Source organism: Cronobacter sp. 153480017-3 (assembly GCF_053627815.1).
Genome location: NZ_JBSEYN010000005.1, coordinates 115343 through 173013, shown reverse-complemented (window position 1 = coordinate 173013; position 57671 = coordinate 115343). Strand labels below are relative to the sequence as shown.

51 protein-coding genes (2 of these 51 running past the window's edge) are annotated in these 57671 nt (G+C 55.6%); 20 read left to right on the top strand and 31 right to left on the bottom strand.

The window, feature by feature from the left end:
• Together rapA and rluA are read left to right on the top strand one after the other, a co-directional pair.
• Positions 1–30, top strand: the end of a protein-coding gene (rapA, locus tag ACUW6V_RS13270) for an RNA polymerase-associated protein RapA (RefSeq protein WP_454038465.1). The gene continues 2877 nt to the left of window position 1, outside the view; 30 of the gene's 2907 nt are visible here — the last part of the coding sequence; its start codon lies beyond the left edge, outside the window; its stop codon occupies positions 28–30.
• Positions 31–42: 12 nt separating this feature from the next.
• Positions 43–699 (top strand): bifunctional tRNA pseudouridine(32) synthase/23S rRNA pseudouridine(746) synthase RluA, encoded by a 657-nt coding sequence (gene rluA / locus ACUW6V_RS13265; RefSeq protein WP_454038464.1) that lies wholly within the window; start codon positions 43–45, stop codon positions 697–699.
• Between the two features lie 83 nt (positions 700–782).
• Here rluA and djlA read toward each other — a convergent pair whose 3' ends face one another.
• Entirely contained in the window at positions 783–1595 is an 813-nt protein-coding gene (djlA, locus tag ACUW6V_RS13260) for a co-chaperone DjlA (protein WP_007864244.1), read from the bottom strand.
• A 183-nt stretch (positions 1596–1778) separates the two neighbouring features.
• Between djlA and lptD the strand changes: the two genes are divergently transcribed.
• The 6 genes from lptD to apaH are packed head-to-tail and all read left to right on the top strand — an operon-like array spanning position 1779 to position 8531.
• Positions 1779–4142 carry an LPS assembly protein LptD gene (gene lptD / locus ACUW6V_RS13255; RefSeq protein WP_454038463.1) on the top strand — a complete coding sequence of 788 codons (2364 nt, stop codon included), beginning with the start codon at positions 1779–1781 and terminating at the stop codon, positions 4140–4142.
• Positions 4143–4195: 53 nt separating this feature from the next.
• Entirely contained in the window at positions 4196–5482 is a 1287-nt protein-coding gene (surA, locus tag ACUW6V_RS13250; protein WP_004385577.1) for a peptidylprolyl isomerase SurA, read from the top strand.
• Positions 5482–6477, top strand: a complete 996-nt coding sequence (gene pdxA, locus ACUW6V_RS13245; RefSeq protein ID WP_454038462.1) for a 4-hydroxythreonine-4-phosphate dehydrogenase PdxA — start codon at positions 5482–5484, stop codon at positions 6475–6477. The genes surA and pdxA overlap by 1 nt, the downstream gene beginning before the upstream one ends.
• Positions 6474–7295 carry a 16S rRNA (adenine(1518)-N(6)/adenine(1519)-N(6))-dimethyltransferase RsmA gene (rsmA, locus tag ACUW6V_RS13240; protein ID WP_004385580.1) on the top strand — a complete coding sequence of 274 codons (822 nt, stop codon included), beginning with the start codon at positions 6474–6476 and terminating at the stop codon, positions 7293–7295. Before pdxA ends, rsmA begins: the two co-directional genes overlap by 4 nt.
• Positions 7296–7297: 2 nt before the next feature.
• Positions 7298–7675 (top strand): Co2+/Mg2+ efflux protein ApaG, encoded by a 378-nt coding sequence (gene apaG, locus ACUW6V_RS13235; protein ID WP_004385583.1) that lies wholly within the window; start codon positions 7298–7300, stop codon positions 7673–7675.
• A 4-nt stretch (positions 7676–7679) separates the two neighbouring features.
• Complete coding sequence (gene apaH / locus ACUW6V_RS13230) at positions 7680–8531, top strand: bis(5'-nucleosyl)-tetraphosphatase (symmetrical) ApaH (protein ID WP_032988885.1); 852 nt, start codon at positions 7680–7682, stop codon at positions 8529–8531.
• Between the two features lie 351 nt (positions 8532–8882).
• Here the strand turns inward: apaH and folA are convergent, their stop codons facing one another.
• A complete protein-coding gene (folA, locus tag ACUW6V_RS13225; RefSeq protein WP_004386239.1) occupies positions 8883–9362 on the bottom strand; it encodes a type 3 dihydrofolate reductase in 480 nt (159 codons plus the stop codon).
• A 265-nt stretch (positions 9363–9627) separates the two neighbouring features.
• Between folA and ACUW6V_RS13220 the strand changes: the two genes are divergently transcribed.
• Complete coding sequence (locus tag ACUW6V_RS13220; protein WP_004386240.1) at positions 9628–10242, top strand: LysE family transporter; 615 nt, start codon at positions 9628–9630, stop codon at positions 10240–10242.
• A 51-nt stretch (positions 10243–10293) separates the two neighbouring features.
• On the opposite strand, the gene kefC is transcribed toward ACUW6V_RS13220, so the two are convergent.
• From kefC to dapB, 7 genes are all read right to left on the bottom strand, one after another.
• Entirely contained in the window at positions 10294–12156 is a 1863-nt protein-coding gene (gene kefC / locus ACUW6V_RS13215) for a glutathione-regulated potassium-efflux system protein KefC (protein ID WP_454038461.1), read from the bottom strand.
• Positions 12149–12679 carry a glutathione-regulated potassium-efflux system oxidoreductase KefF gene (gene kefF / locus ACUW6V_RS13210; protein WP_004386241.1) on the bottom strand — a complete coding sequence of 177 codons (531 nt, stop codon included), beginning with the start codon at positions 12677–12679 and terminating at the stop codon, positions 12149–12151. The genes kefC and kefF overlap by 8 nt, the downstream gene beginning before the upstream one ends.
• A gap of 213 nt (positions 12680–12892) precedes the next feature.
• Positions 12893–13126, bottom strand: a complete 234-nt coding sequence (locus ACUW6V_RS13205) for a YgdI/YgdR family lipoprotein (protein ID WP_007701022.1) — start codon at positions 13124–13126, stop codon at positions 12893–12895.
• Positions 13127–13258: 132 nt separating this feature from the next.
• Positions 13259–14122, bottom strand: coding sequence for a hypothetical protein (locus ACUW6V_RS13200; RefSeq protein ID WP_454038460.1), 864 nt, complete (start codon positions 14120–14122; stop codon positions 13259–13261).
• A gap of 159 nt (positions 14123–14281) precedes the next feature.
• Positions 14282–17506, bottom strand: a complete 3225-nt coding sequence (gene carB / locus ACUW6V_RS13195; RefSeq protein WP_104658515.1) for a carbamoyl-phosphate synthase large subunit — start codon at positions 17504–17506, stop codon at positions 14282–14284.
• Between the two features lie 17 nt (positions 17507–17523).
• Complete coding sequence (gene carA / locus ACUW6V_RS13190) at positions 17524–18672, bottom strand: glutamine-hydrolyzing carbamoyl-phosphate synthase small subunit (RefSeq protein ID WP_004386245.1); 1149 nt, start codon at positions 18670–18672, stop codon at positions 17524–17526.
• 467 nt (positions 18673–19139) lie between these two features.
• Positions 19140–19961 (bottom strand): 4-hydroxy-tetrahydrodipicolinate reductase, encoded by an 822-nt coding sequence (dapB, locus tag ACUW6V_RS13185; RefSeq protein WP_004386246.1) that lies wholly within the window; start codon positions 19959–19961, stop codon positions 19140–19142.
• A 449-nt stretch (positions 19962–20410) separates the two neighbouring features.
• Between dapB and ACUW6V_RS13180 the strand changes: the two genes are divergently transcribed.
• Positions 20411–21070, top strand: coding sequence for a MurR/RpiR family transcriptional regulator (locus ACUW6V_RS13180; protein WP_007847143.1), 660 nt, complete (start codon positions 20411–20413; stop codon positions 21068–21070).
• Between the two features lie 12 nt (positions 21071–21082).
• On the opposite strand, the gene ACUW6V_RS13175 is transcribed toward ACUW6V_RS13180, so the two are convergent.
• The gene (locus tag ACUW6V_RS13175) at positions 21083–21826 is read right to left on the bottom strand and encodes an oligogalacturonate-specific porin KdgM family protein (protein WP_071601447.1); all 744 of its coding nucleotides are present in this window, start codon (positions 21824–21826) and stop codon (positions 21083–21085) included.
• Positions 21827–22235: 409 nt separating this feature from the next.
• Between ACUW6V_RS13175 and ACUW6V_RS13170 the strand changes: the two genes are divergently transcribed.
• Genes ACUW6V_RS13170 through ACUW6V_RS13160 form a run of 3 tightly spaced genes read left to right on the top strand, consistent with a single transcriptional unit; the run spans position 22236 to position 28616 of the window.
• Positions 22236–24194 (top strand): fructose-specific PTS transporter subunit EIIC, encoded by a 1959-nt coding sequence (locus tag ACUW6V_RS13170; protein ID WP_454038459.1) that lies wholly within the window; start codon positions 22236–22238, stop codon positions 24192–24194.
• A 17-nt stretch (positions 24195–24211) separates the two neighbouring features.
• Positions 24212–26875 (top strand): glycoside hydrolase family 38 N-terminal domain-containing protein, encoded by a 2664-nt coding sequence (locus ACUW6V_RS13165; RefSeq protein ID WP_454038458.1) that lies wholly within the window; start codon positions 24212–24214, stop codon positions 26873–26875.
• On the top strand, positions 26868–28616 hold the full coding sequence (locus ACUW6V_RS13160; protein ID WP_367908609.1) for a class I mannose-6-phosphate isomerase: 1749 nt from the start codon (positions 26868–26870) through the stop codon (positions 28614–28616). The genes ACUW6V_RS13165 and ACUW6V_RS13160 overlap by 8 nt, the downstream gene beginning before the upstream one ends.
• Positions 28617–28732: 116 nt before the next feature.
• Here the strand turns inward: ACUW6V_RS13160 and ACUW6V_RS13155 are convergent, their stop codons facing one another.
• Complete coding sequence (locus ACUW6V_RS13155; RefSeq protein WP_454038457.1) at positions 28733–29365, bottom strand: alanyl-tRNA editing protein; 633 nt, start codon at positions 29363–29365, stop codon at positions 28733–28735.
• Between the two features lie 94 nt (positions 29366–29459).
• Here ACUW6V_RS13155 and ACUW6V_RS13150 point away from each other — a divergent pair, with 94 nt between their 5' ends.
• The gene (locus ACUW6V_RS13150; RefSeq protein ID WP_454038456.1) at positions 29460–30356 is read left to right on the top strand and encodes a LysR family transcriptional regulator; all 897 of its coding nucleotides are present in this window, start codon (positions 29460–29462) and stop codon (positions 30354–30356) included.
• On the opposite strand, the gene rihC is transcribed toward ACUW6V_RS13150, so the two are convergent.
• From rihC to ribF, 6 genes are all read right to left on the bottom strand, one after another.
• Positions 30353–31270, bottom strand: coding sequence for a ribonucleoside hydrolase RihC (gene rihC, locus ACUW6V_RS13145; protein ID WP_110809344.1), 918 nt, complete (start codon positions 31268–31270; stop codon positions 30353–30355). The genes ACUW6V_RS13150 and rihC overlap by 4 nt on opposite strands.
• Positions 31271–31363: 93 nt before the next feature.
• Positions 31364–32314, bottom strand: a complete 951-nt coding sequence (gene ispH, locus ACUW6V_RS13140) for a 4-hydroxy-3-methylbut-2-enyl diphosphate reductase (RefSeq protein ID WP_004386254.1) — start codon at positions 32312–32314, stop codon at positions 31364–31366.
• Positions 32295–32765 (bottom strand): FKBP-type peptidyl-prolyl cis-trans isomerase, encoded by a 471-nt coding sequence (gene fkpB / locus ACUW6V_RS13135; protein WP_004386255.1) that lies wholly within the window; start codon positions 32763–32765, stop codon positions 32295–32297. The genes ispH and fkpB overlap by 20 nt, the downstream gene beginning before the upstream one ends.
• Positions 32766–32868: 103 nt before the next feature.
• The gene (gene lspA / locus ACUW6V_RS13130) at positions 32869–33366 is read right to left on the bottom strand and encodes a signal peptidase II (protein ID WP_007864145.1); all 498 of its coding nucleotides are present in this window, start codon (positions 33364–33366) and stop codon (positions 32869–32871) included.
• Positions 33366–36182: an isoleucine--tRNA ligase gene (gene ileS, locus ACUW6V_RS13125; RefSeq protein WP_080321760.1), complete on the bottom strand. Its 2817-nt coding sequence runs from the start codon at positions 36180–36182 to the stop codon at positions 33366–33368. Before ileS ends, lspA begins: the two co-directional genes overlap by 1 nt.
• 48 nt (positions 36183–36230) lie before the next feature.
• On the bottom strand, positions 36231–37169 hold the full coding sequence (gene ribF, locus ACUW6V_RS13120) for a bifunctional riboflavin kinase/FAD synthetase (RefSeq protein ID WP_007864140.1): 939 nt from the start codon (positions 37167–37169) through the stop codon (positions 36231–36233).
• 317 nt (positions 37170–37486) lie between these two features.
• Between ribF and rpsT the strand changes: the two genes are divergently transcribed.
• On the top strand, positions 37487–37750 hold the full coding sequence (gene rpsT, locus ACUW6V_RS13115; protein WP_004386260.1) for a 30S ribosomal protein S20: 264 nt from the start codon (positions 37487–37489) through the stop codon (positions 37748–37750).
• A 76-nt stretch (positions 37751–37826) separates the two neighbouring features.
• Here the strand turns inward: rpsT and nhaR are convergent, their stop codons facing one another.
• From nhaR to ACUW6V_RS13100, 3 genes are all read right to left on the bottom strand, one after another.
• A complete protein-coding gene (nhaR, locus tag ACUW6V_RS13110) occupies positions 37827–38723 on the bottom strand; it encodes a transcriptional activator NhaR (RefSeq protein ID WP_007864137.1) in 897 nt (298 codons plus the stop codon).
• Between the two features lie 71 nt (positions 38724–38794).
• Entirely contained in the window at positions 38795–39967 is a 1173-nt protein-coding gene (nhaA, locus tag ACUW6V_RS13105; RefSeq protein WP_029463875.1) for a Na+/H+ antiporter NhaA, read from the bottom strand.
• Between the two features lie 234 nt (positions 39968–40201).
• Positions 40202–42289, bottom strand: coding sequence for a glycosyl hydrolase family 18 protein (locus tag ACUW6V_RS13100; protein WP_454038455.1), 2088 nt, complete (start codon positions 42287–42289; stop codon positions 40202–40204).
• A gap of 402 nt (positions 42290–42691) precedes the next feature.
• On the opposite strand from ACUW6V_RS13100, the gene ACUW6V_RS13095 reads away from it, so the two are divergent.
• Both ACUW6V_RS13095 and ACUW6V_RS13090 read left to right on the top strand, forming a co-directional pair.
• Positions 42692–43138, top strand: coding sequence for a winged helix-turn-helix domain-containing protein (locus ACUW6V_RS13095; protein ID WP_004386264.1), 447 nt, complete (start codon positions 42692–42694; stop codon positions 43136–43138).
• A 21-nt stretch (positions 43139–43159) separates the two neighbouring features.
• Complete coding sequence (locus ACUW6V_RS13090; RefSeq protein ID WP_007864128.1) at positions 43160–43699, top strand: glycoside hydrolase family 108 protein; 540 nt, start codon at positions 43160–43162, stop codon at positions 43697–43699.
• Between the two features lie 47 nt (positions 43700–43746).
• On the opposite strand, the gene ACUW6V_RS13085 is transcribed toward ACUW6V_RS13090, so the two are convergent.
• The 5 genes from ACUW6V_RS13085 to dnaK form a co-directional block, all read right to left on the bottom strand.
• Entirely contained in the window at positions 43747–44085 is a 339-nt protein-coding gene (locus tag ACUW6V_RS13085; RefSeq protein ID WP_004386265.1) for a phage holin family protein, read from the bottom strand.
• Positions 44086–44268: 183 nt separating this feature from the next.
• Entirely contained in the window at positions 44269–45216 is a 948-nt protein-coding gene (locus tag ACUW6V_RS13080) for a LysR family transcriptional regulator (RefSeq protein WP_063264368.1), read from the bottom strand.
• Between the two features lie 67 nt (positions 45217–45283).
• Positions 45284–45463: a hypothetical protein gene (locus tag ACUW6V_RS13075; protein ID WP_004386267.1), complete on the bottom strand. Its 180-nt coding sequence runs from the start codon at positions 45461–45463 to the stop codon at positions 45284–45286.
• Positions 45464–45487: 24 nt separating this feature from the next.
• Positions 45488–46627, bottom strand: a complete 1140-nt coding sequence (dnaJ, locus tag ACUW6V_RS13070; protein ID WP_004386268.1) for a molecular chaperone DnaJ — start codon at positions 46625–46627, stop codon at positions 45488–45490.
• 84 nt (positions 46628–46711) lie between these two features.
• Entirely contained in the window at positions 46712–48628 is a 1917-nt protein-coding gene (dnaK, locus tag ACUW6V_RS13065; RefSeq protein ID WP_004386269.1) for a molecular chaperone DnaK, read from the bottom strand.
• 292 nt (positions 48629–48920) lie between these two features.
• Here dnaK and satP point away from each other — a divergent pair, with 292 nt between their 5' ends.
• Positions 48921–49487, top strand: coding sequence for an acetate uptake transporter (satP, locus tag ACUW6V_RS13060; protein WP_012125808.1), 567 nt, complete (start codon positions 48921–48923; stop codon positions 49485–49487).
• 57 nt (positions 49488–49544) lie between these two features.
• On the opposite strand, the gene ACUW6V_RS13055 is transcribed toward satP, so the two are convergent.
• The 3 genes from ACUW6V_RS13055 to tal form a co-directional block, all read right to left on the bottom strand.
• Complete coding sequence (locus ACUW6V_RS13055; protein WP_454038454.1) at positions 49545–50846, bottom strand: MFS transporter; 1302 nt, start codon at positions 50844–50846, stop codon at positions 49545–49547.
• Positions 50847–50973: 127 nt separating this feature from the next.
• On the bottom strand, positions 50974–51561 hold the full coding sequence (gene mog, locus ACUW6V_RS13050; RefSeq protein WP_012125810.1) for a molybdopterin adenylyltransferase: 588 nt from the start codon (positions 51559–51561) through the stop codon (positions 50974–50976).
• Between the two features lie 108 nt (positions 51562–51669).
• A complete protein-coding gene (gene tal / locus ACUW6V_RS13045; RefSeq protein WP_004386273.1) occupies positions 51670–52623 on the bottom strand; it encodes a transaldolase in 954 nt (317 codons plus the stop codon).
• A 205-nt stretch (positions 52624–52828) separates the two neighbouring features.
• Between tal and ACUW6V_RS13040 the strand changes: the two genes are divergently transcribed.
• The gene (locus ACUW6V_RS13040; RefSeq protein WP_004386274.1) at positions 52829–54253 is read left to right on the top strand and encodes an alanine/glycine:cation symporter family protein; all 1425 of its coding nucleotides are present in this window, start codon (positions 52829–52831) and stop codon (positions 54251–54253) included.
• 78 nt (positions 54254–54331) lie between these two features.
• Positions 54332–55105: a peroxide stress protein YaaA gene (gene yaaA, locus ACUW6V_RS13035; RefSeq protein ID WP_012125812.1), complete on the top strand. Its 774-nt coding sequence runs from the start codon at positions 54332–54334 to the stop codon at positions 55103–55105.
• 51 nt (positions 55106–55156) lie between these two features.
• Here the strand turns inward: yaaA and thrC are convergent, their stop codons facing one another.
• The 3 genes in view from thrC to thrA are tightly spaced (at most 3 nt apart) and all read right to left on the bottom strand, a layout consistent with a single transcriptional unit that may run on beyond the window.
• Positions 55157–56446 carry a threonine synthase gene (gene thrC / locus ACUW6V_RS13030; RefSeq protein ID WP_014729632.1) on the bottom strand — a complete coding sequence of 430 codons (1290 nt, stop codon included), beginning with the start codon at positions 56444–56446 and terminating at the stop codon, positions 55157–55159.
• Between the two features lie 3 nt (positions 56447–56449).
• A complete protein-coding gene (gene thrB / locus ACUW6V_RS13025) occupies positions 56450–57379 on the bottom strand; it encodes a homoserine kinase (protein WP_007781610.1) in 930 nt (309 codons plus the stop codon).
• A 1-nt stretch (position 57380) separates the two neighbouring features.
• Positions 57381–57671 carry the 3' portion of a bifunctional aspartate kinase/homoserine dehydrogenase I gene (gene thrA, locus ACUW6V_RS13020; protein WP_454038453.1) on the bottom strand. It continues 2172 nt past the right edge of the window, so 291 of the gene's 2463 nt are visible here — the last part of the coding sequence; the start codon falls outside the window, past its right edge; its stop codon occupies positions 57381–57383.

Below are 57671 nucleotides of genomic sequence, written 5' to 3'. Positions count from 1 at the left end.
CTGCGTCTTATCGTAGTGACTCATCAGTAACCGGAGCGAAACATGCTGGATGCCTATAACCCGCCGCAAGACCCGTGGCTGCTCATTCTTTATCAGGATGAGCATATTATGGTGGTCAACAAACCCAGCGGTCTGCTCTCCGTGCCAGGACGGCTTGAGGAGCACAAAGACAGCGTGATGACCCGCATTCAGCGTGATTTCCCGAAGGCAGAGTCGGTGCACCGGCTGGATATGGCCACCAGCGGGGTGATTGCGGTGGCGCTCACCAAAGCCGCGGAGCGCGAGCTTAAGCGGCAGTTCCGCGAACGCGAGCCGAAGAAGCACTATGTGGCGCGCGTCTGGGGGCACCCGGAAAACGCGCAGGGGGTGGTGGATTTACCGCTGATTTGCGACTGGCCGAACCGGCCAAAGCAGAAGGTCTGCTATGAAACGGGCAAGGCGGCGCAAACCGAGTATGAGGTGCTGGAGTACGCGAACGATAACACCGCCCGCGTGCTGCTCAGGCCGATTACCGGGCGTTCGCATCAGTTGCGCGTGCATATGATGGCGCTTGGCCACCCGATTCTGGGCGATAAGTTTTACGCGACACCCGAGGCGTTTGCCCGCGCGCCGCGTCTGCTGCTGCACGCCGAGCAGCTGACGATTACGCATCCGGCCTACGGCACGCCGATGACGTTCCGGGCACCAGCGGATTTCTGAGCCGCTCCCGGTAACCCATACGTAGTCACCCATAAATGAAAAGAGACGCAGATGCGTCTCTTTTTGTTTGGCTCAGGCTTTGCTTAACGAAACCCTTTCGCCGACTTGATCATGTCGTAGGCTTTCTGAATTTCCTGCGCCTTCTGCTGCGCCATTTGCATCATCTGCGGCGGCAGCCCTTTGGCGACCAGTTTGTCAGGATGATGCTCGCTCATCAGCTTGCGGTACGCGCGTTTGATGGTCGTGGCGTCATCGGTCGTTTTGACACCCAGCACGTTGCAGGCGTCTTCCAGCGTCGGCCCGCGCGGTGCCTGCTGCGCATCGCCGTTGTGCCAGGATTGCTGACCGGAGCCAAACTGCGCGCCGCCCTGCATCATGCGCAGGAACTGATCGAACTGCATGCGGGAAATCCCCAGCTCTTCGCCAATCACATACAGCACGTCGCGCTCTTTCGGGTGCAGCGAGCCGTCCGCAAACGCGGTCTGGATCTGAATTTCCAGAAACATCCGAATCAGATCAAAGCGGCCAAAGCAGACGCTGCGAAGCTGGCGCATTTTATCGCGCAACGGATAGCCATTTTCCTTGCCCACGCGAAACGCGTTGCGGGCCGCGTCTCGCGACGCGCCGTGCAGGTTCATGCGATCCATAAACTGCGTCGCCACCTGAATATCGGCTTCCGTGACACGACCTTTCGATTTGGTCAGGTGTCCCATCACCTCAAACGTAGTGGCGAAGAAGAGCGACTGACGTTCCTGCTGGCTGGTGAACCAGACGGTACGACGGCTGCGCGCTTTGTCTATCATATGGCCTATTACGAGGCCTAAGATGACGCCCCAGACTCCACCGCCGACCAGCAGCCCGGTGAGCCCTCCAACCAGTTTTCCCCAATACTGCATATACTCCCCAAATGGTCATGCCGTCAGCCAGAAATTCCTTTATCATACCTGCCATTCAAAGCGGTGCCTAACCGGCAGGCAGAAAAGCAGACAGGATAACACTGGCGCTGTAGTGATGAGTAAGTTAGTCTCTGACCGTTTGCCGACGCGAAGCCATTGATGATGGAACCACGAATAACTCGTATGAAAAAACGTATTCCCACCTTGCTGGCCACCATGATTGGCGCAGCCCTTTACAGCCAACAAGGCATGGCTGCCGATCTTGCTTCTCAATGTAAGCTTGGCATACCCACCTATAATCGTCCTCTGGTACAGGGCGACCCTAACCAGTTGCCGGTGACCATTAACGCCGATCACGCGAAAGGTAACTACCCGGACAACGCGGTATTTACTGGTAATGTCGATATTCAGCAAGGTAATGGTCGCCTGCAGGCCGATGAAGTACAGCTTCATCAAAAGCAGGTGGAAGGCCAGCCAACGCCTGTGCGCACGGTCGATGCCCTGGGTAATGTGCACTATGACGACAATCAGGTCATCCTGAAAGGTCCTAAAGCGTGGGCAAATTTAAATACTAAAGATACCAACGTCTGGGAAGGCGATTACCAGATGGTAGGGCGTCAGGGCCGCGGTAAAGCGGATCTGATGAAACAGCGCGGCGAAAACCGCTATACGATTCTGGAAAACGGTTCATTTACTTCCTGTCTGCCGGGTTCCGATACCTGGAGCGTGGTCGGTAGTGAAGTTATCCACGACCGCGAAGAGCAGGTCGCTGAAATCTGGAACGCCCGTTTTAAACTCGGCCCGGTGCCGGTGTTCTACAGCCCCTATTTGCAGCTGCCGGTTGGCGATAAACGTCGTTCCGGCTTCCTTATCCCGAACGCGCAATACAGTAAGAACAACTACTTCGAGTTCTCCTTACCGTATTACTGGAATATCGCACCGAACTTCGATGCCACCATTACCCCGCACTACATGCATAAGCGCGGTAACGTGCAGTGGCAGAATGAATTCCGCTATCTGACGCACGCAGGCGCGGGCCTGATGGAATTCGACTATCTGCCGTCGGATAACGTCTATCAGGATGAGCATCCGGAGATGGATTCTAAGCACCGCTGGCTGTACTACTGGCAGCACGTTGGTGTAATGGATCAGGTGTGGCGCTTTAACGTTAACTACACCAAGGTTAGCGACACCGATTACTTTAACGATTTCAACTCGAAATACGGCTCGAGTACCGACGGCTACGCGACGCAGTTCTTCAGCGTGGGTTATGCGGTCCAGGACTTCGACGCGACGGTTTCCGCACGCCAGTTCCAGGTGTTCGATGCCAGCCGAGGGAGCTCCTATCGTGCCGAGCCGCAGCTTGACGTCAATTTCTACCAGAACGACGTCGGGCCGTTCGATACGCATCTTTACGCTCAGGCCGTCCATTTCACTAACGTGAACGAGAACTACCCGGAAGCGACGCGTCTGCACCTTGAGCCGACCATCAATCTGCCGATGTCTAACGACTGGGGCAGCCTGAATGCCGAGGCAAAACTGCTGGCAACACACTATCAGCAGGACAATCTCGAACGTTACCGGAACTATCTTGGCGGCAATAACGAAGCGGCTAACAATCTGGAAGATTCCGTTAACCGCGTTCTGCCGCAGTTTAAGCTCGACGGTAAAGTGGTCTTCGAGCGTGACGCCAATCTTTTCGGCGATGGTTTTACCCAGACCCTGGAGCCGCGCGCGCAGTATCTCTATGTGCCGTACCGCGATCAGAGCACGATCAACAACTACGACTCCTCACTGCTGCAGTCCGACTACTCCGGCCTGTTCCGTGACCGTACTTACGGCGGCCTTGACCGTATCGCGTCTGCAAATCAGGTCACAACGGGCGTGACGTCACGTATTTATGATGACGCCGCGGTTGAACGTTTTAACGTTTCTGTAGGTCAAATCTACTACTTCACCCAGTCCCGTACCGGCGATGACAACATCAACTGGGAGAAGAATAAAGATACGGGCTCGATGGTCTGGGCAGGTGATACTTACTGGCGCATCAGCGATCGCTGGGGCCTGCGCGGCGGCGTGCAGTATGACGCGCGCCTTGCTAACGTTGCCACCGGCAATGGCGTCATCGAGTACCGTCGTGATGAAGATCGCGTGGTGCAGCTGAACTACCGTTACGCAAGCCCGGAGTATATCCAGGCGACGCTGCCGACTTTTGCGCGATCAGAACAGTATAAAGACGGTATTAATCAGGTGGGCATGACGGCGAGCTGGCCGGTTGTGGATCGCTGGTCGGTCGTGGGCGCGTATTACTACGACACCAATACCAACGAAGCGGCCGATCAGATGCTCGGCGTGCAGTACAACTCCTGCTGTTATGCCATCCGCGTCGGTTATGAGCGGAAACTCAACGGCTGGGATATTGATAAGAGCAAATACGATGAAGTCATTGGCTTCAACATTGAGCTGCGCGGCCTGAGCTCCAACTACGGTCTCGGCACTCAGCAGATGCTGCGCTCGAATATTCTGCCGTATCAGCGCTCCATGTAATGCTCAGATTTTGAAACATCCTCCGCTTTGCGGTTAAACGAAATGGAAAAGGTATGAAGAACTGGAAAACGCTGCTTCTCGGTATCACCCTGGTGGTGAATACCAGCTTCGCTGCTCCGCAGGTTGTCGATAAAGTTGCAGCCGTCGTGAACAACGGCGTGGTACTGGAAAGTGACGTTGATGGCCTCATGCAGTCGGTAAAGCTTAACGCCAACCAGGCAGGCCAGCAGCTCCCGGATGACAGCACGCTGCGTCATCAGATTCTGGAACGTCTGATCATGGATCAGATTATGTTGCAGATGGGCCAGAAAATGGGCGTGAAAATCAGCGATGAACAGCTTGACCAGGCTATCGCTAATATCGCCAAACAAAACAACATGACGCTCGATCAGATGCGTAGCCGTCTGGCCTATGACGGCCTGAACTACAACACCTATCGCGCCCAGATCCGCAAAGAGATGATCATCTCTGAAGTGCGTAATAACGAAGTGCGTCGTCGCGTTACTATCCTGCCGCAGGAAGTGGAAACCCTGGCCGAGCAGGTCGGCAACCAGAACGACGCCAGCACCGAACTGAACCTGAGCCACATTCTGATCCCGCTGCCGGAAAACCCGACCGCCGATCAGGTGAGCGAAGCCGAAGCGCAGGCGCGTTCGATTATCGATCAGGCGCGTAACGGCGGCGATTTCGGTAAGCTTGCGATTACCTATTCCGCAGATCAGCAGGCGCTGAAAGGCGGCCAGATGGGCTGGGGCCGTATTCAGGAGCTGCCATCGGTATTCGCCCAGGCGCTGAGCACGGCGAAGAAAGGCGACGTGATTGGCCCGATCCGCTCAGGCGTCGGCTTCCATATCATTAAAGTGAACGATCTGCGTGGCCAGTCTCAGACCGTGTCGGTCACTGAAGTCCATGCGCGTCACATTCTGCTCAAGCCGTCGCCGATCATGACCGATCAGCAGGCGCGTCAGAAACTTGAAGAGATCGCCGCTGATATCAAGAGTGGTAAAACCACCTTTGCTCAGGCCGCGCGTGAATTCTCTCAGGATCCGGGCTCTGCTAACCAGGGCGGGGATCTCGGCTGGGCGGCAGCGGACGTTTACGATCCGGCTTTCCGCGATGCGCTGATGAGCCTCAGCAAAGGCCAGATGAGCACGCCGGTACACTCGTCTTTCGGCTGGCATCTGATCGAACTGCTGGATACCCGCAAGTCTGACCGCACCGACGCGGCCCAGAAAGATCGCGCCTACCGCATGCTGTTTAACCGCAAATTCTCCGAAGAAGCTGCGACCTGGATGCAGGAACAACGCGCCAGCGCCTACGTGAAAATTCTGAGCAACTGATGGTAAAAACCCCTCGCGTGGTCATTACACCCGGCGAACCCGCCGGGATTGGCCCCGACCTGGTTGTCGCGCTGGCCCAGAATAGCTGGCCTGCGCAACTGGTCGTCTGCGCCGACCCGTCGCTCCTTACCGCGCGGGCGGCGCAGCTCGGTTTACCGCTCACGCTATTGCCCTTCTCGTCTGATAAACCCGCCGCTCCCCAGGCGGCAGGCACGCTCACGCTCCTGCCCGTTACGCTAAAAGCGCCTGTCCTTCCCGGTACGCTCGATGCGGCGAACGGCAGTTACGTGGTGGAAACCCTGGCGCGCGCCTGCGATGGCTGCCTGAGCGGCGAATTCGACGCGCTGGTCACAGGCCCGGTGCACAAAGGGATTATCAACGACGCGGGCATTCCGTTTACCGGCCATACCGAGTTCTTTGAAGCGCGCAGTCATAGCGAAAAAGTCGTGATGATGCTCGCCACCGAAGCGCTGCGCGTCGCCCTGGTCACGACACATCTGCCGCTGAAAGCGGTGGCGGATGCCATTACGCCGGATCTCCTGCGCCATATCCTCACGACGCTGCATCACGACCTGCAAAGCAAATTTGGTATCGCGAACCCGCACGTGCTGGTCTGCGGTCTGAACCCGCACGCGGGCGAAAGCGGTCATATGGGCACCGAGGAGATCGATACGATTATCCCTGTGCTGGAAGCGATGCGCGCGAAAGGGATGCGTCTCACCGGCCCGCTGCCCGCTGATACCCTTTTTCAGCCCAAATACCTCGAAAACGCCGATGCGGTGCTGGCGATGTACCACGATCAGGGCCTGCCCGTGCTAAAATACCAGGGATTTGGCCGCGCGGTGAACATTACGCTCGGCCTGCCCTTTATCCGCATGTCGGTCGATCACGGCACCGCGCTGGAGCTGGCAGGTTCCGGAAACGCCAGCGTCGGCAGTTTTATTACGGCGCTTAATCTCGCCATCAGCATGATTGTGAACAGTAAGAATCAATGAATAATCGAGTCCATCAGGGCCATTTAGCCCGCAAACGCTTCGGGCAAAACTTTCTTAACGATCAATTCGTTATAGACAGCATCGTCTCTGCAATTAACCCACAAAAAGGCCAGGCGATGGTAGAAATCGGCCCGGGCCTTGCCGCATTAACCGAGCCGGTGGGCGAACGCCTTGACCAGCTTACCGTTATTGAGCTTGACCGCGATCTGGCAGCGCGCCTGCAAACGCATCCGTTCCTTGGCCCGAAACTGACCATTTATCAGCAGGACGCCATGACCATGGATTTCGGCGAACTGTCGCAGAAGATGGGCCAGCCGCTGCGCGTGTTCGGTAACCTGCCGTACAATATCTCGACCCCACTGATGTTCCACCTCTTTAGCTATACTGATGCGATTGCCGACATGCACTTCATGCTGCAAAAAGAGGTGGTCAACCGTCTGGTTGCCGGGCCGAACAGCAAGGCGTACGGTCGCTTAAGCGTGATGGCGCAATACTTCTGCCAGGTTATTCCTGTGCTTGAAGTACCGCCGACCGCCTTTACGCCGCCGCCTAAAGTGGATTCCGCCGTGGTGCGCCTTGTGCCGCACGCCACGCCGCCGCATCCGGTGAAAGAGCTGCGTCTGTTAAGCCGTCTCACCACCGAAGCGTTTAACCAGCGCCGTAAAACGATTCGCAACAGCCTTGGCAATGTGTTCAGCCCTGAGGTTCTGACGTCGCTCGGCATCGACCCGGCTATGCGCGCCGAGAATATTTCTGTTGCGCAGTATTGCCAGATGGCGAATTATTTAGCTGATAATCCGCCCTCGAAGGAGAGCTAAACATGGCTGATTCACCCCGCGTTTGCGTACAGGTACAAAGCGTTTATATCGAAGCCCAGTCTTCACCGGAGGATGAGCGTTTCGTCTTTGCCTATACCGTCACCGTCCGCAATCTGGGGCGAACGCCTGTTCAGCTGCTGGGCCGCTACTGGCTTATCACCAACGGCAACGGTAAAGAGACCGAAGTCCAGGGTGAAGGCGTGGTAGGGGTTCAGCCCCATATCCAGCCCGGCGGCGAATACCAGTACACCAGCGGCGCGGTCATTGAAACGCCGTTCGGCACAATGCAGGGCCACTACGAAATGGTGGACGATCAGGGCAACGGTTTTCACCTTGATATCCCGGTTTTCCGCCTCGCCGTTCCCACACTGATCCATTAATACCATGTCTACTTATCTGATTGGCGACGTTCATGGTTGCTACGATGAACTTGTCGCGCTGTTACAGCAGGTCGAATTTACACCAGGCCAGGATACGCTCTGGCTGACCGGCGATCTGGTGGCCCGCGGCCCCGGCTCGCTTGAAGTGCTGCGCTATGTCCGTTCACTCGGCGATTCCGTTCGCATGGTGCTGGGCAACCACGATCTGCATCTGCTGGCGGTTTTCGCGGGCATCAGCCGTAATAAACCGAAAGATCGCGTGACGCCGCTGCTGGAAGCGCCGGACGCCGACGAGCTTATCAACTGGCTGCGCCGCCAGCCGCTGTTGCAGGTGGACGAAGAGAAAAAGCTGGTGATGGCCCACGCGGGTATTACGCCACAGTGGGATCTCGCTACCGCTCAGGCGTGTGCGCGCGATGTCGAGGCGGTGCTGGCGAGCGACAGCTATCCGCTATTCCTCGACGCCATGTACGGCGATATGCCTAACAACTGGTCGCCGGAGCTGACGGGCCTTGCGCGCCTGCGCTTTATTTCCAACGCCTTTACGCGCATGCGTTATTGCTTCCCGAACGGCCAGCTCGATATGTATTGCAAAGAGAGCCCGGAAAGCGCGCCCGCGCCGCTGAAACCGTGGTTCGCCATTCCTGGGCCGGTGGCGCAGGAGTACGCGATCGTCTTTGGACACTGGGCGTCGCTGGAAGGAAAAGGCACGCCGGAGAATATCTACGCGCTCGATACCGGCTGCTGCTGGGGCGGTACCCTGACCTGTTTGCGCTGGGAAGATAAAGCGGTGTTCACGCAGCATTCCAATCGTCAGGCCGACATCGACGACGACAAAGCCGCGATCGCATCCTGATCGTTTTTTGCAAAAGGTGGATGCGCTGCGCTTATCCACCCTACAAACCATGCACCACTTCCCCAGGGCGGGTAAGCCACGCGCACCCGCCATAAACAAAAGGTGGATGCGCTACGCTTATCCATCCTACAAACCATGCCCCGCTCCCCGTAGGGCGGGTAAGCCACGCGCACCCGCCGTAAAACAAAAGGTGGATGCGCTACGCTTATCCACCCTACAAACCATGCCCCGCTCCCCGTAGGGCGGGTAAGCCACGCGCACCCGCCGTAAACCGCACCCGCAGCCCCATAAAAAAAGCGGACGCGCCATGCGCATCCGCTTTTTCAACACAACCGTCAACCCAGACGCGGCTTAACGGCGCTCCAGAATCTCGAAACAATAGCTGTGTGAGTTCTTCTCATCGGCGTCATGGAATTCGCTAAACACCGACTGCCACTCGTCCGGCTCGTAATCCGGGAAATGGGTATCGCCTTCCACTTCCGCATCGATATGGGTGAGATAAAGACGCTGCGCGCGCGGCAGAAACTGCTCGTAAACGCGACCGCCGCCAATCACCATCACTTCTTCGGCATCGCCGCAGGCCTGTAGCGCTTCCTCAACGGAGCGCACCCACACCACGCGGTCATCGTCGCCCGGACGGCTGCTGAGCACAATATTTTTACGGCCCGGCAGCGGGCGACCGATCGATTCCCAGGTCAGACGCCCCATGATAACCGGTTTGTTAAGCGTGTTACGTTTAAACCAGGCGAGATCGGCAGGGAGGTCCCACGGCATGGCGTTTTCCATACCAATCACGCGATCCACCGCTAAAGCCGCAATCAGACTGATCATTGATAATTTCCCAGGTGTAAAAAATTGCCGCCACTATACGGAAAGCGCAATCTTTAGTCGACTGGCGACCGGAACCAGGCAGAGAATTTTTTTTGTTCTGCTGTGCAGGGCACGATGCAGCGTTTTTCGCCGCAGATGTATGCCTATGAAACCAAACGCGTTTCGACTTTACACCCGCGTAAAGCCGCTGTGTCGCCAGAAAGCGCCAGATGTCAAAATGTACTGAATGCTTTATAGTGCGCGCTTGCTGAAGTGAGGATTGACCATGCTGGAAACCACCCTTTTTGTTGCCACTATTGCGGCGCTGGGCATGCTGTCGCCGGGCCCCGATTTCTTTCTGGTTATCAAAAACGCCGCGCGCTATCCGCGCAGCGCCGCGATGATGACGGCCGCAGGCGTCATCGCAGGCGTTGTGACGCATATGACCTACTGCGTGGCGGGCATCGCAGTAGTCATCACCACCACGCCCTGGCTTTTCGGCGCGCTGAAATATGTCGGCGCGGCGTATCTCGTCTGGCTTGGCGTGAATGCGCTGCTGGCGCGCGGCACCACCAGTCTGGCGCTTGATGGCGTGGCGCAGGAGAGCACTTCGCTTAAAAAAGCGTTTATTCAGGGCTACCTCTGCAATCTGCTGAACCCCAAAGCCACGCTGTTTTTTCTGGCGATGTTCACTCAGGTGCTGAACGTAAACTCCGGCCTGATGGAAAAACTCTGGTATGCGGGCATTATCGTCGCGCTGACGCTTGTCTGGTGGCCGCTGCTTGTCCTGTTGATTCAGAGCCAGCCGGTGCGCCGCGGCCTGACCAAAGCGCAGAAGGTGATCGACAAACTGCTGGGCGGCATGCTGTTGGCGCTCGGCATTAAAGTGGCGCTGAGCTAACGCCGCGCTCTGCCTTCGCGCAAAAGAAAACGCCCCGACAGGGGCGTTTTTTTATGGCTGCGGTTTCACTTCCGGCTCGTCGGCCTCATTGCCGGTGTGTTTGCCTTCCTGTGTCCCCTGCCAGCCGTGACGCTGGATCAGCGACAAGTGCGCGCGGTCTTCGCTAATGATCTCCGTCAGCATCGCGCTGGTGCGCCTGAAGGTGGCGGCGCGCGCCGACGTGTCGTTATCGCCTTCGGCCATTTCATCCACCATTTGCTGGTTATAACAGCGAAACAGATCGGCGCGCTCGCGCGCTTCGTAACTGCCGATGCCCAGCTCCTCCAGCGCCATGCGCCCTACCCGCAGCGCGCCTTCGAACGTTTCACGCTCCGGCTGCGCGACACCCGCCTGACGCAGGCGAATGTAATGATCGACATCGCGGGCGCGGGCGATAATCCGCACCTGCGGAAAGTGCGTCTGCACCAGCTCCGTCAGCTGTAAATTCGCCTGCGGATCGTCAATGGCGTTAATCAGCACTTCGGCTTTCGCCACGCCCGCCGATTCCAGCAGGTCGACGCGGGTGGCGTCGCCATAAAACACTTTCATGCCAAATTTGCGCAGCGTTTCGATATGGTCCGGATCGTGATCGAGAACCACCATCTTCACGCCGCTGGAGAGCAGCAAACGGCCGGCTATCTGACCAAATCGCCCGAAGCCCGCGATAATCACCCGCGGCTGCTCTTCATCAATCTCATCAGCTTCACGCGCCTGCTGCTGCCCCGATTTCTCAAGGCGGGTTAACAGCACCAGCAGCAGCGGCGTCGCGGCCATAGAGAGCGCCACCGCGAGCGTCAGCGCCTTCGCCCATTCGGCATCCAGCACCTCGGCACTGCGCGCCGCGCCGAAAATCACGAACGCGAACTCACTCCCCTGCCCTAACAGCACGGCAAACCAGCGCCCCTGACGCCCCGGCACCTTCAGCGGTTTCGCGACAAGCCACAGCGTGACGATTTTGATAATCAGAAAGCCGAACAGGAGCGTAAGCACGCGCAGCGGATGCGCCACCAGCGTGCCGAAATCAATCGACATCCCGACGCCGATAAAAAATAACCCCAGCAGCAGCCCTTTGAACGGCTCGATATCGCTCTCCAGCGCGTGGCGGTATTCTGAGCTTGCCAGCAACACGCCCGCGAGAAACGCGCCCATCGCCATCGACAGCCCGGCTTCTTCCAGCAGCAGCCCGAAGCCGAACACCAGAAACAGCGCTACGGCGCTGAACACCTCGCGAAGCCCGGAGCGCGCCACAAAACGCAGCGCCGGTCGCGCGACAAAACGCCCGAGCAACACCACCAGCGCCAGCGCGCCCACCACTTTCAGCGCCGAAAGGAAAAACGCGCTGGCGGTTGTCGCCTCGCCGGTTGCGGCCAGCAGCGGGATCATCGCCACCAGCGGGATCGCGGCGATATCCTGGAACAGCAGCACGGCAAAGGCGCTGCGTCCCATTTGTGACGCCGTCAGGTTACGTTCGTTCATCGCCTGCATGGCGATGGCCGTTGAAGAGAGCGCGAGCGTCAGGCCAATCAGCAGCGCCACCTGCCAGCGCAGCCCGAGCACCACGCAAAAGCCGCCGAGCAGCAGGCCGCACGCGCCCATCTGCAACGCGCCGCCGCCAAAGACCGAGGCGCGCAGTTTCCACAGGCGCTGCGGATCGAGCTCCAGCCCGATGACAAACAGCATCAGCACCACGCCGATTTCCGCGAAATGCAAAATCGCCTGCGCGTCCGTCACCAGTCGTAATCCCCACGGGCCAATCAGCCCGCCGGCAATCAGATATCCCAGCACTGAGCCAAGCCCAAGACGCACCGCGACAGGCACAATCAGCGCGGCTGACCCGAGGTAGATCAGCGCCTGTATCAACGTATGACTATCCATGATGGCGCTCCTGCCAGTCGGTTAAGCGTTTCAGGTATTCCCGCGCTTTGCCTTCGAGCGTTTCGTCGTCGCAGACAAAGGTGCGGTGCATCGCATAGGGTGTTAGCCAGTTCAGGCCGCAATAGAGCGCGGTGGCCTGTAACGGCTGCGCGAGCACATCGAAGCCCGGATGGTCGCCAAGATCAAAATGGTGTTTATCGCCGCCGGTCGTCACGGCCCATAGCACGCTTTTGCCCCTGAGCGCCGTTCCGCCTTTGCCATAGGCCCAGCCGTGCGACAACACTTTGTCTATCCAGAGTTTGAACAGCGGCGGCACGCTGTACCATTGCATCGGATGCTGCCAGACGATGAGATCGGCACGCGCCAGCGCCTCCTGCTCGGCGGGCACGTTGATGTTGAAATCGGGATAAAGCTGATAAAGCGAGCGCACCTCGATATCGTCCAGCCCCTGCACATGCTCCAGCATTCGCCGGTTGGCGTGGGAGTGATGCGGATAGGGGTGCGCATAAATAATTAAAATCATAACCTTGCCTGTGTCCTGCCCACCGTGGGAATGCAATGAGTGTAGCCAGTTAACGGGCGCGCTTACAGGGGCAATCCGCAGGGGTATTAGGCGGGGATGAAGCAGAAAGGGTTTGCTGCGATTTACCAGTCGGCATAACGCGTCTTGCGGTAAAAACAAAAACGGATGCATCAGCATCCGTTTTTTCAGGCGTGAGAATAAAAAACGCCGTAATTAGTTATCCAGCTCGCTCATGGATTTTACCTGGTCGCGATTGATCTGCTCGGTCTGGCCGGTCTGGGCGTTTTTATAAGAGACCAGCCCGGTATCGCTGTCGACTTCCGGCTTACCGTCGGTGACCACGGTTTTACCGTCGGTCGTCTTAACGGCCTGGTTGGATGAACAGCCCGCCACGGTAAACAGCGTAGCGGCGGCAAAAATGGACGTAATCAGTAGTTTCGATCGCATGGTGTTCTCCCCTGCTTTCAGTGTGTTTTAATGACTTACTTTATTATTTTAGATTAACTTACTGATAACAGATGGAAATACAGACGGTTCTGAGGCCGGGCATCCTGAATGCCGATGCCCGGCGGTCAGATATTACTGCTTCAGCTCCAGAATGGAGCTCATCATGGTGTGATTCAGGTTGGTCATGACTTCATAATAACGGGTCAATTCTTCACCGCCTGCTTTAGGGTTACGCCATTTCTCACGGTTCTGTTTGTCGAACGCTTTAAGCAGATCTTTCTGGTCACCTGCCGATTCGGCATGAATAAAGTCATTATAAATTTTGGTGGCTTCATTCAGGTTTTGCTGAAGTTCAGGCGAAGTAAACTGCGCGGTGATTTCAGGCGGCTGATAACGCGACTCTGTGATACGCATGTTTTCAGTGTATTCCACGGATGGCGAAAACTGATTGCTGTAATAATCCTTAAACTCTTCGAGACGGAAAAGTTTCGTTTTGTAGTTATCCGCAGACGTCGATGACATCGACTCCGGGAAAGGCTCTGTCGGGTTCAGCTCCCACTCTTTCGTAAAATTATCGATAAACAGCCCGCTGCCCATATCTTCGAACGGGCCGGTCACGGTCTGCCCGTCAATGGTCAGGGTGTGAACATCGCCGTTTTCACTGGACGGCGTTACGCCTTCCGCCAGATATTTTTGGATCACGTAGATGTAACGGGTACGGGTCGGGTTGATAAGACCGCTCACGCCCGAGCGAGGCATCGCGCTAAAGACGCTGAATTTCACCTTGTCGCCATTCTCAAGCGTCAGCGTATGCTGGCCCGCGTCCAGTTTAATCGTTTGTGATTGCTCTGCCGCAAGCGTGATTTTTTGATCGTCTACCGAAATCGCGAGCGGTTTCCCGGTCGGGTTATCAATCAGGAACTCTTTGCTGTCACCACCGCCAAAGCAGGCGGTTAATGCCAGACAGGTACCCAGAAGCAGGACTTTTTTTAACACGTGTTTCTCCTTAAACGTAAACCGGGAAGTCGGCAAACGAGACAGCCTGAAGGGTAACGGATGGCCGTGCAGGAGTGAAAAACTAATTGGCTATCAAATTTAGGGGGGCGCATATGAAAAAAGCCAGCTTACGCTGGCTTTTGTGTGGTTCACGGCGTCTTACTTCGTGATTTGCGCGTGCATCTCCTGAACGGAAATCACCTTCTCGGTGGCGTCAGCGTTCAGCGCCATCGCGGTGGCGAAGCCGCCGTTCAGCGTGGTGTCGTAATGCACTTTGTACTGCAGCGCGCTGCGGCGAATCAGTTTGGAATCTTCAATCGCCTGGCGGCCTGCGGTGGTGTTGATGATGTAGGTGTATTCGCCATTCTTAATGCGATCCTGAATGTGCGGACGACCTTCATGCACCTTGTTCACCAGACGCGGGTTGATGCCCGCCTCGCCCAGCACAATCGCGGTGCCGTGGGTGGCGTCCAGCTCGAAGCCGAATTTCAGCAGTTTGGCGGCGAGATCCACCACGCGCTCTTTATCGCCTTCACGCACCGAGAGCAGCGCGCGGCCCTGTTTCTTCATGGTGGAGTTGCTGCCGAGCTGCGCTTTGGCGAACGCTTCCGCGAAGGTGCGGCCCACGCCCATGACTTCGCCGGTGGAGCGCATTTCCGGCCCCAGCAGCGGGTCGACGCCCGGGAATTTGTTGAACGGCAGCACCACTTCTTTCACCGAGTAGTACGGCGGGATGATCTCTTTGGTCACACCCTGCTCGCTCAGCGTCTTGCCCGCCATGACGCGCGCCGCCACTTTCGCCAGCGGCACGCCGGTGGCTTTGGAGACGAACGGCACGGTACGCGCGGCGCGCGGGTTCACTTCAATCAGATAGACTTCGTTATCTTTCACGGCGAACTGCACGTTCATCAGGCCGCGCACCTGGAGTTCAAAGGCCAGTTTCTGCACCTGCTGACGCATCACGTCCTGGATCTCCTGGCTTAAGGTGTAAGCCGGCAGAGAGCACGCAGAGTCGCCGGAGTGTACGCCCGCCTGTTCGATATGCTCCATGATGCCGCCAATCAGTACTATTTCGCCGTCACAGATAGCATCGACATCCACTTCCACCGCGTCATCCAGGAAGCGATCCAGCAGCACCGGCGCGTCGTTGGAAACGCTGACCGCCGTCTGGAAGTAGCGACGCAGGTCGGCTTCGTCGTAGACGATTTCCATCGCGCGACCGCCCAGTACGTAAGACGGACGCACCACCAGCGGGTAACCAATCTCTTTCGCCTTCTCAACGGCCTGTTCGATGGCCGTCACGGTGGCGTTCGCCGGTTGCTTGAGCTTCAGGCGATCCACTGCCTGCTGGAAGCGCTCGCGGTCTTCCGCGCGGTCAATCGCGTCCGGGCTGGTGCCGATAACCGGCACGCCTGCCGCTTCCAGCGCGCGCGCCAGTTTCAGCGGGGTCTGACCGCCGTACTGCACGATAACGCCTTTCGGTTTCTCGATACGCACGATTTCCAGCACATCTTCCAGCGTTACCGGCTCGAAGTAGAGACGGTCTGAGGTGTCGTAGTCGGTGGAGACCGTTTCCGGGTTACAGTTAACCATAATGGTTTCGTAACCGTCTTCACGCAGCGCGAGCGCGGCGTGGACGCAGCAGTAGTCAAACTCAATGCCCTGGCCGATACGGTTCGGCCCGCCGCCCAGCACCATGATTTTTTCGCGATCCTGGTTCGGGTTGGCTTCGCACTCTTCTTCATAGGTGGAGTACATGTAGGCGGTATCGGTTGAGAACTCCGCCGCGCAGGTATCCACACGTTTGTAGACCGGGTGCAGGTTGTACTGCTCGCGAAGCTTGCGGATTTCCGATTCGCTGACGCCCGCGAGTTTCGCAAGACGCGCATCGGCGAAGCCTTTACGCTTGAGCATACGCAGGAAATCGGCGCTGAGACCGTTAATGCCCTGCTCGGCCACCTGTTCTTCGAGGCGCACCAGCTCTTCAATCTGCACCAGGAACCAGCGGTCGATATTGGTCAGGTTGAACACGCCGTCAACTGACAGACCAGCGCGGAACGCGTCGGCGATGTACCAGATACGCTCGGCACCCGCGTCTTTCAGCTCGCGTCGAATTTTCGTCAGCGCTTCCGGGTCATCAAGGCTCACTTTCGGGTCAAAACCGGTCGCGCCCACTTCGAGGCCGCGCAGCGCTTTCTGCATCGACTCCTGCTGGGTGCGGCCAATCGCCATCACTTCGCCCACCGATTTCATCTGCGTGGTCAGACGGTCATTGGCACCGGCGAATTTCTCGAAGTTAAAGCGCGGGATTTTGGTGACAACGTAGTCGATAGACGGCTCGAACGACGCCGGGGTACGGCCGCCGGTAATGTCGTTCATCAGCTCATCAAGGGTGTAACCCACCGCCAGTTTCGCCGCCACTTTGGCAATCGGGAAACCGGTCGCTTTAGAGGCCAGCGCCGAAGAGCGCGACACGCGCGGGTTCATTTCAATCACAATCAGACGGCCGTTTTTCGGGTTCACCGCAAACTGCACGTTGGAGCCGCCGGTTTCGACGCCGATTTCACGCAGTACCGCCATCGAGGCGTTACGCATGATTTGATACTCTTTATCGGTCAGCGTCTGGGCTGGCGCCACAGTGATGGAGTCGCCGGTGTGGATACCCATGGCGTCGAAGTTTTCAATCGAGCAGACGATGATGCAATTGTCGTTTTTATCACGCACCACTTCCATCTCGTACTCTTTCCAGCCGATCAGCGATTCATCAATCAGCAGCTCTTTGGTCGGCGAGAGATCCAGGCCGCGGGCGCAAATCTCTTCGAACTCTTCGCGGTTGTACGCGATGCCGCCGCCGGTGCCGCCCATCGTGAACGACGGGCGAATAATGCACGGATAACCCACATCCGCCGCCACCGCCAGAGCTTCTTCCATATTGTGGGCGATGCCGGAGCGCGCGGTGTCGAGGCCGATTTTCTTCATCGCGACGTCAAAACGGCGACGGTCTTCGGCTTTATCAATCGCATCGGCGGTCGCGCCAATCATGGTCACGCCGAACTCTTCCAGCACGCCCTGACGCTCCAGCTCCAGTGCGCAGTTGAGCGCCGTCTGGCCGCCCATGGTCGGCAGCACCGCGTCTGGACGCTCTTTTTCGATGATTTTACGCACCACTTCCCAGTGGATCGGCTCAATGTAGGTCGCATCGGCCATCTCCGGGTCGGTCATGATGGTCGCCGGGTTGGAGTTCACCAGAATGACGCGGTAGCCCTCTTCGCGCAGCGCCTTACACGCCTGGGCACCGGAGTAGTCGAATTCACACGCCTGGCCGATGACAATCGGGCCTGCGCCAAGAATCAGGATGCTTTTAATATCTGTACGTTTTGGCATTGTTCTCTTTCTCCCGATTATTTGGCGGTCTTACGGTACTGCTCAATTAATTCGATAAAGTGGTCAAACAGCGGCGCGGCATCGTGCGGGCCGGGGCTCGCTTCAGGGTGTCCCTGGAAGCTGAAGGCCGGTTTATCGGTGCGGTGAATCCCCTGGAGCGTATTATCGAACAGGGATTTATGGGTCACGCGCAGCGTAGACGGCATGGAGGCTTCATCCACCGCAAAACCGTGGTTCTGGGCGGTGATCATCACGCGGTTGTTGTCGATATCTTTCACCGGATGGTTGCCGCCGTGGTGGCCGAACTTCATCTTCACGGTTTTCGCGCCGCTCGCGAGAGCCAGCAGCTGATGGCCGAGGCAGATGCCGAAGACCGGTACGTCGGTTTCGAGGAATTTCTGGATGGCTTCGATGGCGTAGTCACACGGTGCCGGGTCGCCAGGGCCGTTGGAGAGGAACACGCCGTCCGGGTTCATTTTCAGGACGTCTTCGGCGGAGGTTTGCGCCGGAACGACCGTCAGGCGGCAGCCTCTGTCCACCAGCATGCGCAGGATGTTGCGCTTCACGCCGTAGTCATACGCCACCACGTGATACGGCAGCTCTTCTTCTTTTTTGGCTTCCGGCAGTTCGCCTGCGAGCGTCCAGCTGCCCTGCGTCCAGCTATAAGCTTCCGCCGTAGTCACTTCTTTCGCCAGATCCATGCCGTTCAGGCCAGGGAAGGCTTTCGCTTTTTCCAGCGCCAGCGCGGCATCGACATTATCCCCTGCGATGATGCAACCGTTCTGGGCACCCTTCTCACGCAGCAGACGCGTCAGCTTGCGGGTATCGATATCGGCAATCGCCACGATGTTATGGCGCTTCAGGTAAGAAGAGAGATCCTCGGTGTTGCGGTAGTTGCTCGCAATCAGCGGTAAATCACGGATTACAAGGCCCTGCGCGTGTACCTGGGAGGATTCAGCGTCAGCATCGTTAGTGCCGACATTACCAATATGAGGATAAGTGAGAGTGACAATCTGGCGGGAGTAGGAAGGATCAGTGAGGATTTCTTGATAACCGGTCATTGAAGTATTGAAAACGACTTCCCCTACTGCCGTACCTGTTGCCCCGATGGCCCGACCGTAGAATTGGGTTCCGTCTTCCAGAACCAACAGCGCTGACTTAATCAAAACGTCCTCCAGGGAATAAACAGTCAATTTATTTGCATATTAATTCAACCGGTATGGCTAAATCAACGCAAAAACGCCTGAACAGCGAATTTTTGGCAAACGGCGGCATTCTAGAGATAACTCAGGGGGAAGTCTACCTGAAAACGCACTTTTCATTGTTTTTTTGAAGGCTTTGAGGAAAACACAGGAAATGAAGGGCAAAAAACAAAGAAAACGAAGCGCAGAAAACGGTTGCCCGGCAAGAAAAGTAAAAACTAAGCATAACACAGCTTTTAAAATGGACCAAACGGTCAAAATTCACAATCCGTTAACGAAAAAACAGTTAAAAACACTCTGTTTTAAGCAGCTAAGATTAAATTAACAACTAACGTCGCAAAAATAAATAAAACAAAAAAGGGCAATAAATTATTGCCCTTCCAATCAGAAACTTATGATTGTAATAACTACATCACGATGGGTAATAATAATCACAAATCATTCAGATTAAGCACATCCCGCATATCAAAAAAACCCTTTTTCTGCGCTTTAAGCCACAGCGCCGCCCGGACGGCACCATTAGCAAATGTCATCCGGCTGGAGGCTTTATGGGTGATTTCGATGCGTTCGCCAATGTCGGCGAACATCGCGGTGTGCTCACCGACAATATCGCCCGCGCGTACGGTCGCAAAACCAATGGTGCCGGGCACGCGCTCGCCGGTGTAGCCTTCACGCGCATAGACCGCGCAGCTTTTCAGATCTTTATTCAGCGCGCCGGCAATGGCCTCGCCCATCGCGAGCGCCGTACCGGAAGGCGCATCCACTTTATGGCGGTGATGCGCTTCAATAATTTCGATATCGGTGTAGTCGCCCATCACCTGAGCGGCTTTTTCAAGCAACTTCAGCATCACGTTAACCCCAACGCTGAAGTTAGCGGCGAACACCACAGGGATCGCCGTGCCGGCTTCATGAATGGCCGCTTTACCGGCATCGTCAAATCCGGTAGTGCCGATCACCATGCCTTTATTATGCGCGCGGCAGAACGCCAGGTACGCCAGCGTGCCTTCCGGACGCGTAAAATCGATAAGCACATCGAAATCGTCTTTCACCGCCTCAAGACTGCTCTTGAGAGTGACGCCGGTTGCGCCTGCGCCCGCCAGTTCACCCGCATCAGCGCCGAGCAGCGTTGAGCCTTCACGCACCAGCGCGGCACCGAGCGCCACGCCATCCATCGCAAGTGCTGCCTGGATTAACTGCCGTCCCATACGGCCATTCGCCCCCGCGATCGCGACGCGGACCTGTGCTTCTTGCATAGTTATACTCTTTATATGTTAAAAAATTGCTTATAAAACGTTCTCAGGTTAACCAGCGCTTCGTCGTGCTGCCAGCCCAAAACATCGATAATTAGAATTTAATGATAAACAGGGAGGGATATCAGTAAAAGGCATAATGGGCAGGAAAAACAGCAGGCCACTGCCTATGTGTGAACGGAGGAAAAATAGTGACAGCCTTTTCAGGGTTACGTGTTAATCCCTGTCTCTCTGTTTGCGGTTTTCTCGCGCCAGGTTTCATATTAACGCGAGCTGGCTCCAGAATTTTTAACTTCCGCAGAGATAAACTCATTTATTATTTTACAAAAATACGTCTGCGCGATTAATATTGCTTTCCAAAAGAAGGGATGTTTTTTCCGATTACTAATTTCAAATTGATAACATACACAGGGTTTACACGGATCACTATAAATGTAAAACGGGATCATGTAATGAATAACCTCTCAAGGACAGAGCGCATTGTCTATGAATATATACTGTGCAATATTCACAGATTATCAGGAATCTCTGCAAAGATGATCGCCAGCCAGACGTTTACCACGACAACGTCGGTTAATCGGGTCTGTAAAAAAATGGGATATTCGGGATATACCGAATTACGATATAAATGCGGACTCCCGTTACAAACGAAACCGCACGTGTCTGACAAAATGTCAAACGGGCAGGAGAAAGATATTGCGGAACTCTGCCAGCAGTTACATCAAGCGCAGCATATCTATTTATATGCCAGGGGCGGAACACTGACCAGCCTGAGCTATTTATCTCGTTTCTTATCTATTGCTGGCATTCCTCATTTAATGTTAACGGATGTGCATCAACTGGCGTTAATAAATAAAGGCACGCTCTTACTGGTCAGCAAATCGGGAGAAACGAAAGCCATTGTTGAAATGGCGCGCAACGCGAAGCGTAAAAATATCCGGGTCATGGCAATTACCCGTAATAATTCTTCTTTATCTCAGGTCGCATCCCGCACATGGGCTGTTGAAGATGCTGACGAGGCGTCATCGCTCTATCAAAGGGAGTCGCAAATAAAAATACTGGATTTTATTGATAGCATCGGATGCAAATTACTGACGACACCCGATGCATAATACACAGAAAAATTATAACTTTTTAGTAATCCCTAAGCGGCCGACGAACTCATTTTTATGCGTTCCGTGGTCATCCACATAGGTTTTGTCAAGAGAACCAAGCTCGATATAAGGCGTCCAGTCATCATCCATTTTATAGCTAAATGCCAGCGTGTGCTCCCAGTACGTGTCTCTCCCGGTTCCCTGATCGACGCCATCCTGGTAACGGAAGCGAGGGTTCCAGGACATACCGAAGCGCCCGATATTATAGGCGATCCAGATATCAAACTGATGCGATTTACGACGGGTATACTCATCGCTGTCGAGCTTTCTGTCGCTATGAGCATCATTCACCGTATTATAGCGATAACGAGCAGCGAGATTAATCCCGTTGTCAAAGGCCTTCCATCCCTGGATAAAAGGACGATAGTGCGTATTGGTTTTAGTGAAAACGGTCGTCAGACCGGGAGCTATGGAATAACCATTACCGAGCGGAAATTGCCACCGCGTTTCTATTTCCTGCGAGACACCGGTCACGCCATCTTCTTTACCATCCCGGCTATCTTCATCACCAAAAAAAGATTCATTATGGCTCTGCGTCGCTTCAGCAGAAAAATAGAAGCCATTCGTTGCCTGATGCATAAATTTAATACGCGTTTCATTCGTATCCGCGCGTATATTATGCGCGCCACGCACATCTACCCAGGTTGTGCCTGTCCACCCCGACACACTATATATAACAGGAATACACAGGCATACCTTTAACAGATTATTCATATACTCTCCCCAAAAGTTACACAAAAAAATCCGTAATCAGATTGCTCTGGCAACCACAAGGTGAACACTATTTTCTGATACATTTGTTGTATCACCATACAAATGACAGCGGTGTTGTATCTGCGCTCTAATTATCGTGATTGCTTAATGATGGCTGGCAGTTTGAATCGGAAGCACTTTACTCCGATTTATCGTAGTGCGCGCCGTTACAGCATTCATTAAAACCATTAGCGGTTGTTTTAAGAAGAATCGCTAAACGTAGACCACATTTTTCAGCCTCATACTTGTGTCGCACACTGTTATTTATTAGCTCAGTGAACGCACTGCGCCGATATATGAGCAATCCGTCGCATTTATAAGGCCTGATCTCGATTAACCTGTCGACAACTCTGATTTTCAGGGAGGATTTATGGTGTTAAGCGGCGTGACTTCCCCTAATTTGATTCTCCTCGATAAGGAATGGAATACCCGTAAATCCATTCTGGAGAATCTCTCCATGCTTTTATACCAGGAAGGGAAAGTCTCCGATCAAGCAGCGTTTCTCCGTGCTGTATGGGAGCGGGAAAACATTTCTGAAACAGGCTTTGAACAAGGTATCGCCATCCCGCACGGCAAATCGCCCGTCGTAAAGCAGCCTGCCTTTGCCGCCGTCCGGCTCACACAGCCTGTTGATGACTGGCCCACCATTGAGGGCGAGGAAAAGGTCTCTCTGGTCTTTTTACTTGCGGTGCCGCTTGGCGATGATGACGGGCACCTGCGCCTGCTTTCGACATTAAGCCTGGCACTGATGGATGAAGATAATGTCAGCGCGCTTAAAGCAGCACCTACCGTGGACGCCTTTCTCGCCCTGCTGGATGCGCATGAATCTGCTGGCGAAAAAACGCTCATTAACGCCAGCGGGCAAAGTTTGATTGTCATCACCTCATGCTCTACCGGTATCGCGCATACCTACATGGCCGCAGAGGCGCTGGAAAAAGCAGGCGCCGCGCACGGTATCCGGGTTTATAGCGAAAAACAGGGCGCGAACGGTATTGAAGATGAGGTAAATGAAACGCAAATCCGCGAGGCAAGCGGCGTCATTTTTGCCGCTGCGCTGCCCCCTAAAGGCAAAGCACGCTTCAACGGCAAGCCATTCATCGCAACCTCCGTTTCTGAGCCGCTGAAAGACGCGGCGGGGTTAATTGAGCGCGTACTCATCAACCCTGACGGTATCGTCAATGAATCAAACGCCACGGAAAGCCCAACCCCAGCGCATAAACGATCTTTTGGCAGTCAGCTCTATCAGGGCATCTCCAGCGGTATTTCCTATATGATCCCGGTTATCGTCGCGGCAGGGTTGATGATGGGCTTCGGCCAGTTAGCCGCCAGCATGCTGGGCGTCACCGATATCGGCAACGCGCGTTACGCGACCGAACACAACACAATGCTGGTCATGTGCCATTACCTGACGCTCTACGGCAACATGATCATGAAGTTTATGTACCCGATCTTTGCCGCCTATATGGCATGGAGCATTGCCGACCGACCAGGCCTGGTGCCCGGTTTCGTTGGCGGTGCCTTTGCCGGCGGGCTGCATTACACCTTCTGGGCGGTTAACGGCGGCATTCCTTCCGGCTTTCTCGGCGCTCTTATTCTGGGCGCGCTTGCCGGGTTCATCGCCAACTTTCTGAATCAACATATCCGCCTGCATAAGCACTTACAGGCCATGAAGCCGATGTTGATCGTGCCGGGTTTATCGGTCCTCGCGATCTTCTTTATCAACTTCTATTTTGTCGATCCGGTTTTTGGCGGCATCAATAAATTTCTTCAGCAGTTTATTACCGAGCACGGTGCCTCCAGCGCGTTAATGCTGGCTGTCATTATCGCCGCGCTGACCGCCTTTGATTTAGGTGGGCCTGTGAATAAATCCGCAGGTGCCATCGCCATCGGGCTGGCGGCTGACCATATTTTCCCGCTGACAGCGCGCGTGCTGGGAATCGTTATTCCCCCTATTGGCCTGGGCCTTGCAACGGTTATCGATCGTTTCCTCGTCAGGCGGCGGGTGTTTGACGAAAACCAACGTGTCACCGGCACTACCTCGCTAATCCTCGGGTTCCTGGCGATCGGCGAAGGCGCTATCCCTTTTATGCTCAGAAATCCGGTGATTACCATCTCGATTAACATTACAGGCGCCATTATCGGTGCAGTGACGGCCATTACCTTAGGCTCAGTGCAGTGGTTCCCGCTGCCTGCCATCTGGGGTTGGCCACTGGTGCAAAATCTTCCCGCTTATCTCTTTGGGATGTTTCTCGGCGTTGCGTTTATCGCTTTTGCTAACGTTTTTGTCCGCTATTACCTGATAACCACAGGCAAGCTTAAGCTGAACTGACAGGGAGGTTGTTTCTAATGGTCAAAAAAAAGGTGTATGTCGTTCCCCACTGCCATTGGGACGCTGAATGGTATTTTACCTGCGAGGACTCACATATTCTGCTGGTCGAGAATATAGATTATTTGCTGGATCTGCTGGAAAAAGATGCGGATTTTCCAAGCTATACGTTTGACGGCCTGGCGATCGTGCTCGATGACTACCTCAAAGAACGCCCGGAAAATGCATCGCGCATTCATGCGTTAATACGTCAGCGGCGGCTTTTTGTGGGCCCCTGGTATACACAATGCGACTCGTTGCTGATACGCACGGAATCACTGATCCGTAATTTGCAGTACGGCATTCGCACCGCGACACAGTTTGGCCATTCAATGAATGTTGGTTATTTACCGGATATTTTCGGCCAGCATGCCTGGTTGCCCGCCTTTTTTACGGACGCCGGTATCGATTTCTGCGTTCTGCAAAGAGGGATTTATACGGATCAGCTTCGTGGCGATCTCAATTTTTACTGGCGGGCACCAAACCAGAAATCAATCGCCACCAACTATCTCTATTATGGTTACGGGCCTGGTAAGTTTTTGTCCGCTGAACCTGATTATTTACAGCACCGCCTCCTGCCTATTCTTGAACAGTTGAGCGTGATGAACCGCCATACCGATAAGCTGCTCTTACCCTGTGGCGGCGATCAGGTGTTGCCTAACGCCCAGTATCCGCAAACGGTAAACGCCTTAAACCTGCGCGGATTGTCTTATCAGTTCGTTATGTCTGACTATGAGAGCTATATGCGTGAAACCTGGCGTGACGGTGAATTTACCCACGTGATTGAGGGGGAGCTGTTCGCCTGTCAGAAATCCCGCATTCACCGAACCTGCCACTCAACGCGTTATGACATTAAACGCCAGACCTGGGAAACCGAGCATCTGCTGATCGATAAGCTTGAACCGCTCACCGTTATGGCTTCATTACTGGGTATTCACTGGCCGCAACCGTTAATGGCCTCGCTCTGGAAAACCCTGTTTTGCGCACATGCTCATAACGGTATTGAGGCGACCAATGCCGACCCGGTCAATCAGAACATTAAACAGCGGCTCATCAGCGTGGAGCGCTCTGCGCTGAGCCTGATTAATCTGCTGAAAAAGAAAATCAGCCACGCCATTAGTCTGCAGTCCGAGCAACGCAATATTCTGGTGGTTTTTAACAGTGATATCAGCCCGCTGGATAGCCTGGTTCAGGCTGTTGTGTTCACGAAAGATAAACAGGTTTCGCTGCGACGTGGTGGCAAACCCGTCGCCTGTACGGTACTGGAACAACGAAGACTGGATGGCGGCCAGCAGGTCATTGTGACCGCGCAGGGCGAAAAGCTGGAAACGGTGGAAGGCTATTATCGCAGCGTTATTCTTTTCAGGGCTGATGGCCTTCACGGGCTGGGTTATCAGACATGGCTCATTGATGAACAAACGGCGAGCCCGTCACTGACCCTGAGCCACGACGAGACCATCGAAAATGCACGCTTGCGAATCTCACTTCAGCAGGGCGTACTCTCGCTGGAAAACCGCGGTACCGGCCAACGTATCGACAATCTTCTGACCTTCGTTGACTGCGGAGATGATGGCGATGAATTCGATTTTGCGCCTGTGGAGCATGAGCAGCCTGTAAGCGTCAGCACCTTTACGCTTATAGCCTGCGAAACGAGCCCGATGGTGTCGCGCATGACGCTGGAAACCACGCTTGTGCTGCCCAAAGATATGCAGCAACGACGGAATGCAGCACCGACACAGCCCATGACCATCCAAACGACGCTGGAACTCCGCCAGCATGAAAACTATGTGCGTGTGCAGCATCATCTGGTCAACGAGGCTCATGACCATCGTCTTCGCGTGCATATCAGAACACCGGTGAAAGCCCCCGATTACGCCTTTGCCGATCAAGGCTACGCCTTACTGCGTCGCGAGACCCGGAGCCGTTACGTAAACGGCTGGCGAGAGCAAGGTTTTGTTGAGAAACCCGTGCCTGTTTACACCCTGGAAAACTGCGTGGCGTTACGCGATGACAACCATCTCTTCGCGGCAATCACTAAAGGCATCAAAGAGTATGAAGTTTTACCGGACGAAGACGTACTGGCGCTGACGTTATTTCGAAGCGTCGGCTTGCTTGGGAAAGACGATACGCCGTGGCGCCCTGGCCGGGCGTCAGGCATCAATAATAAAATCGTCGACACACCGGATGCTCAAATGCTGCAGCCGATGACGTTTGATTATGCGCTGATGATGGATAGCGGAATCGATGATGCCGCCTTATTTAAGGCGTGCAAACAGTATCGTGAGCACTATCTGAGCTATCAATTGCAACAGCTCAATACCTTTGAAGAACGCCTGGAGCGTTTCACTATCCCGCTACCGGAAAAAGGCCTCGCCCCGGCTTTCACCTGGCTCACACAGAATAATCCAGCCATTCAGATGAGCATGTGTAAGCCCGGCGATGGCGAACACACCGTTATCATCAGGTTGTTCAACCCTGGCGACACGCCGCAAACCGTCGAGCTCGCTTCTCCTTTTACCTGCAGAATTTATCGGCTGTCACTGCTGGAAGAAATTCAGGAAACGGTGAAAGACAACCCGACTATCGCCGCGAAAGACTATCTGACGCTGGCCATACACCTTATGCAGGATCACAGCCATGAGTAGCGCGTCGTATGACAAATTTCCGGAAGTTGCAGTTTCCGGTTATGCGAACCACGCCGCGCAGGGCTGGCCAGCAGTAGTGAAAAAAGTGCGCGAACGGCTCCCGCCCGCTGAGAAAACGGTACTGGTTATCGACTGTTACCCCGGGGTGCGTCTTGAAGAGCTGGCGGAGCGCTTTTTCCCTGGCCTCAATGCAACCCTGGTTCTCAACGTGGAAACCGCGCGCCGCGATGAGCGGGAACTTCAGTCTTTACTGGCTTACAACCTTACGAACGATCGCGTTTTCGGCGTAATCTCCTGCCACCAGCTCACTGACTTTTTTGATGAGGCGAAACTCACTGCACTGCGGGAACGGGTCGATGCAATAAGTACAGGCTTGGTTATTGTCTATGGCTCTGGCGCGGCGCTGGTACATGACGGCGATATGCTGATCTATGCAGATATGCCGCGCTGGGAGATCCAGCAGCGTATGCGCCGGGGCGAGCTTGGCAACTGGGGCGCGGATAACCAGCACGAAGATATGCTTCGCCGCTACAAGCGTGCTTACTTTATCGAATGGCGTGTCTTCGATCGCCACAAAACGCCACTGCTAAAACGCGCCGATTTTCTGTTAGATACCACGCTTGCGAATCAACCCGCCATCGTCAGCGGTTACGCGTTCCGCGCAGGCCTGGAGCAACTGACAACGCGGCCTTTCCGGGTAGTGCCGTTTTTTGACCCCGGCGTCTGGGGCGGACAGTGGATGAAGCGCACATTTGATCTCGATCCATCCATGCCCAATTACGCCTGGTGCTTTGACTGCGTGCCAGAAGAAAACAGCCTGTTCCTGCGTTTTGGCACGGTGCGAACAGAAATTCCGGCACAGGATCTGGTGCTGCTTTACCCACGGCCTTTGCTCGGTGATAACGTTCATGCGCGCTTCGGTGCTGAGTTTCCGATTCGCTTTGACATGCTGGATACCATCGGCGGCCAGAATCTCAGCCTCCAGGTTCATCCGGTGACGGACTATATTCAGCAGCAGTTCGGGATGCATTACACCCAGGATGAAAGCTACTACATTCTTGATGCGGAACCGGACGCAGTGGTTTATCTCGGCGTCCAGACCGGGACGCAGCCTGTGCAGATGGTTGATGCACTCAGACGCGCCGCGCGTGGAGAGAAAGCCTTTGACGATGCCCGGTTCGTTAACCCGATCCCCGCCCATAAACACGATCATTTCCTGATCCCGGCAGGAACGGTACATGGCGCTGGCGCGGGAACGATGGTGCTTGAGATAAGCGCCACGCCGTATATTTTTACCTTCAAACTCTGGGACTGGGGACGCCTCGGTATGGATGGCCTTCCCCGCCCCGTACATCTTGAGCACGGGGCGCAGGTGATCGACTGGGAAAGGGATACACAATGGGTGCGCCGCCATCTGGTGAACCAGGCTGAACCTCGCGCTGGCGGCGACGGCTGGCGAGAAGAGCGTACTGGCCTGCATGAGCGCGAGTTTATCGAAACCCGGAGACACTGGTTTGATAAACCGGTACTGCATCATACCCATGGCACCGTTAACGTGCTTAATCTCGTCGAGGGTGCCGAAGCGTTAGTGGAGAGCCCCAATGGCATGTTTGAGCCGTTCGTGGTGCATTACGCCGAAACCTTTATCGTCCCGGCGGCAGTAGGTGCCTACCGCATCTCTCCCTTTGGCAAAGGGATCGGGCAGCAACTGGCGACGATAAAAGCCTGGGTGAGAGGATGACGCGCTTCGCGCACGTGTTTCAGCCAGGCGTTCAGCCTGGCTGAAACGGAACCCCTGGCGGATGCTTGTCAGGCGACAGAGGAAGAAACGGCAGGCGCGTTGACCTGCCGCGAGGCTTACTCTGCCAACTGGTAAGCCACCAGCAGCTGGCCTTTCTTTACTTTAATGCTGGTGAGCGTCACCTCACCGACCTGCGAGAGCGACGCCACATGCGTGCCGCCGCAGCCGTAGACGGGCAGTTCGCCAAAGCGCACCTGCCGCCGCCCGTCCACGAAATCGACATAGCGCGGCAAATCGGCGGCAACCCACGCGGCGATCATCTCGCTTAACGCATTGGCGTCCGGCACGTCTGACGCCTGCGCCGGGGCAAACGTAATTTTGCCTTCGCCAGGCCAGTGGTGCGCTTTCACGGGCTGCCAGCCGAGCTGCTCACCGGCATAGCCAATCAGGTGGCCCGCAGAGTGCCAGCGGGTATGGCGGTGACGCAACGTGTCATCGACCACGAGCGTGACGGGGCTGGTCCCCAGCGGCTGCGCCAGCAGATGAATCACCGTTTCGCCGCGGTTTTCGACGCGCAGCACCGGCACGCCGTTTATCGTGCCGGTGTCTGAGGGCTGCCCGCCGCCCTGCGGGTGAAACAGCGTTGTATCCAGCTCCACTTCATACTCGCCCTGCGCATTTTGTTCGCAGCGCAGTACGTTTGCTTCACCCTGCAGCGCATCGCTCAGGTAGTACTCTCTGTGTGTCATCGTTGTCCTCCGGGTTCATCACACAGTATATTTATTATTCCTGCAGCGATAATCCTGCCTTGCGACAACGAACCTTTGCATCAGGCGCACAAATATGAATTTAGCCCTTCTGCCCGACATCGCCGTTTTCGTGCAGGTGGTGGAGAGCGGCAGTTTCTCCGCCGCCGCGCGAAAACTTGGCAGTACGCCCTCTTCCGTCAGCCGCAGCGTCTCTCGTCTGGAGCGCGAGCTGGGCTGCAAGCTGCTGGTGCGCACCACACGCAAACTGCGCCTCAGCGAGGCGGGCAACGGCGTGTTTCAGCGCGCCGCCAGCATGATGGACGCCGCCCGTGACGTGATGGCCCGGGGCGGCACGGCATCACAGGCACCACAGGGGCGTGTGACGCTTGGCGTGCCGAAAGCGGTGGGCCGTTTTGTGATCCACCCGCTAATGGAAGAGTTTCTGACGCGCTACCCGCAGGTGGATATCTGCCTGCGCCTGGAAGACCGGTATATGGATTTGATCGATGATGAGGTGGATCTGGCGCTGCGTATTACCGATTCCCCGTCTCCCGGCCTGTACGGCAAACCGCTGATGCCAATAGAGCACCTGTTGTGCGCCACGCCGGACTATCTGGCGCGTCACGGCACGCCGGAAACGCCGCAGGCATTACGTCATCACAGCTGCATCAGCCTGGGTGAAACGGCGGCGGACGCACGTTGGAAGTTTCGTCGCGACGGGAAAAGCGTGGTGGTGCAAACGCACGGGCGTTATGCCGCCAACCATACCGGCGTGCGTCTTGATGCCGTGAAGCGTCATCTTGGGATCGGCAGCCTGCCGCGTTTTACCGCCAGCGACGCGCTGGCGGCAGGCGAGATAGTGCAGGTGCTGCAGGAGTGGGAATTTATCAGCAGCTATTCCGGCAGGCTCTGGCTGCTGTGGTCCACGAGCCGTCATATGCCTGCCAAAATCCGGGGGCTCATCGACTACCTGACGGAAAAGCTCAGTTAAGGCGCAAGCGTGAGCGTTTGTGCAACCCAGTCGCGAAACGCAGCCACGTCGATACCGAGCGCGACCTGCGCGTTCGCAGGCCGGTTTAACTTGCCTTCAATATCCACCACCGTAGTGCCCGCCGTGTAGTCGCCACGCGTCTCTACCGCCACGAAACAGGGTTTGAGCGTAAACAGCTCAGGCTTAACCAGCCAGGCAATGGCGCACAGATCGTGCATACGCAGGCCCGTCGTCATACTGCCACTGCGGTAATGGCTGAACAGCGCATGCAGCATTTTCCCGGTGCGGTTAAGCGAGGGCAACGCCGCGAGATAATCAGGCGTCAGCACGGCCTGATTGGTCACATCCAGCCCGCACATCACAATCTCAATGCCACTGTCAAACACCCGTGCGGCGGCCTCAGGATCGATAGCAATATTAAACTCGGCGTTGGGAGTAAAGTTACCGCGCCCTGCCGAACCGCCCATCATCACCAGCCGTTTGATTTTCGCTTTATATGCCGGATAGTGCGTCAGCAGCAGCGCGATATTGGTCAGCGGCCCGATGGTGACGAGCGTCAGCGGCTCCGTAGCTGCCGTGAGCTGTTCGTAAATCGCCTGAAACGCCGGAACGTCGAGCGCCAGCCGGTCGTGTTCGACAAATTCGTAGCCTTCCATCCCCGATTCGCCATGCACCGACGCGGCATCGCGCAGCGGGCGCACCAGCGGCGTGGCGGCACCCTGCGCCACCGGCACATCAGCATTCCAGAAATGCAGCAGTTGCAGCGCGTTGCGTGTGGTTTTCTCGACGGACACATTGCCTGCGACGGTAGTGATGAGCTGTAAATCAAGCTCTGGTGAAAACAGCGCGGCGGCGATAGCCACGGCATCGTCAATACCGGGATCGGTATCAAGAATAATCGGCGTTTTTGTCATGGGCGTTCCTTATTGTCTGGCCTGCCGTCAGGATAAAAAAATGCCGGACGATCTTCACCGTCCGGCATGCTGTTCTGGTACGCGCGTAAAGAATTACTGCACTTCGCGCGCGTCGATGCGCAGCTCCTTCGGCACTTCGAAAACGATGTTTTCTTCGCGACCGGTCAGTTCGTGGGCGTCGCTGCCGCCAAGCGCTTTGAGGCGCGTAATGACGTTCTGCACCAGGACATCCGGTGCCGAGGCGCCCGCGGTCACGCCGACACAGGCGGCGTTCTGCACCCAGGCTTCCTGAATGTCGTTGGCGTCGTCGATAAGATACGCCGTTTTGCCCATGCGCTGTGCCAGCTCCGCCAGACGGTTGGAGTTAGAGGAGTTTTTCGAGCCCACCACCAACACGACGTCCGCCTGCTCCGCCAGCGCACGCACCGCTTCCTGACGGTTGGTGGTGGCGTAGCAGATATCGTCTTTACGCGGCCCGACGATTTTCGGGAAACGGCTGCGCAGCGCGTCGATCACTTCGGAAGTGTCGTCCACCGACAGCGTCGTCTGGGTCATAAAGGAGAGGTTATTCTCATCCTTCACGGTAATTTTCCAGACATCTTCCGGCGACTCCACCAGGTACATGCCCCCTTCCGGGTTGCTGTACTGGCCCATCGTGCCTTCCACTTCCGGGTGCCCGGCGTGGCCGATAAGAATGGCTTCTTCACCGCGGCGGCTGGATCGCGCCACTTCCATATGCACTTTGGTCACCAGCGGGCAGGTGGCGTCAAACACCGTCAGATCGCGGCTTTTCGCTTCGTTGCGTACCGCCTGAGAAACGCCGTGGGCGGAGAAAATCAGGATCGCGCCATCCGGCACTTCGCTGATTTGCTCGATAAAAATCGCGCCGCGCTCGCGCAGGCTGTCCACCACGTAACGGTTATGGACCACTTCATGGCGAACGTAGATAGGCGCGCCGTAAATCGCCAGCGCGTTTTCCACAATGCTGATAGCGCGGTCCACGCCTGCGCAGAAGCCGCGCGGGTTAGCCAACAGGATCTGCATCAGAACTCTCCAGCGCCGGATCGATCTCCAGCACGTCTATATCAAAATGAAGGGTATGCCCGGCGAGCGGATGGTTGAAATCCACCGTGATGGAGTCGCCGTTAATTTCACGGATGACGCCCGGCATTTCGCTGCCGTCCATTGCGGTAAAGAGCATGATAGCCCCGATATCCGGCTCGCCCGCGTCGATAAACTCGCGGCGGGAGAAGTACTGGATGAGATCCGGGCTTGGCGTACCGAACGCGTCTTCCGGCAGGAGCGTAAACGCTTTTTTGTCGCCAGCGTGCAGGCCGAGCAACTCGCGCTCCAGGCCCTGCGACAGCGAGCCGTCGCCCAGGCGAAACAGCGCGGGTTTGCCGCTGTTGCGGCTGGACTCCGCCGTGGAGCCGTCTTCAAGCTTCAGCGTAAAGTGCACAAGCACCGCGCTGTTGCTCTGTATGGATGTAGACATGCAGGTTGCTCACTTATTTTGGGTCGTCTGTCTGCCCGGTATCGGGAAAACAGACGGCCGCACATTCTGTGGGCCGGGAAGCGAAACACCGCCCGGCCAGAGGTTACGCCGTGGCTTTCTGTTTAGAAGGCAGGAAGCCTTCCAGCACCACTAACGCCGCGCCGATACAAATGGCGGTATCGGCCAGATTGAACGTCGCGAAGTGCCAGTCGCCGACATAGAAGTCGATCATATCGACCACGAAGCCGTGCCACAGACGGTCAAACAGATTGCCCAGCGCGCCGCCAATAATTAGCGCGTAAGCAATGTTGTTGAGCTTCTGACTCGCCTTCGCGCGATACATCATGACCACCAGCAGCACGCAGATACCGATAGCGATACCGGCGAAGAACCAGCGCTGCCAGCCGCCTTTGTCCGCGAGGAAGCTGAACGCCGCGCCGTAGTTGCGCGCATAATGCAGATTGAGCGACGGGAACAGCGAGACGGTTTCCCCCAGCGCGAAATGCTGGAGGATTAACGCCTTGCTACCCAGATCGACAATCAGCACGACCACCACCAGCCACAGCCAGCGCAGACCGGTTGAAAGAATCGGTTTACTCATCAGGCAAACTTACGTTTTTCGCCGTCACCGGCGACGTTGCTGACACAGCGACCGCAGATTTCTGCGTGTTCCGCCACCTTGCCGATATCGGTGGTGTAGTGCCAGCAGCGCGGGCACTTCTCCCCTTCGGCTTTTGCGAGCGCCACTTTCAGCCCTTTGAGCAGTTCGCTCTGCTGGGCATCCGCGGCAGCGCTGGCATAATCCTCAACCTTCGCCTGCGAGGTCAACAGGACAAATCGCAATTCCTCGCCAAGCGCGGTGAGTTTCGCCGCCAGCTCCGGCTCCGCGTACAGGGTAACCGCCGCTTCCAGCGAGCCGCCGACTTTCTTATCGGCACGCGCCTGCTCAATCACCTTGTTCACTTCGCCGCGCACTTTCAGCAGCGCGTCCCAGTAAGCGTCGTTCATCGCTTCGGTATCGGCAAGGCCAAACAGGCCGTCGTACCACTCACCGGTAAAGACATACTTCTCACGCTCGCCTGGCAGGTAGCCCCACACTTCATCTGCAGTGAAGGAGAGGATCGGCGCCATCCAGCGCACCAGCGCTTCACTGATGTGATAAAGCGCGGTCTGGCAGCTGCGGCGCGCCACGCTGTCAGCTTTCGCGGTGTACTGACGATCTTTGATGATATCGAGATAGAACGAGCCCATTTCGATAGAGCAGAAACGCATCAGGCGCTGCACCACTTCGTGGAAATCGTACGCTTCATACGCTTTGACGATATCGTCCTGCGCGGCTTTCGCGCAGCCGACCGCCCAGCGATCCAGCACGACCATCTCTTCCGGTTTCACCATGTCTTTCGCCGGATCGAAACCGTTCAGGTTCGCCAGCAGGAAGCGCGCGGTGTTACGGATACGGCGATACGCATCGGCGGCGCGTTTTAAGATCTCGTCAGAGACCGCCATCTCGCCGGTGTAGTCGGTGGATGCCACCCACAGACGCAGAATATCCGCGCCCAGTTTGTTCATCACATCCTGCGGAGAGACCGTATTGCCGATGGATTTCGACATCTTGCGGCCCTGGCCGTCAACGGTGAAACCGTGGGTCAGTACCTGGCGATATGGCGCTTTGCCTTTCATCGCGGTGGAGATCATCAGCGAGGACATAAACCAGCCGCGATGCTGGTCAGAGCCTTCGAGATACATATCCGCCGCATGGCCTGCGAATTCCGGGCGCACGTCAACCACAGATGAGTGGGTAGAGCCGGAGTCGAACCATACATCCAGCGTATCCGGCACTTTTTCATAGACATCGGCGTCATCGCCCATGATGTCGCGCGGGTCGAGATCCCACCACGCCTGAATGCCGTCCTGCTCAACGCGTTTTGCCACTTCTTCCATCAGCTCCAGCGTGCGCGGATGCAGCTCCTGCGTCTCTTTATGGACGAACAGGGACATCGGCACGCCCCAGGTGCGCTGACGGGAGATACACCAGTCCGGGCGGTTGGCGACCATCGACTCGATACGCGCCTGACCCCAATCCGGGATCCACTGCACACCTTTGATCTCTTTGAGCGACTGCGCGCGCAGGCCTTTTTGATCCATGCTGACGAACCACTGCGGCGTGGCGCGGAAGATGATCGGCGTTTTATGACGCCAGCAGCACGGATAGCTGTGCAGCAGCTTCGCGACGTTCAGCAGCGCGCCTTTTTCACGCAGCAGTTCAACAATCTGATCGTTCGCTTTGAAGACGTTAACGCCATCCAGCCCCGGATACGTGCCCGGCAGATAGGTGCCGTCAGGGCCGACTGGATTGGCAATCTCCAGACCATATTTCTGGCTGATGGTGTAGTCGTCCGGGCCGTGGCCGCCTGCGGTATGCACCGCACCGGTACCGGCATCAAGCGTCACGTGCTCGCCGAGAATAGCCGGAACGTCAAAGCCCATGAAAGGGTGCGTAAAGCGCATCAGCTCAAGCTGCGCGCCTTTGGTTTCGCCAAGCACGGTGTAATCGGCGACGTTGATGCGCTTCATCACGCTCTCAAGCAGGTCTTTCGCCACGATCAGCGCCTGGCCTTCGATCTGCACCAGCACATAGTCGATTTCAGCGTGCAGAGAGATAGCGCGGTTCGCCGGCAGCGTCCACGGCGTGGTGGTCCAGATAACCAGCGATACCGGGCCGTTGACGTTCTGCGCGCCAAACTTCGCCGCGACCGCCGCCGCGTCTACCGCGTTAAAGGCAACATCAATAGAAGGCGACGTTTTGTCGTAATACTCCACTTCCGCCTCGGCGAGCGCAGAGCGGCAGTCGACGCACCAGTGCACCGGCTTCGCGCCTTTGTGCAGGTGGCCGTTGCCGATGATTTTACCGAGCGCGCGAATGATGTTGGCTTCGGTTTTGAAATCCATGGTCAGGTACGGGTGCGACCAGTCGCCGAGCACGCCCAGACGGATAAAGTCTTTACGCTGGCCGTCAACCTGGGTCGCCGCGTATTCACGGCATTTGGCACGGAATTCGGCCGCGGTGAATTTCTCACCCGGCTTGCCAAACTCTTGCTCCACTTTCAGTTCGATCGGCAGACCGTGGCAGTCCCAGCCCGGCACGTACGGAGAGTCATAACCGGCAAGCCCTTTGGACTTCACGATAATGTCTTTCAGAATCTTGTTAACCGAGTGACCAATATGAATGCTGCCATTCGCATAAGGAGGGCCGTCATGCAGAATGAAGGTTTTTTTGCCTTTTTTGGCTGCACGGATGATGCCGTAAAGGTCATCATCGGTCCAACGCGCCAGCATTCCCGGTTCGCGCTTGGCGAGATCGCCGCGCATCGGGAACCCTGTTTCCGGCAAATTCAGGGTTGATTTATAGTCACTCATCAGATTCTCGGTTCCGTATTTCGGTTTGATAATTAGCCGATTCAGGCGTTACGCCGGTGTCGGTAGCCCAAAAAAGTCGCGGGCGGTGATCACGTCTCTGGCGATTTGCGCCTTGAGTTCATCAAGCGAGGCAAACCGCTGTTCATTGCGTATTTTTTTACGCAGCACTACATCTATATGGCGGCCGTAGAGGTCGATTGCAACGTCCAGCAAGTGAACTTCCAGTTGCTGGCGCAGGCCGGCCACCGTCGGGCGGGTGCCGATATTGGCGACGCCGGGCAGCGGTTTGTCGCTGATGCCCAGCACCTCCACCGCATAAACGCCCTTAACGGGCGAAACCTGACGGCGCAGCGGTAAATTCGCCGTCGGGAAACCTATGGTGCGTCCGAGCGCGTCGCCGTGGACCACACGCCCGGAGATGGCGAATGGCCGTCCGAGCAGGTTTTCCGCGAGGCTTAAGTCATCCTGCGCGAGCGCCTGGCGTACGGCGGTGCTGCTGATGCGCACGCCCTCTTCGCAAAACGTTTGCGTGCTGGTGACTTCAAAACCATATTCGCGCCCGGCTTTCTGTAATAACAAGAAATCCCCTTCGCGACCAGCGCCAAAGCGGAAATCGTCACCGGTTGCCAGGAATTTCACGCCGAGGCGCTCGACCAGCAGATCGCTGACGAAATTCTGAGCCGTCAGCGCGGCAAAGCGGCGGTCAAAACGAATGCACAGCACGTAATCCACGCCGCAACGGGCGAGGTAGCGCAGCTTTTCGCGCAGCCGGGTAAGCCGTGCAGGCGCTTTATCGGCCGCGAAAAGTTCAAGCGGCTGCGGCTCGAAAATCATGACCATAACGGGCAGGCCGCGTTCGCGCCCTTGCGCGCATAGCCCGGCAAGCAAAGCCTGGTGCCCACGATGCACGCCATCGAAATTGCCGATGGTCAGCACGCAACCGTGATGCTCAGAGGTGAGATTATGTATGCCGCGTATCAGCTTCATGACTGGCTCAGAACAGTGAAAATCGTCGGATTATACCTTGTACAGCCTATAAGGTTAACCGACGATTTGGCCCTGTCAGCCATAAACCGGCAACGATTTCATCGCGCTGCGTCAGGGTTTCGCACTGAACGCGAATTTTGTCCCACAAAGACTGTATTCGCACGAGGCAAGCTGGTAGAATCTTGCGCCATCACTACGTAACGAGCGCCGCATAACAACGGCGCTTATTTGCACAAATCCATTGACAAAAGAAGGCTGAAAGGGCATATTCCTCGGCCTTTGAATTGTCCACATAGATCATATTTGGGAGTTGGACCTTGGCTAATATCAAATCAGCTAAGAAGCGTGCCGTTCAGTCTGAAAAGGCCCGTAAGCACAACGCAAGCCGTCGCTCTATGATGCGTACTTTCGTTAAGAAAGTGTACGCAGCGATTGAAGCTGGCGACAAAGCTGCTGCACAGAAAGCATTTAACGAAATGCAACCAATCGTGGATCGTCAGGCTGCTAAAGGTCTGATCCACAAAAACAAAGCTGCTCGTCATAAAGCTAACCTGGCTGCACAGATCAGCAAACTGGCTTAATCGCCATTCGCTGTCGCTTGTTGCAAGCAGCTTGTTAAAAAAACCCGCTTATGCGGGTTTTTTTATGTCTGCTGATTTATTTTGGCGGCACAAACAGCGCCGAATAGTCACGATTGCAGATGCGCTGCACCGCCGGATGCTGAATCATTCGCTCTGCGAAAATCGCGTGATACTCCTCCATCACGTTATCCATGCGCCCTATCTCCACAATATTCTCATCCTCGTAAAAATCGTGCGCGTAGAGGCTTGGCGCAACAAACACAGCGTTATGCGCCGCGCCGAAGGCTTTCATCAGCGCCGCGTCGTCAAACTCGCCGAGAATTTCCACCTTCAGACCCTGCGAGTGGATCCAGTTCAGTAATTTACGCCCAAGCATGGAACGACGCCCGGGTATCAGTAACCGGCGCTCTTCAAGACACGCCGGGAACGGCTTTGTCGGCGCCGGACTCTGACACCAGAAGCTCACGCTACACTCGCCAATTTTGACGGAAAACAGGCCCGCCTGCTGCGTGGAGTCGATGGGGCAATCGGAGATAATCATATCGAGCTTATGCTGGCTCAGTTGCTCAAGCAGCATCTCGTGCGTCGATTCAAAACAGCGCAGGTGGATTTGCTCATCTTCCACCACCGCCGCGTCGAGCACGCCGCTGACGAGCCTTTTCGAAAGGGCGTCCGCCACGCCGACATCAAACAATAAGTGAGATTCTTTGCGATAGTTGATGATGTCCAGCATCTCCTGGCTTAGGGTGAACATGCGATCGGCATAACGAAACACCAGTTGCCCCAGTTCGCTCGGCTCAAGCCCTCTTCCCTTACGCTTAAACAGTTTGCCCTGTAGCCTCTCCTCCAGCGCTTTTATCTGTCCGGTAATGGTTTGCGGCGTAAGGTAGAGCGCCTCGGCTGCACCGACGACCGAGCCCTCCTTACAAACCTGCCAGAAGTAATATAAGTGGTTGTAATTGATATGAGACATAAGCGCGTTCTCTGTGGAGTCCCTGAGGCAAAGCGGCCTTCACTCCGAAAGGCCGCATGATAAACCAGACGTTAAGGTGCCCGTGATAAATGGCTGCGCAGGAGCGCATAGCCGATGACCGCAGCCAGTAATGAACCGACCAGAATGCCAAGCTTAGCCCAGGTCACCAGGGCTGCGTCGACATCACCAAAAGCCAGCGACGCGATGAAAATGGACATCGTAAAGCCGATACCACACAGCACGCCGACGGCCAGAATCGTCTTCTGGCTGACGCCCGGCGGGAGTGTTGCCCACTTAAGCTTTACCGCCAGCGCGCAGAACAGGCTGATGCCGAGCGGCTTACCGATAAACAAACCGGCGATAATGCCAAGCGGCAGCAGCGACGCCAGGCCCGCCAGCGTGACGCCATCCAGCGAAACGCCTGCGTTCGCGAACGCAAACAGCGGCAGGATGAGAAAACCCACCCACGGGTGTAGCGCATGCTCAAGCGTGCCTGCGGGCGAATGTCCCTTCTGCGCTTTAAGCGGTACGAAAAAGCCGATAATGACGCCCGCAAGCGTGGCATGGACACCCGATTTCAGCACCGCCGTCCAGAGCACGACGCCTACCAGAATATAAACCCCGACGCGGCGCACGTTGCAGAGATTAAGCACTGCCAGTACAGCGATAGCGCCAGCTGCCACCATCAGCGACACCATCGACAGCGAACTGGTATAGAACAGCGCAATAATCACAATCGCGCCCAGATCGTCGATGATAGCCAGCGCCATCAGGAAAATTTTCAGCGCGGGCGGCACACGGCTACCGAGCAGCGCCAGAATCCCCAGGGCGAACGCGATATCCGTCGCCGCCGGAATAGCCCAGCCCGCGCGGGTTATCGGATCCTGAAAATTGAACGCCAGATAGAGCGCGGCAGGCAACACCATCCCGCCCAGCGCGGCAATCACCGGCAGCGACGCCTGTCGACGGCTGGCGAGCGAGCCCTGTACCAGTTCACGCTTCACCTCAAGCCCCACCAGCAGGAAGAACACGGCCATCAGCGCGTCGTTCACCCATAGCAGCATGTTCTTTTTAATCTCCAGCGCCCCGAATTTTAATTCTACCGGCGTACTGAGAAAGCCGGTGTAGAGCTCTTGCGTGGCGTTGAGGTTTGCCAGAAGCATGGCCAGCGCAGCGGCGGCGATCAGCACGATGCCGCCTGCTGCGTCACTTTTAAAGAAACGTTCTACTTTTTTTATCATCATTGTCTACCCAGAATTATAGAGTCACGTAGTCACTGACTTACACCAAGTATAAGGATAGCGGCCTTTATCCATCGGAAAAGCAGTTTATTCTGGGCATACAGATCGTTTAAAACGAATTATTGGAAATGACATCGGGTAAATGGCAGGCAAAAAAAGCCCCGGTAATCCATCCCCGGGGCCAGAGGTCCGCTCAAACACGGGCAGAGCGGCAAATATCATCGTGACGTTGACGACTCAATAGGTTCCGATATCTGTCCAGACCTGATAAGGCCCGCAGTTGAGATCGGGCTGCTCGCCCTGCGAATACCAGTTCACCTGATAGTTATGGCCTTTCCAGCTGACTTTCTCGAAAGATCCCCATTTCGCCCCGTAAATCGTGCCGGCATCCCAGAGCGGATACGGCGCGCTGCCGGTATCCGGGGTCGGGGTGGGCGTCGGCGTGGGGGTCGGGTCCGGTGTCGGCTCAGGCGTCGGTTGTGGCACCGGAGTATCGCCGCCCGCGGGTGCATTACCCGGCACGGCAGTGACAACAAAGCGCTGCTGTGACGAAGGCTCATTTTTGGTGTCGCGCACAAACAGCGTGAACTGGTAATCGGTGCTCTGGGTAACGACAGGCACGTCAAACTCAATCACGGCGGCGCTCTTATCCGCGACGGTAATCGTCCCTGGCACGCCCCAGCTAAAGCTCAGCGCGTCGTTGTCGTCATCATGCGACGCCTCGCCGGAGAGCTGAATGCGCGAACCGCCGACCACCCGCAACTGGATAGCCGCCACGGGCGCATGGTTGACTGTCGGTTGCGGCTCGCTATCACCGCCGCTGTTATCCGGCTCAGCAACATTGATGCCTTCGAAGTAGAACGGCTTCATATCGATGGTCTGGGTCTGGATTTCATAACCTAACCCTTCGCGTGCGGCATTCACCAGCACGCCGTTATCCTGGTCAATCGTCCAGGTAAATAACCCGCCGAGGTTACGCGACGCGGCATACTGGCCTTTCGCTTTTACCGAGCGCGGCGTGTCGAGCGACATAAACAGCTTGCTTTGCGGGTTATAGAGATAATCCGCGTTAGCGACTTTATCGGTATAGACGTTAAAGCCGTTGCGCCCTTTCTGATTTTCCAGATCCAGATAGTTATAAATGGTGTCGTACCATTCGGTACTCCCGGATTCAAAACTCCCGGTCGTGGTGCCGTTGCCCGGAGAATAAGACCCTTTCAGCGGGGAGAAGCTCTCAATAACCGCATTGCGGGCGTTACGGGTATAGCCTGCGTAACCAATATTGATACGATCGGACGGGAAGCCTTCGGCAATCAGGTAATCCACAACCGCCTCAATACTCCAGCCACCCGCGGTGAGCGGCGTCAGGTTGGTGTGGTGTGTCAGCGTATCCGCCCACGGGGTGCCGAAGAAGTCATAGGTCATGACGTTAATGGCGTAGAGACCCGCGTCCAGCAGCGCTTTGACATTGGAATACTCAAGCGTAGAGACAACCGCTGAGCTGGCGATCGAGATTTTCACATCGCTGCGCCCTGCCGCGCTGAGCTGCTTTTTCATCTCAGCGATAAGCAACGCGTAATTCGCGCCATCTTCCGGGCCATGCGGGTTGCCGTTGCCTTCGGCGTTTGGATATTCCCAGTCGATATCCACTTCGCTAAACATCGGGAATTGTTTGAACAGCTTCACCACGCCGGCGGCGAACGTTTTGCGCGATGAGTCGGTTTTCGACATCTCGTGGAAACCGTTACTCATGGTCCAGCCACCGATACTCATCGACAACACCAGGGTGTGTCCCTGCTGTTTCGCTTTTTGCTGGAGATCGCGCAGGCCGCCCAGCAGCCCTTTGGTTGTCGCCTGGGTTACCGTGGCCGGGTCGATATCCCAGCCGCTGGTGGTGTGACCGCAGTTTTCATAAGACTGAAAATCCCCCCACGGATCGAGGAAAGTGGGTTCGTTGGTGTTTTTGTTGGTCTGGCGAGCCGCGTTTTCAATGGTGTATTGCTTTTCGCCTTTATCGCCAACAATACCGAGGAAACCAAAAACGATTTTGTCATACGCAGTAGGCGAGACCTTCGCCAGATCATAGCCGCGACCCCGGTTAGCGGGGCTGTCATCCCCCTGCAGGCGTCCATCGTATTGCGACCAGTCAGTATAATAACCAAATACTTTTGGTTTATTAGCAGCCTTATATTTGTTATATACCGGTTTCGCCACGCGGGCTGAAGTATAACTGTATTTTTCAGTTTCGCTTGCTGGATTAAAACCATCGGCAGCATTACTGGTTTCCGTCAGGCTATCGCCCTGAATTAATTTACTTGTAGCCATGTTTATTTTCCTTCGTGAAAAGTGAGTGCAGTACTTTCTGCGCTAACTATCATGATCGGCCAGTTTCTATTCCTCCAGTCACAACCAATAAAAATGATTTTAAAAAACAACAATGATTTAAAGAGCGCTTTCAAAAGAACAAACAAAACCCATCTTTTTCATTTTTTATCACTGTATTCAAACAGTTGAAACTCAATATATCATACATTAAAGATTAAACTGCCGTTAATTCCAACTTAAAAGAGATTTAAAAAGCCAGGGGAATCGTGATCCGTATTAGCGTTTCGCTAAATAACAACGCATTTTTTATTCTATTCTGTGGAAATTAATAAACTGCCTCCCTACTCTTAAAGGCGCCAGAGAACCTCCGGCCATATATTCGTATCTGTTCACAGGTGATATATGAAAAGTTATCTGATTAACCACAATTGTATTTTTACTGAGGCTAATAACGAATTAAAAAATACCGATAACGCATGCGTCATCAAAATGACGTCCATGCGGGCACGATGCTTAAGTTTTATTATTGAAAACGCCAAAAATGGTGTGATTGAAAAGCAACAAATCGCCGCTTTCTTATGGGGCAACCGGGGACAATTCATCAGCGATGCCAACCTGACGCAGGTGCTGTACTTGCTGCGCCGGGATCTGCGCGCGCTCGGCATTAATGACCTCTTTGTCACCATTCCTAAGCTTGGCATCAAAGTGAATGATGATGTGCCGGTCGACATCCTGACCGAAGAAAAAAAGAAAAAGCCAAAACGCGCGCTCTGGACCGCGGCGGTGTTTGCCGTGTTCATCCTCTGTGTCCTGACGCTTTTAACTCTGACGGATGTAAGTAACCCATAAACTCTGTTGCGAGGAATCACTATGAATCCTGTTATCGACGGTATTCTGAATATTGAAGGCAGTTATGTGGATAATCCGGCCGATCGGGGAGGCCCGACAAAATGGGGTATTACCGAGAAAACGGCAAGAGCGCACGGCTACAAAGGGAATATGCGGGATCTGAGCCGCGATGAGGCGTACCGCATACTGGAGCAAGATTACTGGACAGCGCCGGGGTTTGACCAGGTCGCACAATACTCGCTGCCTGTCGCGTTTGAGCTATGCGAAGCGGGGACGAATATCGGGCCTTCGGTGCCTGCCCGATGGCTGCAGCGCTGGCTGAACGTATTCAACAATCAACAAGCGTTTTATCACGATTTGACCGTGGACGGCGTTATCGGAAGAAACACCCTGAATGCGTTGAAAACGTATCTGGATAAGCGTGGCAAAGAGGGCGAGAGCGTGCTGGTTAAGGCGCTTAACTGTACGCAAGGCGATTACTATCTGGAGATTACGGAAAAACGCGAGGCAAACGAGGCGTTCATCTATGGCTGGCTGCGTGAAAGAGTCACGCTCTCCTGACTGGCCTGAAAAAAAGCCCGCTTATCACAGCGGGCTTTTTGTTGTGCTTATTTTAGCAACGAGGCGCCACTCAGGAAGTTTTTCACTTTCTCGCTCAGCACCCGCAATATCGGCGTGGCAAACACCCCACCGAGCCCTGCGACCATCAGCACCATATTAAAACTCATGTTGCGGTCAATAGCCGCCACGCTCAACAGAAAAGCGGTAAAGCAGGAAATCGCTATCTGAGCCAGACAATCCATAATATCTTTATGGGTGTCATTTCTTTCACGCTTCATCAGATAACTGACAAAGCCCCCCCACCCTCCGATTGCAATAATCGTTAATAAGATCTCCAGTTCAACCAGAACCAGTTTAGGGGCGGCGACATGAGCTGCAATAGACATAATAAACCTCGGTAATAAGTAGACGATAAATAATTACGCCGTCTGGCGATGCGATAAAGTTAGCAATCTAACCAGTAGGTCGCTAATCATTTAATCTCATGCCCGGTCTTCATCGTTTCTTTGACGCACCGATGTTTTTTTTACCGATTTTTTTTAGCCAGTGATTTACGTGTCTGTGAAAGGCTATTTACGATAATTGATAAGAGTTTGCAGCATTGCAATAACATCTCTTATCTGATCGCGTTGCGGGTTATGACGATACCAGTAGGCATAAATCTTAATTATTTCAAACTCTATGGCGTCAGGAAGATCGATTAATGCAATCCGATACCGTCCCTGCGACTGAAAAAAACGCGCTATCTTTTCCGGTAATATCGCTATCATAGATGAGTTTTCAATAATACTTAATAACCCATTTATTGATTCTGTATTATACCCAACTGAAAAATGGCTATTAAAAAAAGAGAAGGATTCATTGTTTGTGATTTCTTTTTTTAGTCTTGGTGTTATCGCGTAAGGATAATAAATGGCATGCCGGGAGGTAAAAAGATTAGCGAGCGTTAACTGCTGTAGTTCACAAAGCGGATTCTGAACGTGACAGACGGCGGTATAAGTACGGTATTGATCAAGAATGATCTGCTCAATATCGGGATCGCTGAAATAATGTGTGCTTATCAGCAGATCGCCCTTTCCGTTTCTTATGTCGCTGATTTTGTTTGAGGAATCTTTCCCTGAGACTGATGAGCAATGCAGCCGAAAACGCTCAAACATTTCCATATCAAACAGTTGCGAAATGTAGTACTGCTCGCTGATATCGTCACCCATAATTTTCATTTCACACCAGGGCGATATCCTGGCGTCATGATCAAAGGTGGCGTCAATCATATCCAGCACCTTACTATAGGCGCGGTGAATTTCGTGCGCACGCGGTGTTGGCATCAGACCTTCGCGAGTACGAATAAAAAGTTCTTCGTTATAGGTTTGCTGGAGACGTTGAATAGCAAGCGTAATGGCGGCAGGAGTGACCTGAAGTTGACGGGAAGCACGAGTGGCATTGCCCGCGGTGATCACCGCATCAAGGACTTTGATTAGATTATAATCAAATTCTTTGACACCATTCTTCTTCTTCATCTCACAGAGTGTCCTGGCGCCGGTAGGGGAAGGTACAAAATATAAGCTTCGACGGCTGCTGGCAAAATCAATTTATATCTTCTACAACGTCCTTATCTAAAATGGCGGCGCAAGCCACACTATTTGTTCCTGAGCCACCAGACTGGCGCAAGACAATGTTAATATCCGCTTCGCTGTTATTTATTATGATTAAGTAAAAACTGAGTATAAAAAAAGCCTGAAACGGCAAATACCGTTTCAGGCTCATCCATGATTCGTTAAAACCGAAAGGTTAACGGGTCAGGTCGTCAAAGAACTTTTTCACACCGTCGAAAAAGCTTTTAGAGCGTGGGCTGTTCTTTTCGCCAGTCGGTCCGCCAAAGCTTTCCTGCAGCTCCTGAAGCAGCGCTTTCTGACGATCGTTCAGGCCGACCGGGGTTTCCACCACGACACGACACAGTAAATCACCCTGCGCGCCGCCACGGACCGATTTCACGCCTTTACCGCGCATGCGGAACAGCTTACCGGTCTGGGTTTCGCTCGGCACTTTCAGCATCACACGGCCATCCAGCGTCGGAACTTCAATCTCGCCGCCCAGCGCCGCCATCGCAAAGTTGATCGGCACTTCGCAGTAGAGATTGTTACCTTCACGCTCAAAGATCGGGTGCTGTTTCACCTGCACCTGAACGTACAGATCGCCTGCCGGTGCGCCCTGCTCACCCGCTTCGCCTTCACCAGCCAGACGAATGCGATCACCGGTATCCACGCCCGCCGGGATTTTCACCGACAGCGTTTTGGTTTTCTCGATACGCCCGTGACCGTGGCAGCTGTTGCACGGATCTTTAATCAGCGTACCGCGGCCCTGACAGTGCGGACAGGTCTGCTGTACCGCGAAAAAGCCCTGACGCATCTGTACCTGGCCTGCGCCATGACAGGTCGGACAGGTCTGCGGCTGGCTGCCTGGTTTGGCACCGCTGCCGTGGCAAACTTCACACTCTTCCAGCGTCGGGATACGAATTTCTTTCGTCACGCCACGAACCGCTTCTTCGAGCGTCAGCTCCATGTTGTAGCGTAAATCCGCGCCGCGAGAGGCGCGACGGCCGCGTCCACCGCCAAAAATATCGCCGAAGACGTCGCCGAAAATATCGCTGAAGTCAGCGCCATTACCGAAGCCGCCGCCGAAACCGCCGCCGCCCATACCGCCTTGTTCAAAGGCCGCGTGGCCATACTGATCGTAGGCGGCGCGTTTTTGCGCATCGGTGAGGATTTCGTAAGCTTCTTTAATTTCTTTGAATTTGGCTTCGGCCTCTTTATCACCCTGGTTACGGTCCGGGTGAAATTTCATGGCCAGGCGTTTATACGCCTTTTTTATTTCACGCTCGTCCGCCGTTTTCGGGACGCCTAAAATTTCGTAATAGTCTTTCTTCGCCATGTTTTATCTGCCCCTGACATGCGTGCACGGGCGTGGAGAAACTCCTACGCCCGTGCCAGTGTTATCTACCCTGCATCAGGGCGATTATTTTTTGTCTTTTACTTCTTCGAACTCAGCGTCAACGACGTCGTCATCTTTCGCATTGTTCGCAGAAGCGTCAGCGGAGCCCGCCTGCTGCTGAGCATGCTGCTGCTGAGCGATTTCCATCAGCTTCTGGGAAACCTGCGCCAGCGCCTGCATTTTCGCTTCGATATCCGCTTTGTCTTCGCCTTTCAGGGACGCTTCCAGCGCGCTCAGAGCGGATTCGATAGCAGTTTTATCATCAGCCGGCAGTTTGTCGCCTGCTTCTTCAACCTGCTTACGGGTGCTGTGCACCAGGTGATCCGCCTGGTTACGGGTCTGCACCAGCTCTTCGAACTTACGGTCAGCTTCAGCGTTCGCTTCGGCTTCACGCACCATTTTCTGGATTTCTTCTTCGTTCAGACCAGAAGAAGCCTTAATGGTGATTTTCTGTTCTTTACCGCTGTTTTTGTCTTTCGCAGACACGTGCAGAATACCGTCGGCGTCGATGTCAAAGGTGACTTCGATCTGCGGCATACCGCGCGGCGCCGGGTTAATGCCATCCAGGTTGAACTGACCCAGAGACTTGTTATCCGCAGCGCGTTTACGCTCACCCTGCAGCACATGAATAGTCACGGCAGACTGGTTGTCTTCTGCAGTAGAGAACACCTGGCTGTGCTTGGTCGGGATCGTGGTGTTTTTGGTGATGAGCGGGGTCATCACGCCACCCATAGTTTCGATACCCAGAGACAGCGGGGTAACGTCCAGCAGCAGTACGTCTTTCACGTCGCCGGTCAGTACACCACCCTGAACCGCTGCACCGATAGCCACAGCTTCGTCCGGGTTAACGTCTTTACGCGGCTCTTTACCAAAGAACTCAGCCACTTTCTTCTGAACCATCGGCATACGGGTCTGACCACCGACCAGGATAACGTCGTTGATGTCAGAAACCGACAGGCCAGCGTCCTGCAGTGCAACTTTCAGCGGCTCGATAGAACGGTTCACCAGGTCTTCCACCAGGCTTTCCAGTTTCGCGCGAGTCACTTTGATGTTCATGTGTTTCGGACCGGTCGCGTCTGCAGTGATGTACGGCAGGTTCACGTCGGTCTGCTGCGCAGAAGAGAGCTCGATTTTCGCTTTTTCTGCGGCTTCTTTCAGGCGCTGCATCGCCAGCGGGTCGTTACGCAGGTCGATACCCTGATCTTTCTTGAACTCTTCTACCAGATAGTTGATCAGGCGGCTGTCGAAGTCTTCACCACCCAGGTGGGTATCACCGTTGGTTGCCAGAACTTCGAAGGTTTTTTCGCCGTCAACTTCATCGATTTCGATGATGGAGATATCGAACGTACCACCCCCCAGGTCATAGACCGCGATGGTGCGGTTGCCGGTTTCTTTATCAAGACCGTAAGCCAGCGCAGCGGCGGTCGGTTCGTTGATGATACGTTTTACTTCCAGACCCGCGATACGGCCGGCGTCTTTGGTCGCCTGGCGCTGCGCGTCGTTGAAGTAAGCCGGAACGGTAATGACCGCTTCAGTCACCGGCTCGCCCAGGTAATCCTCGGCGGTTTTCTTCATTTTTTTCAGCACTTCCGCGGAGATCTGCGGCGGCGCCATTTTCTGGCCTTTCACATCCAGCCAGGCGTCGCCGTTATCAGCGGAAATGATTTTGTACGGCATGATAGACACGTCGCGCTGAACTTCTTCGTCCTGGAAGCGGCGGCCGATCAGGCGTTTGATCGCAAACAGGGTGTTCTGCGGGTTAGTCACTGCCTGACGTTTAGCCGGCTGACCTACCAGAGTTTCACCATCCTGAGTGTATGCAATGATCGAAGGCGTGGTGCGATCGCCTTCCGCATTTTCCAGCACGCGAGCCTGAGTGCCATCCATAATCGCTACACAAGAGTTGGTTGTACCCAGGTCAATACCAATAATTTTACCCATCTAAACGTCTCCACTAAAAAATCGTCATCATGTGGTATGAACCTGTTATGCGGGCTAACGGTGGGGATTCAACCGTCCACCGCCCTTTTTTTTCAGGCTCATCCTTTGCGGTTGACTACAAGATGGGGTCGGCTTGTCCGCCATCAAGGGGCAATACGCAAAATTTTTTTATTTTCTCCCCTCCGGGATCATAGACGGCGCGAAACGGCCTGATTATGATGCCGCGCCCCGCCACGGAAGATAACGTACGGGGCGTTACTTTTTGCAAATTTTCTTCTTCTTTTGAGGGTTTATGGGCAACATTAAGTTGGCTAATCCGGCCCCCCTGGGGTTAATGGGCTTTGGTATGACTACCATTCTGCTCAATCTGCACAACATCGGGATGTTCCCGCTGGACGGCATTATTCTGGCGATGGGGATTTTCTACGGCGGTATCGCGCAAATTTTTGCCGGTCTGCTGGAATATAAAAAAGGCAATACCTTCGGCTTAACGGCGTTTACGTCCTATGGCTCATTCTGGCTGACGCTGGTCGCTATTCTGCTGCTGCCGAAAATGGGCCTGGCGGACGCGGCCAACGGGCATTTCCTCGGCGTTTACTTAGGCATCTGGGGCGTGTTCACGCTGTTTATGTTCTTTGGCACGCTGGGTGGCGCTCGCATGCTGCAGTTCGTCTTCCTGAGCCTGACGGTGCTGTTCGCGCTGTTGGCCGTCGGTCATCTGATGGATAACGAAAGCATCGTACATATCGCAGGCTGGATTGGTCTGGTGTGCGGCGCGAGTGCTATCTGGCTGGCGATGGGCGAAGTGCTGAACGAACAGTATGGCCGTACCGTACTGCCGATCGGCGAGAAACGCTGATTTACCCGACGTCGTGCCCGCGGGCACGACGTCGCTTCTTTATTATTCCTGCCTGAACTACGGTTGCGCCGCCACCGCGCTCCGGCTCTCAACCTGCCGCTTTCGGCCAAGGCACACGCCAAGCCCAAGCCCCATAACGGAAAGTGCCAGCACGTACCACGCGGGTGCCATCGGCGAGACGCTCATCAGCATCGTCACCGCGACAGGCGTTAACCCACCAAAAATGGCATATGCCACGTTGTAGGAGAACGAAATGCCGGTAAAGCGCACTTCTGCCGGGAACGCGCGCACCATCACGAACGGCACGGCCCCCACTACGCCGACGCACAGCCCCACCAGCCCGTAGAGAAGAAAAAGCTGCTCCGGGTGCGTGCCGGAAAGGTGATAAAACGCCCAGCTGGCAGCCGCCAGCAGCACGCTGCCGACAATAAACGTCCGGCTTGCGCCGAAGCGGTCGGCGGCAAGCCCGGCCAGCAGGCAACCGACGCAGAGCATCATCGTCGCGATGCTGTTAGCCTGTAACGTCACCGCTGGCGCAAAGCCGTACTGCTTTTGCAGCCACACCGGCGACATCAGGATCACAACCACAATCCCCGCCGAGAGCAGCCAGGTCAGCAGCATAGAAATCACCACCGCCTGGCGATGCTTCACCACCACGGCTTTTACCGGCAGCTCCTGCGCCAGCGCCTTGCGCTGCTGCATCTCAAGGAAAATCGGCGTCTCCTGAAGCCAGCGGCGCAGATACATCGCCACCAGGCCAAACGCGCCGCCGAGCAGGAAAGGAATACGCCAGCCGCCGTCATGGATGGCCTGCGCCGTCATGCTGGTGTTAATAATCGTAGCGACCACGGAGCCGAGCAGAATGCCCACCGTCAGACCCGCCGTCAGCGTGCCACAGGCGATACCAATGCGTTTTTCCGGCACATGTTCCGCCACAAACACCCACGCGCCGGGCACCTCGCCGCCAATCGCCGCGCCCTGCAAAATGCGCATCATCAGCAGCAACACCGGTGCGGCGATGCCCATCGCGGCGTAATCCGGCAACAGGCCTATCAGCAGCGTCGGCACCGCCATGAGCAAAATGCTCAGGGTAAACATCTTTTTGCGCCCGACCAGATCGCCGAAGTGGGCCATGATAATGCCGCCAAGCGGCCTTGCCAGATAACCCGCGGCGAAGATCCCAAACGTCTGCACCTGACGCAGCCACTCCGGGATATCCGGCGGGAAGAAAAGCTCTCCCACCACTGCCGCGAAAAAGACGAAGATAATGAAATCGTAGAATTCCAGCGCGCCGCCAAGGGCCGCCAGCGTCAGGGTTTTATAATCCTGACGATTAAGAGGGCGTGTTTGCTGTTCCATAACGAACCGTTTGTAAAGAGGTGGGCGTGAATTAGCTTACTGAAAAAACGTAAACTAAAAGTGACTATATCGTTAAATCACCATCACGCCACGCCCAACGGGCATTTATGCCAGGAACAGCAAATAATTAGTTTTTTACGTCGCGAATTGCGCTTTTTGGACGAAAAGCCGCTACCACGCTGGCGTTAGTCTCAACGTAAGGGCCATCCAGCAGCTGGATGCAGTACGGCACGCTGGCAAATATTCCTGCCACTTTCACTTTTCCCTGCTCATCTTTTAGCCCTTCAAGCGTCTCCTGAATGGATTTTGGCTGGCCGGGAAGATTAAGGATCAGCGCCTGCTTGCGAATGACGCCCACCTGGCGCGACAGAATCGCGGTCGGCACAAAGTTGAGGCTAATCTGGCGCATCTGCTCACCAAAGCCCGGCATTTCACGGTCGGCGATAGCGAGCGTGGCGTCCGGCGTCACATCGCGACGCGCAGGGCCAGTGCCGCCAGTGGTCAGCACCAGGTGGCAGCCCATTTCATCCACCAGTTCGCAGAGCGTCTGTTCGATGAGCGGCTGCTCGTCAGGTACCAGACGTGTCTCCAGCACGAACGGAGTCGTCAGCGCCTGCGTAAGCCACGCTTCGAGCGCCGGAATGCCTTTATCCTGATACACACCGCTGGAAGCGCGGTCAGAAACTGAAACTAAGCCTATGCGTAACGTATCCATATCATTTCCGAAAATCAGTGCAGTTTTGCGAAATGATACACGCCAGCGCGGTTTGCAGACAGGGAGAGAGTGCAAGAAACGTGGCCGGCGGAACCGGCCACGGAGGGATTACAGCAGTTCTTCGACCATTTTTTCCAGTTTTTCCTGGTCAATGGCGAACTTGCGGATACCGTCCGCCAGTTTGTCCACGGCCATCGGATCCTGGTTGTGCTCCCAGAAGAACTGGGATTCGGTCAGACGTGCCGGACGCGCTTTCACCTCGCCGTTGAACGCGAGTTTGCGCTCAACCGCGCCTTCGCTTTCCGCCAGCTCTTTCAGGAGCGCAGGCGCGATGGTGAGACGGTCGCAACCCGCCAGCTCAAGGATTTCGCCGACGTTACGGAAGCTTGCGCCCATTACCACGGTTTCATAGCCGTGCTGTTTATAGTACTGGTAGATTTCCGTCACAGACACCACGCCCGGATCTTCCTGCGGCGCGTATTCTTTCTTGTCGGTGTTCGCTTTGTACCAGTCGAGGATACGGCCCACAAACGGGGAGATCAGATACACGCCCGCTTCAGCACACGCGCGCGCCTGCGCGAAGGAGAACAGCAGCGTCAGGTTACAGTTGATGCCTTCTTTTTCCAGCTGCTCCGCGGCGCGGATGCCCTGCCAGGTGGAAGCCAGTTTGATCAGGATGCGATCGTTGCTGATGCCGGCGTCGTTGTAGAGTTTGATCAGGCGCTTGGCTTTGGCGATGCTGCCTTCAGTGTCATAGGACAGACGCGCGTCCACTTCGGTAGAGATACGGCCAGGGATAAGCTTCAGGATTTCCAGACCGATATTCACTGCCAGTTTGTCGGTGGCGTCCACGACCTGCTGCGCGCGGTCGCTGCTCTGGCTTTTCGCCCAGGTCACCGCATCGTCAATCAGTTTACGGTATTCAGGGATCTGCGCGGCGTTAAGGATCAGAGAAGGGTTAGTCGTGGCATCCTGCGGCTGGTACAGCTTCATTGCCGCGATATCTCCAGTGTCAGCAACCACAGTGGTGAACTGACGAAGGGAGGTCAATTTATCCGTCATGATAGTGTTTCTCTTTTGAACTACGTGTCAGGGAATGTAACCGGTCTGCGGTGATGATATCACGAGACTTTTCGAGCGCAACCGGGGCAATCGCGTCGTTGCCATGTGATAAACTGCTTTTATTTCAGGCTCTGCGCTTTCATGGAAGGCATGTCGGCATCCCCGCCGCAGGCAATAAGGCAGAGTGGCGCTGCGAGGAACAGGCATGTCGGATTTTCTGTTATTTATCAGCGAAATATTATGGGAATCAGCGATGCTGTACCTGCTCGCAGGCGCGGGTCTCTGGTTCTCCTGGCGCACACGGTTTATTCAGTTCCGCTATCTGCGCTTTTTCCCGCGCGCGTTAAGCCGCAGCCTGCGCCCTTCCGGCAGCGGGCTGACGGCGTTCGAAGCGCTCTGCACCAGCATCGCCGCGCGCGTCGGCAGCGGCAATATCGCGGGCGTTGCGCTCGCCATCATCAGCGGCGGGCCGGGTGCCGTGTTCTGGATGTGGGTCGCAGGCCTTATCGGCATGGCCACCTCTTTTGCTGAAAACGCGCTGGGCCAGCTCTATAAAGGGCGAGACAGAGACGGTTATTTTCGCGGCGGGCCCGCCTGGTATATGGAGCGTGGGCTCGGCATGCGCTGGCTGGGCGTGCTGTTTTCCCTCTTTTTAATCTTCACTTTCGGACTTCTCTTTAATGCCGCGCAGGCGGGCGCGCTCTCAAAAGCGCTCAGCAACACCCTCACCCTCTCCCTGCCCGTCAGCAGCGGAGTGCTGGCTTTGTGCCTGCTGCCGATGCTGGTGCTCAGTTTTAACCGTGTGGCGCGCCTGATGCGTTTCGCCGTGCCGCCAATTGCAGGCATCTGGATCATCACGGCGCTGGTAGTGATGGTGATGCATATCGCCGCGCTGCCCGAGATCCTCTGGCTAATCGTTCGCAGCGCTTTTGGCTGGCATGAAGCCGCCGCTGGCGCGGCTGGCTGGACGATAAGCCAGGCGCTGACCAGCGGTTTTCAGCGCGGTATGTTCTCCAACGAAGCAGGGATGGGCGCGTCGCCCAATGCGGCGGCGGCGGCCACCTCATGGCCGCCCCACCCTGCGGCGCAGGGTATCGTGCAGATGATCGGCGTGTTTGTCGACACGCTGGTTATCTGTTCGTCTACCGCGTTTATCGTGCTGCTGGCGTACCCGTCTGCGACAGCGACCGACGGACTGACGCTCGCGCGCGAATCGCTGGGTCTGCTCGCTGGCCCCTGGGCAAAAGATCTGGTGGCAGGCGTGATTGTGCTCTTCGCGTTTATCTCCATCGTCGCCAATTACGCCTATGCCGAAAACAATCTGGTGTTTTTGCGCCGCTATACGCCGCCTTATCGCTGGCTGCTGCGCACGTCAGTCATCGCGATGGTGTTTGCCGGGCCGTTCCTGAATCTGCCGCTGCTGCGCCAGGTCGCCGAAGTGGCGATGGCGTTAATGGCCGTCATGAATCTCACCGCCATTCTGCTGCTCTCGCCGGTCGTGAAGTGCATTGCTGACGACTACCTGCGCCAGCGTAGGCTCGGCTTACGGCCCGTCTTTAACACCGATCGCTACCCGGAGATAGCGCGTCAGGTGGAACCGGAAGTCTGGCGCAGCGCGCCGCTGGATTAAGCGCTTTCAATCGCAGCCATTGGTTCACTTTGCGGCGTTCTTTGGTAGAGTTTCGGGAAAACCAAGAAAGGAAACGTCATGCTGATTCTTATTTCCCCCGCCAAGACGCTGGATTACCAGAGCCCGCTTGCCACAACGCGTTTCACGCAGCCTGAACTGCTCGATCATGCGCAGCAGCTTATTGATGTGGCCCGCCGCTTAACCGACGAAGAGATTGCCAATCTCATGAGTATCAGCAGCAAGCTGGCGTCGCTGAACGCCACTCGTTTTAATGACTGGCAACCGGATTTCACACCGGATAACGCCCGTCAGGCGATTCTGGCGTTTAAAGGTGACGTTTACACAGGCCTGCAGGCGGAAACTTTCAGCGACGCGGATTTCGATTTCGCCCAGCAGCACCTGCGGATGCTTTCCGGGCTTTACGGCGTGCTGCGCCCGCTCGATCTGATGCAGCCGTACCGTCTGGAGATGGGCACGCGGCTCGCCACCCCGAAAGGCAAAGATCTTTACAGCTTCTGGGGCGAGACGATTACCCAAAAACTCAACGAGGCGATCGCCGCTCAGGGCGATAACGTGGTGGTGAATCTGGCGTCAGATGAATATTTCAAAGCGGTGAAGCCTGCGAAACTGAACGCGGAAATCATCAAGCCGGTGTTCCTCGATGAGAAGAACGGCAAGTTTAAAGTCATCAGCTTCTATGCCAAAAAAGCGCGCGGCCTGATGAGCCGTTACATCATTGAACATCGCCTGACAAAACCGGAACAGCTGACGGCGTTCGACAGCGAAGGTTACTTCTTCGACGAAGCGTCATCAGCAGGCAACGAACTGGTCTTTAAGCGCCACGAGCAATAAAAAAGCCGCCTGCGAGACAGGCGGCTTTTCCCTTCATTCAGCCTGCGCCGCTTACGGCGCTTTGCTCATCATCAGTTCACGCAGCGCAGCGAAATCCGCCGGCAGCGAATGCGACAGCAGCGGCAGATCGACGCGTTCGGCAAGCTCCGGCGGGAGTTCCAGCGTTTCGCCAAGCACCGCTTCCACGCTCTCTTTGAATTTCGCCGGATGCGCGGTGCCGAGGAACAGCCCGTACTCGCCAGGGCGTAGCTGATCGCGCAGCGCGCGGTAAGCCACCGCCGCGTGCGGCTCAGAGAGATACCCCAGCTCGCGCAGTTCGCGCATGGTTGCCTTTGTGGTGTCATCGTCGATGGTTGCCACACCCAGCTCGTTAAGACGCCAGATTTTACGGCGGAAGAGTTCTTCCACGCGCGGCCAGTTGTTTGGCTGTGACACATCCATCGCGTTCGAGAGCGTCGCCACCGTCGCATTCGGCAGCCACTCGCCGTGTTGCAGGAAACGCGGCACGGTGTCGTTGGCATTGGTGGCGGCGATAAAGCGCTTCACCGGCAGCCCGGCGGATTTTGCCAGCAGCCCGGCGGTGAGATCGCCGAAGTTGCCGCTCGGCACCGACACCACCAGCTGGTTGCGGGCTTCCTGCGGCAGCTGCGCGACAGCTTCAAAGTAGTAGCAGATCTGCGCCAGCAGGCGGCTGATGTTAATGGAGTTAGCAGAGTTAAGGCCAAGTTTCGCCTTCAGCTCTTCGTCATCAAACGCCTGTTTCACCAGCGCCTGACAGGCGTCGAAATCGCCGTCGATGGCGACGGTTTCAATATTGCCGCCAAGCGTACAGAACAGTTTTTCCTGCAGCGGGCTGATTTTGCCGCGCGGATAGAGAATTACTACCTGCACGTTTTTCAGGCCGTAAAACGCGTGGGCTACTGCCGCGCCCGTGTCGCCGGAGGTTGCAGTCAGAATGGTTACCGGTTTATCGCCGCTGATTTGCGTCAGCATCTGCGCCATAAAACGGCCGCCGAAATCTTTGAACGCCAGCGTCGGGCCGTGGAACAGCTCCAGACAGCCGACATCTTCCGTCACCTGGCTTACCGGCGCCGGGAAGGTGAACGCCTTTTCCACGCGCTGACGCAGCGTGTCCGCCGGAATTTCATCGCCGATATAAGCGGAGAGGATTTTGCTGCTGCGGGAGACAAAATCCATCTCCAGCATTTCGTCGATCTCAGTCAGGCTGAATTCCGGCAAATCATGCGGGAAAAACAGCCCCTGATTTTTACCCAGTCCCTGCGTGACGGCCTGCGCAAAGCTGACCTGCTCGTTATGATCTTTCAGATTATAAAGTTTCATGCGTTATCCCAGTACTCGTGCGCCAGCCGTGTCGAGACGGCAAATATGTACAAAGCCTTCCTGATTTTGCAGATAGTGCTGCTTCAGCCACTCTGCCACCCGCTGCGCGGTGTCGGTTTTATCGCAGACCGCGAACAGCGTCGGGCCGGAGCCGGAGATCCCGCAGGCGAGCGCTCCGGTCTCCAGCGCCGCCTGACGCGCCTCGCTAAAGCCCGGCAGCAGTTTTGTGCGGTAAGGCTCGGCGATGACGTCACGCATCAGTTTAGCGGCAAGCTGCGGCTGGCGCGTATGGCAGGCGTGAATAAAGCCCGCGAGATAGCGCCCGTGGCTGATGCAATCCTGACGGCGATACTGCGCCGGTAAAATCGCCCGCGCCTCGGCGGTAGAGACTTTAATGCCCGGATACGCCATTACCCACAGCCACTCATCAAAGCACGGCACCGGCTGGCTGATAATGTTGTTTTCTTCCAGCATCAGCTGCAGCCCGCCCAGAAAACAGGGCGCGACGTTATCGTAATGAATGCTGCCGGAGATGCGCCCTTCCAGCTCGCCCATCAGCGTCAGCAGGCGGTCATCGCTAAGCGGCTTGCCGCAAAATTCGTTCATCGCCATCAGGCCCGCGACCACCGAACAGGCGCTGGAGCCTAGCCCGGAGCCTATCGGCATATTTTTTTCAAGCGTCATGGCGACCGGCACGGTTTTGCCTATCTCCTGACAAAAACGCTCCCAGCACTGCCAGGCGATATTTTCGCGCGGCTCGGCGGGCAGCTTGCTGACGAAGCGCCCGGTGTTGGTCAGCGAAAATTCCGCCGCCGCTTCCACCGTTACGCAGTCGCCCAACAGCTCGCCATTCACCGGCGATACCGCCGCGCCTAATACGTCAAACCCCACGCTGACGTTGCCAATGGAGGCCGGGGCATACACTTTAACCATCTTAAACTCCTAACTTCCATGACAGGGTGCGCAGCAGATCGGCGAACACGCCCGCCGCCGTGACATCATTACCTGCGCCGTAGCCGCGCAGCACCAGCGGCAGCGGCTGATAGTAACGGCTGTAGAACGCCAGCGCGTTTTCGCCGTTTTTCACTTTATAAAGCGGATCGTTGCCGTCAACGGCGGCGATTTTCACGCGGCAGACGCCATCTTCTTCAATGGTGCCGATATAACGCAGCACTTTGCCTTCATCGCGGGCCTGGGCCACGCGGGCGGCGAACTCGTCGTCCAG

Excerpts from the sequence above, each read along its gene's own strand:
- ACUW6V_RS13160 (WP_367908609.1), top strand. The coding sequence starts at position 26,868 with ATGAGTAGCGCGTCGTATGACAAATTTCCGGAAGTTGCAGTTTCCGGT.
- ACUW6V_RS13040 (WP_004386274.1), top strand. The coding sequence starts at position 52,829 with ATGTCGGATTTTCTGTTATTTATCAGCGAAATATTATGGGAATCAGCG.
- apaH (WP_032988885.1), top strand. The coding sequence starts at position 7,680 with ATGTCTACTTATCTGATTGGCGACGTTCATGGTTGCTACGATGAACTT.
- ACUW6V_RS13085 (WP_004386265.1), bottom strand. The coding sequence starts at position 44,085 with ATGTCTATTGCAGCTCATGTCGCCGCCCCTAAACTGGTTCTGGTTGAA.
- folA (WP_004386239.1), bottom strand. The coding sequence starts at position 9,362 with ATGATCAGTCTGATTGCGGCTTTAGCGGTGGATCGCGTGATTGGTATG.
- ACUW6V_RS13170 (WP_454038459.1), top strand. The coding sequence starts at position 22,236 with ATGGTGTTAAGCGGCGTGACTTCCCCTAATTTGATTCTCCTCGATAAG.
- ACUW6V_RS13180 (WP_007847143.1), top strand. The coding sequence starts at position 20,411 with ATGAATAACCTCTCAAGGACAGAGCGCATTGTCTATGAATATATACTG.
- thrB (WP_007781610.1), bottom strand. The coding sequence starts at position 57,379 with ATGGTTAAAGTGTATGCCCCGGCCTCCATTGGCAACGTCAGCGTGGGG.
- ACUW6V_RS13165 (WP_454038458.1), top strand. The coding sequence starts at position 24,212 with ATGGTCAAAAAAAAGGTGTATGTCGTTCCCCACTGCCATTGGGACGCT.
- kefC (WP_454038461.1), bottom strand. The coding sequence starts at position 12,156 with ATGGATAGTCATACGTTGATACAGGCGCTGATCTACCTCGGGTCAGCC.
- ileS (WP_080321760.1), bottom strand. The coding sequence starts at position 36,182 with ATGAGTGACTATAAATCAACCCTGAATTTGCCGGAAACAGGGTTCCCG.
- ACUW6V_RS13175 (WP_071601447.1), bottom strand. The coding sequence starts at position 21,826 with ATGAATAATCTGTTAAAGGTATGCCTGTGTATTCCTGTTATATATAGT.
- ACUW6V_RS13155 (WP_454038457.1), bottom strand. The coding sequence starts at position 29,365 with ATGACACACAGAGAGTACTACCTGAGCGATGCGCTGCAGGGTGAAGCA.
- ACUW6V_RS13220 (WP_004386240.1), top strand. The coding sequence starts at position 9,628 with ATGCTGGAAACCACCCTTTTTGTTGCCACTATTGCGGCGCTGGGCATG.
- yaaA (WP_012125812.1), top strand. The coding sequence starts at position 54,332 with ATGCTGATTCTTATTTCCCCCGCCAAGACGCTGGATTACCAGAGCCCG.
- satP (WP_012125808.1), top strand. The coding sequence starts at position 48,921 with ATGGGCAACATTAAGTTGGCTAATCCGGCCCCCCTGGGGTTAATGGGC.
- ribF (WP_007864140.1), bottom strand. The coding sequence starts at position 37,169 with ATGAAGCTGATACGCGGCATACATAATCTCACCTCTGAGCATCACGGT.
- lptD (WP_454038463.1), top strand. The coding sequence starts at position 1,779 with ATGAAAAAACGTATTCCCACCTTGCTGGCCACCATGATTGGCGCAGCC.
- ACUW6V_RS13075 (WP_004386267.1), bottom strand. The coding sequence starts at position 45,463 with ATGAGCCTGAAACGGTATTTGCCGTTTCAGGCTTTTTTTATACTCAGT.
- ACUW6V_RS13205 (WP_007701022.1), bottom strand. The coding sequence starts at position 13,126 with ATGCGATCGAAACTACTGATTACGTCCATTTTTGCCGCCGCTACGCTG.
- rluA (WP_454038464.1), top strand. The coding sequence starts at position 43 with ATGCTGGATGCCTATAACCCGCCGCAAGACCCGTGGCTGCTCATTCTT.
- ACUW6V_RS13150 (WP_454038456.1), top strand. The coding sequence starts at position 29,460 with ATGAATTTAGCCCTTCTGCCCGACATCGCCGTTTTCGTGCAGGTGGTG.
- ACUW6V_RS13095 (WP_004386264.1), top strand. The coding sequence starts at position 42,692 with ATGAAAAGTTATCTGATTAACCACAATTGTATTTTTACTGAGGCTAAT.
- carB (WP_104658515.1), bottom strand. The coding sequence starts at position 17,506 with ATGCCAAAACGTACAGATATTAAAAGCATCCTGATTCTTGGCGCAGGC.
- pdxA (WP_454038462.1), top strand. The coding sequence starts at position 5,482 with ATGGTAAAAACCCCTCGCGTGGTCATTACACCCGGCGAACCCGCCGGG.
- ACUW6V_RS13090 (WP_007864128.1), top strand. The coding sequence starts at position 43,160 with ATGAATCCTGTTATCGACGGTATTCTGAATATTGAAGGCAGTTATGTG.
- nhaR (WP_007864137.1), bottom strand. The coding sequence starts at position 38,723 with ATGTCTCATATCAATTACAACCACTTATATTACTTCTGGCAGGTTTGT.
- fkpB (WP_004386255.1), bottom strand. The coding sequence starts at position 32,765 with ATGTCTACATCCATACAGAGCAACAGCGCGGTGCTTGTGCACTTTACG.
- surA (WP_004385577.1), top strand. The coding sequence starts at position 4,196 with ATGAAGAACTGGAAAACGCTGCTTCTCGGTATCACCCTGGTGGTGAAT.
- dapB (WP_004386246.1), bottom strand. The coding sequence starts at position 19,961 with ATGCAAGAAGCACAGGTCCGCGTCGCGATCGCGGGGGCGAATGGCCGT.
- ACUW6V_RS13080 (WP_063264368.1), bottom strand. The coding sequence starts at position 45,216 with ATGAAGAAGAAGAATGGTGTCAAAGAATTTGATTATAATCTAATCAAA.
- djlA (WP_007864244.1), bottom strand. The coding sequence starts at position 1,595 with ATGCAGTATTGGGGAAAACTGGTTGGAGGGCTCACCGGGCTGCTGGTC.
- mog (WP_012125810.1), bottom strand. The coding sequence starts at position 51,561 with ATGGATACGTTACGCATAGGCTTAGTTTCAGTTTCTGACCGCGCTTCC.
- dnaK (WP_004386269.1), bottom strand. The coding sequence starts at position 48,628 with ATGGGTAAAATTATTGGTATTGACCTGGGTACAACCAACTCTTGTGTA.
- tal (WP_004386273.1), bottom strand. The coding sequence starts at position 52,623 with ATGACGGATAAATTGACCTCCCTTCGTCAGTTCACCACTGTGGTTGCT.
- rihC (WP_110809344.1), bottom strand. The coding sequence starts at position 31,270 with ATGACAAAAACGCCGATTATTCTTGATACCGATCCCGGTATTGACGAT.
- nhaA (WP_029463875.1), bottom strand. The coding sequence starts at position 39,967 with ATGATGATAAAAAAAGTAGAACGTTTCTTTAAAAGTGACGCAGCAGGC.
- thrC (WP_014729632.1), bottom strand. The coding sequence starts at position 56,446 with ATGAAACTTTATAATCTGAAAGATCATAACGAGCAGGTCAGCTTTGCG.
- ACUW6V_RS13055 (WP_454038454.1), bottom strand. The coding sequence starts at position 50,846 with ATGGAACAGCAAACACGCCCTCTTAATCGTCAGGATTATAAAACCCTG.
- dnaJ (WP_004386268.1), bottom strand. The coding sequence starts at position 46,627 with ATGGCGAAGAAAGACTATTACGAAATTTTAGGCGTCCCGAAAACGGCG.
- kefF (WP_004386241.1), bottom strand. The coding sequence starts at position 12,679 with ATGATTTTAATTATTTATGCGCACCCCTATCCGCATCACTCCCACGCC.
- ACUW6V_RS13100 (WP_454038455.1), bottom strand. The coding sequence starts at position 42,289 with ATGGCTACAAGTAAATTAATTCAGGGCGATAGCCTGACGGAAACCAGT.
- ispH (WP_004386254.1), bottom strand. The coding sequence starts at position 32,314 with ATGCAGATCCTGTTGGCTAACCCGCGCGGCTTCTGCGCAGGCGTGGAC.
- rsmA (WP_004385580.1), top strand. The coding sequence starts at position 6,474 with ATGAATAATCGAGTCCATCAGGGCCATTTAGCCCGCAAACGCTTCGGG.
- apaG (WP_004385583.1), top strand. The coding sequence starts at position 7,298 with ATGGCTGATTCACCCCGCGTTTGCGTACAGGTACAAAGCGTTTATATC.
- lspA (WP_007864145.1), bottom strand. The coding sequence starts at position 33,366 with ATGAGTAAACCGATTCTTTCAACCGGTCTGCGCTGGCTGTGGCTGGTG.